Here is a 57671-nt window from a genome sequence, read left to right on the forward strand (position 1 = left end):
ACATCCGCCGGACGGGGCAGATCAAGGACCGCGAGGACATCATCGGCAACACCACGCGGGTGAAGGTGGTGAAGAACAAGGTGGCGCCGCCGTTCCGGCAGGTGGAGTTCGACATCATGTACGGCAGCGGCATTTCCAAGGTGGGCGAGATCCTGGATCTTGGGGTGAAGGCGGGGCTGGTCGACAAGTCCGGCGCCTGGTTCAGCCATGACAGCACCCGGATCGGGCAGGGACGCGAAAACGCCAAGAAGTTCCTGATCGAGAATCCGGACATGGCGGCGCGGATCGAATCTGCGATTCGCGCCAATTCGGCCGGCGTGTCGGATGCGTTGATGTCCGGGCCGGAGCCGGAGGATGATCTCTGATCCGCTGAACGAACGGACGCAGATTTTTCGGGAAAGGCCTGTTTTGGGGCCGGAAACAGGCCCTGGACCGGCCCATTTCCGGCCGATAGTCCTTCTGAAAGGGCAATCAGGGTAGAATTGCTGTCATATTTCTGCTATGCCACATGTCATCGGAAGGTTTGAAGGCTGGGGTTGAGCGCCGATGCGCATTATCCGCTACGCAGCGTTGACGCTGATGAGCGCGGAACCGACCCGAAGCTTGAACTGCCCGAGTGTCGCCAACTGGCGTTCGGATCCGCTGGTCTTGCAGGATTCGTCGTCATGAACATGAAGATGTCGCGCGAGACCGGCCCTATCCCCAGCCCGATCTGCCATCCGGCACGAATTCCGCGAATCTTTCCTTTCGCGAGTTGCCCGGCAGGTTTCCACCGCGTCTGAGAACGCGGGGGACATCGCATTTCCGCATTTTTAGCGGGTGACCGATTGTCTGGCGGGTGAGGTGAAGGCCGGCCCCACGTCGCGAAGGAAAGGACATAGACGTATATGGCAGCCAAGGCGCTCAGCTTCCAGGTAGGTGACAATGTCGTGTATCCCAAGCACGGCGTTGGTCGGGTGATCGAGATCGAGGCGAGTGAAATCGCCGGCGCCCGGCTCGAACTCTATGTGCTTCGCTTCGACAAGGAGCGGATGACCCTGAAAGTTCCGACCAACAAGGCGGAATCCGTTGGCATGCGCAAGCTTTCCAGCGAGGCAACCCTGAAGGACGCCCTGCTGACCCTGAAGGGCAAGCCCAAGGTCAAGCGCATCATGTGGTCCCGTCGTGCGCAGGAATATGAAGCCAAGATCAACTCAGGCGACCTGGTTTCGATCGCCGAGGTGGTGCGCGACCTTCACCGTGCCGAGGACCAGCCCGAGCAGAGCTATTCCGAGCGGCAGATCTTCGAAGCGGCGATCAGCCGCCTGGCGCGTGAAGTGGCGGCGATGAAGAACATCGACGAGCCGGCCGCACAGAAGGAAATCGAAAGCGTGCTTAAAGCCGCGTAAGCGGTTTCAAGGACCCGGCTACCCGCTGGCGGGGATGCCGGGACCGATCCGGGCAATGGGGCCGGCGATGCAGATCGCCGGCCCCATTTCGCTGAAGGCGGCTTGTGTGGACCGCGCCCCCTGGCCTAAAGCAGGGGGTGAGAGAGGGTCATATAATGGGGAGATTTCCCTTGCGCCTTCACCTTGCACTTCTTCTGACATTTGCAGCAGCTCCCGCGGTCGCCGCAGAGCGTCGTTTTCCCGTTTCCGACTTTAGCGAGATCGTGTTGGCGGGCTCGCCGGACGTGACCGTGACAACGGGCGGCCGCCCCACTGTGGTGGCGTCCGGCGAGGCGGCCGAACTGGACCGGCTGGACATCCGGGTGGATGGCAAGCGATTGCTGATCGGCACCAAGCCCGGCCGATGGACCGGGAGCCGCAAGGCGGATGTGGAGATCCGCGTTTCGACGGCTGCGGTTTCCGCCGCCGTGATCAGCGGATCGGGCAGCATCCTGATCGATCGGGTGCGCGGGCCGTTCAGCGGCCGGATCAGCGGATCGGGCGAGATGGATCTGCCGTCGGTCGATTCGCCCAGCCTGACGCTGGCCATTTCGGGTTCCGGCGACATGGATGTGGCCGGGCGTTGCGGAACCGGAAATTTCGCCATCAGCGGTTCGGGCGACATCGATGCGACCGCACTGACCTGCACCGACCTGACGGCCACGACCACCGGATCCGGTGACATCGAGGCTCGCGCGACCGGGACGGCCACCCTGCGGGTGACGGGTTCGGGCGACATCACCGTTACGGGTGGCGCGCGCTGCACGTCCAGATCGACGGGATCCGGCACGACGCGTTGCAGCTGAGCCGGCGGGGCAGGGCGGCTGTCAGCCGGCGAGTCCGGTTGCGGTCGCCAGTCCCAGGAAGAGCAGGAAGCCCATCGAATCGGTGATCATGGTGACAAACACCGACGAGGCGACCGCCGGATCGACCCCGAGACGCTTCAGGCCCAGCGGCACCAGCACGCCTGCGAGGCCGGCGATGATCAGGTTGAACACCGTCGCGGCTGCGATCACGCCGCCAAGCTGCGCGTTGGCGAAGAACAACCCCACGCCGGCCCCCAGAAGCAGGGCGATGGTGATGCCGTTCAGCAGGGCGACCGCGCTTTCCCTGAGGATCGTGCGGCGGGTGTTGGCATCCGTCATCTGGCCGGTGGCCAGTGCGCGGACGATCACGGCCATCGTCTGGTTGCCGGTGTTGCCGCCGATGGAGGCGACGATGGGCGACAGGGCGGCGAGGACGACCATCTTCTCGATCGTGGCGCCGAAGCTGGCGATGACGCTGGCGGACACGATTGCCGTCATCAGATTGGCGACCAGCCAGCGCACACGGGCCTTGTAGCTGTCGAGCACGGGTTCGAAGATGTCACCATCGCCCGCGCCCGAGAGCTTCAGGATGTCCTCGCCGGCTTCCTGCGCGATGATGTGGACGATGTCGTCGGCGGTGATGACGCCGACCAGCCGGCCATTGCGATCGACGACGGCGGCCGAGATCAGGGCGTATTTCTGGAAGCGGAGCGCAACTTCCTCCTGATCGAGATCGACGGGGATCAGCGTCTGCTGGCGCTTCATCACGTCTGATACGGCGAGGCTGCGCGGTGCGGTGAGCACCCAGGACAGGCGCATGGTGCCGACCGGCTTGTGCTCGGGGGAGACGACGAAGATCTCCCAGAAATCCGTGACGTCGTTGGATTCGGCGCGCAGGAAATCGATGACCTGCCCGATCGTCCAGTGTTCCGGCACCGCGATCAGCTCGCGCTGCATCAGCCGGCCGGCGGATTCCTCCGGGTAGGACAGGGCGGTTTCGATGGCGACCCGGTCGTCGGGCGCAAGTTCCTCGAGGACGGCTTCCTGGTCTTCGGGCTCAAGCTCCTCGATCAGGGCGACGGCGTCGTCGGTGTCCATTTCGGCCACCGCTTCGGCGACCTGGGCGGGTTCCAGTTCGCCCACCACCTCGTCGCGGACCCAGTCGTTCATTTCCGCCAGGACGTCGGCGTTGAGATCCCGGCCCAGCGCGGCTGCAAGCGCGGCACGACGATCTGCCGAGAGCTGTTCGAACAGGTCCGCGATGTCGGCCGGGTGGAGCGGCTTCACAAGTGCGCGGACATCGCCTTCGCCTTCTGCATCGAGGGCGGTTTCGATGGCGCGCAGGAACGCCGGCTGAAGCCGGTTGTCGTCCATGGCGGCGTTCGGATCGGCCTCAGCTTCGCTCATGCCGGCTGAGGCTTGGCGCTGCCGTGCGAAGATTGCAACAGGGGTGTCAGGCGCGGGCGAGAAAGGCGATGCCGGCCGTTGCGGCAAGGATGCTGGCGACCAGCGGCAGCGCCCCGCGCGCGCCCCGGCGGTTGGGGGCGATCAGCACCACCATGCCGGCTTTCAGCGCCATGTTGCCGAGTACGGGCAGCGACAGCAGCAGGCCCGCGCGGATGGGGGTGAGCGTGCCGGGGGGCAGGCCCGCCAGCGTGATCACGGCGGCATCGACATCGGCAAAGCCGGTGAGGAGGAGCAGGGTGCCGACCCCGGCATCGCCGAAGTGATCCAGCAGCCAGCGCGACGCAACCGCCAGGATTGCGACCAGCACAGCCAGCGCGAACGCGGGGCCGAAGTTGAGCGGGTTGCCCAGCGCCAGTTCGCCCGGATGCGATTGCGAGGGAGTTCGGCGACTGACGAACCATGCGGCGCCCGAGGCGACGACCGCGGCCGGCGCCATTGCGAGCGCGAGTGAGGCCAGCGCTTCCGGGGCGAGGAGAGCCGTGAGGAGGAGGACGCGGACATACATGACGGCCGAGGCGATCGCGATTCCCGCGATCAGGGCCGGCGTCGCCGGGCTGTCCTCCCGCAGGCGCCGTGCGTAGCTGACGGTGACGGCGGTTGAGGAAACGAGCGCACCCGCCGCCGCCGTGATCATCAGCCCGCGCGAAGGGCCGAGGCGGCGGCTGGCGACGTAGCCGGCGAAGCTGAGGGCAAGGACGATGACGACGACGGTCCACAGCTGGCGGGGATTCCAGGCGTCGTAGGGGCCGAAGGACTGGTCCGGCATAAGGGGCAGGACGACGAGCGCGACGATGGCGAAACGGCTTGCCGCTTCGATTTCGGTATCGGTGATGCCGCGGAGGAAGCCATGCAGCTGGTCGCGCATTGTCAGCAGCAGCAGCATGACCGCAGCCCCGGCCAGCGCCTCTGTCTCCCGGCCGGTGGCGGCGAAGGCCCCGAGCGCGAGCGTGAGAATGCCGGCGATCGTCGTGGTGGCGCTGTGGTCGTCCGCGCTGTTCCGGCCGACATAGCCGGCGACCAGCGTGGCGCTGGCCGCCGCGAGCAGCACGGCGCCGAACGCGACCGGAAGAAGCGTCGCCACGCCGCCGCAAAGACCCAGCAGGCCGAACGTCCGGAAGCCGGCGACCCGCTGGCCGGGCGGTTCGCCGCGCGCCTTCCAACCCCGCTGGAGGCCGATGATCAGACCTATGGCGAGACTGAAGGCGAGCGGCCTGAGCGTGACGAGATCCTGCACGCCCGGGAGTCTAGCGGGCTGGCGCGATGGCGGCCAGTCAGACGGCTGAGGAGAATCGGCCCGCCCCGTGCGCGCGGTAGCTATCGAAGCAGGCGGCGATGGCGCGGCTGTAGGGCAGCCCTTCGGGCAGAATCGTCAGCATGTCGTGCGTGAGGGTGCAGAGCCCTTCCTGCAGGAAGGGCTTCAGCCGCAGTTCGGCCCAGCCATCATCCGGCAGACCGGAGAGATCCGCCGGGCGACCGCACAGCAAATCCTCGATCACCAGTCCGCGTTCCCTGTCGACCGGGGTGCGGCGAACGCCCATGACCGCCGGGGCCTGCCCGGCCAGCACGCGCATGCGGTAGCGGCCGTTGTTCTTTTCGTTCTGGACGATGAGATCCGGTGTGCTGCTGATGGCGGTGGCGCCCACCCCCAGCAGGATCTGGGACTGATCGTCGGTGAAACCCTGGAAGTTGCGGCGCAGCCGGTCTTCCCGGGCGGCGACAGCCAGCGGGTCTGCCGGGCGGGCGAAATGGTCGAATCCGACGGGCTGCATGCCGCCCGACACCAGCCGTTCATGGCCGATCGCCGCCTGCCGGAAGCGGGTGCCGACATCTGGCAGCTGATCCGCATCGATCCGGCGCTGGCGCGGGATCAGCTGCGGCACATGCGCGTAGCCGAACAGGGCGATGCGATCCGGCCGCAGGCGAAGCGCCCCTTCCAGTGTGGCGATCAGGTCAGCCTCGCTCTGGCCGGGCAGGCCGTACATCAGGTCGAAGTTGAGGGAGGTGACGCCGGCGTCGCGAAGCATCGCCACCGAGCGTTCGATCAGCTCCACGGGCTGGACACGCCCGATCCGGGCCTGAACCGCTGGCGCCAGGGTCTGCACGCCGAGGCTGGCCCGTGTCGCGCCGACCTTGCCGAGCAGGCCGGCCCATTCGGAATCGAGCGAGCGGGGATCGAGTTCGACGGAGATTTCCGGGCTGGAGGCCTGGAAGGCGGTGAGAATCTGGCTGACGAGGCGGACGAATCCCAGCGGATCGAGCGCGTTGGGGCTGCCCCCGCCGAAGCTGATCCGCCCCAGCGAAACCCGGCCGGACAGATGGCGGGCCAGCCAGTCGATCTCGGCCTCGAGCGCTTCCAGATAGGCGGCGACGCGTTCGGTCCGGTTGGAACGGTTGGTGTTGCAGCCGCAGTACCAGCAGATGTCCTGGCAGAAGGGGATATGGACATAGAGGGAGACGGACGTGCCGGGCGCGATGCCGCGCAGGGCGGACAGCTGATCTTCCGCACCGACCGAAGGCGTGAATTCGGCGGCGGTCGGATAGCTCGTGTAGCGCGGCACTGCGCGGGCAAGCAATTCGGGGTGGTACGGCCACATGGGAGGCAATCTGCATGGCGCGGCCCGCCGGCGCGTTGATCGAAGTCAACCCGATTCTTGGGCCTGGTCAAGGACGGGCGGCATCCGCGGGCGCACAAGGCGATCACCACGGGCGGCTTTCCCACAGGGAGAAGGCAGCCCCCCCGGACAGGGGGCGACGCCCGATGAAAAAGGAGATTGAGAACATGCGTGCGATTGCGACCGTCGCCCTTGGAGCCGCCATGCTGGCGGGTTCCGCCCCGGCCCTTGCAGAGGCCGGCGACTGGCAGATCCGCGGCCGCTTCCTGGTGGTCGCCCCGCAGGACAGCTCCGGAGATGTGCTTCCGGCGTTTCCGGGCGAAAAGGTGTCTGTCGGCAAGGCTTACACCCCCGAGCTGGACTTCACCTATTTCATGACCGACAACCTGGGTCTGGAACTGATCCTGGCGACCACCAAGCATTCGGCCTACGGCAAGACCGGCACGACCGCTGCCGTCGGCAAGCTGCTGGACACCTGGGTTCTGCCGCCGACGCTGACGCTGCAATATCATTTCGCGCCCGAAGCTTCGTTCCGGCCCTACGTCGGCGCGGGTGTGAACTATACCATCTTCTACAACAGCCGCGCGTCCGGCAGCCTTGAAGCCGCCGTTGGGGACACGGACGTGAGCCTGTCGAACAGCTTCGGCTGGGCGCTGCAGGCGGGTGCCGACATTCCGCTGAACAACAAGCTCTTCCTGAACTTCGACGTGAAGTACATCGACATGAGCACGCGGGCCCGGCTGAACACGACCGCGATCGGCCGTCAGAGCGTGCGGGTTGACATCAATCCGCTGGTTGTCGGCTTCGGGATCGGCACGCGCTTCTGAGCGATGGGATCGGCCGCCATGCCCCCGGGCGTGGCGGCTTGTTTCCTGCTGGTCAGTCCCCGGCCATCGCCGTCAGCCGGGCGCGATCCAGAATTTGAAGCGACCGGCGGCCCGGCAGATCGATCACCTGCGCCGCCCGCAGGGCTGACATCTGCCGGCTGACCGTTTCGATGGTGAGGCCGAGCACATCGGCGATCTGCTGCCGATCCAGCGGAAGTTCGAAACTGTCGAGCGCGGGTTCGCCGCCGCAGCCGGTTTCAGCGAGCCGCTGCGACAGCTCGAGCAGGAAGCTGGCGACCCGCTCCGTCGCCGATTTGCGGCCCAGCAGCAGCATCCAGCGACGGGCCCTGTCCAGTTCATCGAGCGCGCGGTTCAGCAGCCGATGTTCCAGTTCGGGATGGTCGTGGGCAAAGCGGTCGAATGCGGCGCGGGGGAACAGGCAGACGCGCGAATCGACAAGTGCGGTCACGCTGTGCTGGCTGCGTTCCCCGAAGGGCCGGCCGATGAAATCGGATGGATAAACCACGCCGACGATCTGTTCCCGCCCGTCGCTGGTGGAGGTGGAGAGCTTCAGGACGCCTTCGATCACATTGGCGACGAGCATGGCGTCCTCCCCCTCCCACACGAGGGTGCGCCCCCTGGGGACGACCTGGATCCGGCCTTCACGCCCCAGCGCCATTCGGTCATCCGGCTGGAGTGCGGCACAGATGGAGCGGTTGCGAACGACGCAGCCGTCGCAATTGTGGGCGATCGGCAAGCGCTGATCACGGGCATTCGCATTCAGTTCCGGCACAATCAAATCCTCTGGGCCCCAAGAAGGCAAGAATGGACAAAGTGGGCGCCTCTGTAAACCGTTGGACAGACATGCCGAAAGGCGGGGGAGGGCAATTGGCCGCACCCTGCCCACCTTTGCGGGTGGACGCGCGGCAAGCCGATCGCCCAGTTTCCCGTGCAGCAATCCGCACAGAAGGAGCGTTTCAATGCCGGCCTACATGATCCTGATACGAGAAAAGCTGCGCGATGCCGAGGCGATGAAGCGCTATGCCGAAGGCGCGGGCGAGGCGCGCCATGGCCATGATCTGAAGCCCCTGGCCTTTTACGGCGCCTGCGAGACGCTGGAGGGTGCGCAGGCCGACGGCGTGGTGGTGATCGAATTTCCGGATAGGGCAGCGGCGAAGGCCTGGTATGACAGCCCGGCCTATGCGGCCGCGCGGGCGCATCGTTTCCAGGGGGCGGATTACCGGGTGGTCCTAGTCGACGGGCTGGGCTGAACCGCGCCGCCGGCGAGGCGGGGGCGGATGAACTGCGGGAAAGGGCAGGGAAATCCGCCCGGTGGCTCACGCCGCCTTCGCCAATCGGCTGCCCGCTATGCGTATGGGGCAGGGCTGATCCCCGTTTCGCGAAGCCCGTATCGGAAGGTCATGTCCTAGGCAGCTGCCGAGGCCCTCGATATGGCTGTCTGGCGAAATGAATTCGGCCCGGGCCGACCGGGGCGGCTTCATGCCCTGAAATGCGATACGCCCAGTGGAGCCTCCGAATTGACCAGCTCACGCATTGCCAATCCGTCCCTCCGCGCCCGGGTGATGGATGCCGACGCGGCAGCCGCGCTGATCGCGCCTGGAACGACCGTCGGCATGAGCGGCTTCACCGGCGCGGGCTATCCCAAGGCGGTGCCACAGGCGCTGGCCCGGCGGATCGAGGCGGCGCATGCGGCCGGCGACCCCTTTTCGATCAGCGTATGGACCGGCGCGTCCACGGGCCCCGAGCTGGACGGCGCCCTGGCCAGGGCCAGGGGTATCGAATTCCGCCTGCCCTACAATTCCGACCCCATCGCCCGCGGGCAGATCAACCGCGGCGAGATGAATTACTTCGACATGCACCTGAGCCAGGTGGCGCCGATGGCCTGGCAGGGTTTTCTCGGCCCGCTGGACACAGCCCTTGTCGAAGTGACGGGAATCCTGCCCGACGGCTCGTTGGTGCCTGCATCCTCGGTGGGCAACAACAAGACCTGGCTGGAACGGGCCGGACAGATCATCCTGGAGGTGAACCGCTGGCAGAACCCGGCGCTGGAGGGGATGCACGACATCTATTACGGCACGGCACTGCCGCCGAACCGCGTGCCGATCCCCTTGATCAGATCCGATGACCGGATTGGCCAGCCGACCTTCCGCTGCGATCCGGACAGGGTCGTCGCCATTGTCGAAACCGATACGCCCGATCGCAACCTGCCGTTCAAGCCGGCCGACGATTGCGCCCTGCAGATCGCCGGTCACCTGATGGAATTCTTCGCGCATGAAGTGGCGAAGGGGCGGCTTCCGAAGAACCTGCTGCCGCTGCAATCGGGTGTCGGCAACATCGCCAATGCCGTGCTGACCGGCCTGATCGACAGCCCGTTCGAGAACATGACCGCCTATACCGAAGTCCTTCAGGACGGGATGCTGGACCTGCTTTCCGCCGGCAAATTGCGCATGGCGTCTGCGACTGCATTCTCGCTGAGTCCGGAGGCGGCGCATGCGCTGAATGCCGACATGGACCGTTATCGCAAACGGATCATCCTGCGCCCGCAGGAAATGAGCAATCACCCGGAACTGATCCGCCGGCTGGGCTGCATCGCCATGAACGGCATGATCGAGGCGGATATCTACGGCAACGTCAATTCCACCCATGTCATGGGATCCGCGATCCAGAACGGAATCGGCGGTTCAGGGGATTTTGCCCGCAATGCCTATATCTCGATCTTCATGGCCCCTTCGACGGCCAAGGGCGGGGCGATCTCCACCATCGTGCCGCAGGTCAGCCATGTCGATCACATCAACCAGGACGTGCAGGTCATCGTGACAGATCAGGGCCTTGCCGATCTGCGCGGACTTGCGCCGAAGCAGCGCGCCAGCCTCATCATCGGGAAATGCGTGCATCCCCGCTATCGCGACATGCTCGCCGATTATTACGAACGGGCCCTGCGCGATTCCTATGGCAAGCATTCCCCGTCTCTGCTGGGCGAGGCACTTTCCTGGCACCAGCGTTTCATCGCGACCGGCACCATGCAGGCATAGGACGTCGAGCCATGTGCGGCTGACCGCGCGCACGACGAAGCCTGCGCATCCCCGGCGGCCGCGCTGGTCATGACCGGACGATCCGGCCGTCGAGCAGTTCGATCCGGCGCGGGCACTGTGCCGCGATATGTTCATCGTGGGTGGAAATCAGGAAGCTGGTTTCCATGGTCCGGTTGATCGATCGGATCAGGTCCATCACCTGATCGGCCGACTGGCGATCCAGGTTGCCCGTGGGCTCGTCGGCCAGCACCAGAACCGGATTGTTTATCAGTGCGCGGGCGACGGCGACGCGCTGGCGCTGCCCGCCGGACATTGCCGCGGGGCGGAAATCCCGCCGGTCTGCGAGGCCGACGGCATCCAGCAGTTCGGTGGCGCGTTCCCGCATGATCCGGTTTTCCCGTCCCGCGGCGGCGGCGGCCGGCATCATGACGTTTTCCAGCGCGGTCAGATCGGCCAGCAGGTGATGGAACTGGAATACGAAGCCCAGATGCCTGCTGCGAAAGGCCGTGCGTTCGGCATCGCTGGCATGGATCAGATCGACACCCAGCATTTCGTGGCGACCGCCGCTGGCCCGCATCAGGGTGCCGAGGATGGTCAAGAGGGTGCTCTTGCCCGAACCGGAAGGTCCCAGCAGCGCCGCCATTTCGCCGGGGGCGATCGAAAGGTCGATGCCCTTCAGCACCTGCGTCTGCGCGTCGCCTTCGCCGAAGGACTTGGTGAGGCCCGAGACGGCCAGAATCGGTTCCCCGTTCATGAACCGATGGCCTCCACCGGGTCGATCCGGGCGGCGCGGCGTGCGGGGAGGATCGAGGCGAGCATTGCGGCAAGAGTCGTGAGCGTGATCGCCAGCAGGAAATCGCCCTGGCCGCGATCAATCGGCAGACCGCCGCTTCGCACTTCGGAAACGGGCGGCAAGGGAAGAAGGGCCAGCCAGGCCGTGCCGGCGCCGGCGACGGCGCCTATGAAGCCGATCAGGGTACCTTCCAGCACGAAGATCGAAACGACCAGTCGCTTGCTGGCGCCCATCGCCCGCATGATTCCGATTTCCGACTGGCGGCGGATGATCGACAGCAGCATGGCGCTGGCGATGCCGACCACGATCGTGATCAGGGCAAACGCCTTGATGATGATCCCGGTGCGGGCCTGGGCATCCAGCCCCTCGAACAACTGGCTGTTGTCCTCGGTCCATGCGGTGGCCTTCAGGCCCGTTGAGCGGCGCAGCTTTTCGGCGATGCGGGCCGCATCCGTGGCGGGCTGGACCTTGACCTCGATCCGGGAAATGCCGGTGGGCAGATCGAACAGGGCGCGCGCGGTGGTGAAATCCATGTAGACGGCCTGACGATCCGCGCTGGCGACCCCCAGGGTGAATATGCCCCCGATCCGGAAGCTGCGGGCCCGGCCGCGATCCGATGTCAGGCGCACCACCTGGCCGACACGCAGGCCCAGATCATCCGCCAGACGGCTGCCGATCAATATGCCATCGGTGGGCAGGTTGCTGCTGCCGTCGACAACCGCCGACCTGATGTCGGCAATGTCGGACAGCTTGCCCGGCATGACCCCGATGACGCCCACCGGCGCCAGCGCCTGCCCCCGTTCCACATAGGCGGAGCCGCGGATCTGGGGCGAAACGGCCGTGACGCCCGGCTGGGCGGCAATTATCGGGACAGCCGGTTGCCAGATGGCGATCTGCTGACGACGGCTGAGATCCTTCTGCAGCACCACCAGCGCGCCGGGCCGGGGCGCGATGACGGCGGGATCCCGATCCGGCATTTCCAGCACGACATGGGGAATGCTGCCGACGGTCCGCAGGGTGAGCAGCGTTGCCAGCCCGCCGATCAGCGCGCTCATGAAGATGAAGACACCGACACCCAGCGCCACGCCGGACATCAGCAGCGCCGACTGCCCCGGATGAGACAGGAGATGCCGGGTGGCGAGCTTGACCGCATAGGGGGTCATACTAGTTTGTGGCCCGCACTTTGACCCTTTCGCCCGGCTGGGCCGCTTCCGGATCGGTCAGGATGCGGACGCCGGGGTTCAGGCCGCTGGTAACGATCACACTTTCCGCAGGCCAGTCGACAAAGCCGATCCGCCGCTCTTCCACCATGCCATCGCCCGAGACGAGGCGGACGCGCGCCGTGTCGCCGGATCCGACGATGGCGCTTCGCGGCACGCTGATCGCGCGTTCACGCGCCTCGATGACGATGTTAACCGTCACGGTGAGGCCTGAAGGCGCGTCGACCATGGAGTCGCCAAGGCTGAGCCGGACATCGCGCGCGCCAGTGGCCGGGTCCACGCGCGGCTCGATATGCGCAACCACGGCGCGGATCGGCTCTTTCTGCCCCGGAAGGCGGATCATGGCGGCCATGCCCGGACGGATTTCGGCGGCATAGATCTCGTCCACCTCGACCGTGATTTCCGGCCGGGAAAGATCGGCGAGACGATAGATGATGCTTTCCGCGCCCACAGTCTGGCCGGGATCGACGGGGCGTTCCAGGATGACCCCGGCAAATGGGGCGCGCAGAACCCGCCGTTCGCGAAGCTCGCGCGCCTGCTCCACGCTGGCGCGGCGTCGGCTGAGTTCGCGCTCAGCCTCCACGACGGCGAGACGCCGCTGCTCAACTTCTCGCCGGGTTGTGAACTGGCCGAGTGCCTCATAGCGGGCAAGGTCTCTGCGCGCCTGCTCGAGGCTCGCCTGCTGTGCCTGGACGGAAGCCGCAGCCTGGGCGATTGCCGCTGCTTCCGGCGCATCGTCGATCCGCGCGATCACCTGCCCGGCAACAACATGATCCCCGACATCAAAGGGCAGGGCGATCAGTTCCCCGCCGATCGCAGGGCGAATGTCGACCTGCAGCCGTGGCCGGACACGTCCGTTGACGGCAAGCAGGCGCTGAGCCGGCGCCGCTTCGACGAGAAGCGTGGCGACTTCCTTTTCACGCGGAGCCAGGAACCAGTAACCCGCCAGAGCCAGCAGGACCAGCGCCAGAACACCGACAAGAAGGGGCTTTGCTTTCGTTTTCATCGGGCCAGCGCTTACCATGTATTCCCGCGTCTCCAACCATGGCAACAGAGGGCTTATTGCCGCTCTCGTGCTGCACCTGACCAAAGATAGAGAACTTCACCTGTTATTGCGCAGAGGCCGTCAGGCGACCCAATTCCCCGGCAAAGGTGGAAGCGTAGAGGAGTGTCAGGCCGCGTGGTGGTGAAGATCGTCCACGATCCGCGCAAGCCGCTCCGTGCCGTGGCCGGGTATCTGCTCGCGAAAGGCTTCTGAAAGCGCGCGGTAATACCATAGGGTGCCATCGCGCTTCCCGGTGAACCGGTCGAATACAGTGGGGCCGATGGCCAGCAGATCCGCCAGAATCGCTGAGGCATTGTGCGTCTTGTCGGCAAGGCATATCCGCAAAGATGCCTCGGGCTTTTTGCGCAGCGTGGCGACATAGGCCTCCTTGCGGCGGCGCCATGCCGCATAGGATTTATCATCGCGGTCGCCGGGCTCGCCGTCTGTGCAATCCGCAACGATGCGGGCTACGGCTGGGCCAAAGAGCGCCGCAATGTCGGCCTCTGTTACGTCCTGATCCTCGATCGAGTCACGCAGCAGCGCCGCAATCGCCCCCTCCTCGTCGGCGCCATTCTCAAGCGCGATCGCGGCGACCCCCAAGAGGTGAGACACATAGGGAATGTTGGTTCCCTTGCGCCGCTGGTTGCGGTGCAGGCGGCTGGCATAGGCCAGCGCTTCGTCGAAACGGTCCGTCAGCATCAAACCCCCACCACTTTCATCACTTCGTCCCCCAGATGGTTGATCACCTTCCAGCAGACGCTCCGGGAAGCAAGCTGTTGTCGGTCTCGCTATCGCTGGAGTGGGATGCACAAGAGCGTCTGCTTGCCATGACTGCCTGAGCCATGGCGGCGGCATCTGCAGGTGAAGCCGGGAACTTCAGAGGAGCGATTTCGGCCAGTTTTGAGGCCCGAACGACGCCCGAGACAAGTGTTCTGACTGCGCCGTCATGCTGGCAGTGCCACGAAATCACGGAAAGCGGGAGGGTTTTCGGCGAGTGCGCAGCCGGGGTTCCGAATATCGGTTCACCCCAAGACTGGCTGGTGCGGGACGCAGTCTGAAGCCAGCCAGTCTCCCCCTGTTATTCCCTGTTACTGAGCCAAAAACAGGGAATTCATTCATTTTCAGGAGGCCTCTTGTGCCCCTGATCTGGACCAACTCCCTGACATAGCGATACTTCTCCTGCTGCGCGGCCAGAAAATAACAGGGAACTCGAGTCCAAATAACAGGGATCATATCAGGCTGGAACAGGGAGTGCGGTCGCCCCTTACAGGGATCGACATTAGCAAGCCGCTCAGAACCGCGGGCGCCACCGCTCGTCAAGATCGGTCTCGTCCGGCTCGTCGTCGGCCCGCAGCTCGGCGTGGAGGAGCTGCATTCTGTATCCATCGCGCAGGAACAGCACCTGATCGCACAGGCCGGCAACTTTGCGCGCAGCGCGATCGTCGAACCAGAGATGCGGATCTGCTTCTGCAGGCTCGGCGATCCTGCCGACTTCGTCCGAAGGCGCAGTGGCGCCCGATCCTCGCGGCATGCGATCCCCATAGCGCAGCGAGAGCCACGGCATCGTCGAGCTGCGATAGCAGCGGATCAGTCGGCCCTCACGCCAGATGAGTACCGCGACCGGCTCGTCATGGTGCTCGGCATAGGCGCGCCCCATGGCGTCCTTACTGACGTCGAACTCCTCGGCCATCGCAACCAGTTGTTCGAGCTGCGGCCGTCGCGCTTTGCGCAATCGCGTGCGGAGCAGGGGAGGGGGCATCAACAACAGCGCCGCGAACCTGTTGGCCTCGGCTTCCATGCGCGCTTGGCGATCCTGGTCTTTGGCAGCCATCTGTTGCAGCTGCTCGGCGGAACAGAGGAACTGCCCATCCGAAGGTGGTATATGGCTCGGCATCAAAAAATGCCCAAGCTCGTGCGTGATCGAGAACCTGCGCCGCTGCCGTGATCGTCCCTTGGCGACCAGGATGGCGCCTTTGGACTTCACCGCATCAGTGATCAGGGCCGCCTCAAATCCTTCGGTCTCGAGGTCGGCGATGCTGAAGATGTCGAGGTCAGCGCAGAGGTCCTCGATCGGGACCGGAAGCTCTAGATCGGGCTTGAGCTTCAGAATGCGCGTGACCAGCGCGTCGGGCGACCCCGCCCCGTCGAGATCGAGGCGGCTCAGCGTCAACCCTTGGAGTCCGGTCGACGCTTCAACTGGTCCATCAGGACCTTGATGGTCTCGCGGTCGCGCTCATCGAGCTGCTTCAGGTCCCGGAACATGGCGACTACCTCAGGGTTCTCGTCGGGCGAAGGCGATGCTGCAGGATGTCGTCTCGCGGCCGTAGGCTGGCGAAGCAAACTCTCTGAGGCCTGCTCGGCGGCGGCAGCTGGTGGATGAGGTTCGGGCGGCGTGGCAGGAGAGCATCAGGCGGACCTGCAGCGTGCTTCGAGCAGAGCGATCCAGCTATCATAACAAAGGCTGACGGACCGAGCAGGCTGACCTGAAGCAAAGGATCAAGGAGATCGCGGAAACGCGGTTTCGATACGGCTATCGCCGGATCCATGTGCTGCTGCGCTGGGAGGGCTGGGATGTGAACGGGTAGCGGATCTATCGCCTTTACAAGGAGATGGGCTTGCAGTTGCGCCGCAAGCCACCCAAGCGCCGGGTGAAGGCAGAGTTGCGAGAAGGACGCCGCGCGGCAACCGGGGCGAACGAGACCTGGTCGATGGACTTTGTCCATGACCAGTTGGCGACAGGCCCGAAGGAGCGTAGCCGCCCAATCCACATAATCCATTCCACATGGCTCGGACCGTTCCCGTTTGTTCTTTTTTTGTTCCGTTTCCTTCGATATGCTCGCCCGATGCGGAAGCCTGTCACCATCGAGCATATGTATCTGGATTTCGACGGATTTTTTGCGTCTGTTGAACAACAGATCGATTCGCGCCTGAGGGGAAGGCCTGTTGGCGTGATCCCGTATGAAGGAGGCTCGCGCGCGATCCTGATCGCCTGTTCCCGTGAAGCGAAGGCGCGGGGCGTGAAAAACATCATGTCGGTCACAGACGCCAAGGCCGTTTGCCCGGACCTGGTTCTGGTGCCGCAAAAGCCGGACATGTATCGCCGCGCCCACAATGCGCTGGTGGCAGAGATTCATTCGGTCATTGCGGTTGATGTGGTGAAATCCATCGACGAACTGGCTTGCAGGCTGGGGCCTGCCGAGATCGCAGACCCGCACGGACTGGGCCAGCGGATCAAGCGGCAGATTCGCTATTCGATCGGGGCCAGCATCACCTGTTCGATGGGCTTTGCCGCCAATCGGCACCTGGCCAAGATCGCCTGCGCAGTTGGAAAGCCGGACGGGCTGACGGTCTGGCGACCGGAGGACATGCCCGCCCCCCTGGTCCGCATACCACTGGAGGATGTGCCGGGTGTTGGGCGCCGGATGGCGCACCGGCTGGCCTTGTGCGGCGTTGAATCAACGGGCGCGCTTTTGCGGCTGGCCCCGAAGCAGGCGCGAGCCATCTGGCGAAACGTCAGCGGGGAGCGGCTTTGGTATGCCCTTCAGGGCTACGCGATCGAGGCGCCGCCTTCGCAACGCGGCATGTTTGGCCATATGCGGGTGCTTCCGCCTGAGGGGCGGACCCTTTCCGCCGCGCGGGAAATCGCCCGCCTGCTGGCCGTGAAGGCGGCGAGGCGCATGCGCAGGGAGGGTTATGCATCCAGTCTGATGCTGCTGCACGCAAGCTTGCGGGATCGCTGGTGGGGGGCAGAACAGCCGCTGCGGCAGGTTCAGGATGATGCGGGCGTGCTGGATGGGCTGAAACAGATGTGGGCTGATCTGGAAATGGCGGCTGGCCGGGAAGCGATCTTTCGCCTGGGCGTCACGCTGGGCGCATTGTCCCGGGCTGGCGAGCGGCAACTTGATCTGCTGGATGATGACGATCGGGACCGGCAACGCTGGGAACGTGTGGGCAGGGCCATTGACGGCGCAAACGCGAAATATGGCCGGACCCTTATCAGCATCGGCCCCTGGAAGCCGCCGGCAGGGGGCAATGTGGGCGGCAAGATCAGCTTCACGCGAATCCCCTCTGCCGAAGATTTCGCATGACCTGGGCCGACACCTTGCAGGTGCTGGACCTGGACGCTTCGGATCGCCTGGAACTGACCTGCAAGCGATGCGGGCACCTGAGGTATCTGGAAGTTGCGGTCCTTCAGGCCGATGCCAGGCACAGGCAGCTTTACCTGTTTGAAGTGCAACGGTGTGCCCGATGCCGGATGCGCGGGTGCAACGGCCAGATGCGCATGGCGCTGCCCCGCCTGCACAAGACAAGCGGCTTTGTGGGCGGGATTGCGTAACGCCGGGCCAGCGCTTGTTCAGTTCTGCGGCGAATTCAGCCGGGGTTGCATATCCGTCAGGCGCATGTTCATGCCTCTGCGCTGACCAGCCAGATAGCATAGCCCATCATAACCCCTTCGCCGGGGCGGTAGTGTCTGGCGTAAAGGGATGTCAGTTCGGCTGCAGCGACGTCCTGAACCTCCGGCGGATAATCAAGAAGCGCCTGCCCGAAGGCGAGCGCGTGGCGCACGAAGGCCTGCGCCTGTTCCGGCGTGGCGCCGGGACCGCCCACGGGCAACTCGCCCCTGGCCGCGACGATGTTCACGTTGCTGAAGCCTGCCGCGATGAGCGTTTCTGCCATGTAGTCGCGCTCTTCAAAGGCAAACGGTCCCGGCGCGCGCGGCACAGGAGCGGGCATTTCCACATGACGGCGGGCCACGGCCATGCCTTCGAGCATCCAGGGGTTCTGCTGCGGCGGCCCCCATACGGCGAGATCGATCCGCCCGCCGGGCTTAAGCAAACCGCGCAGGTTCGCGAAGGCTGGCACCGGCTCGGAAAAGAACATCGAGCCGAAGCGCGAACACAGCCGGTCGAACGGTGCATCCGCCACGGAAACGGTCGCCGCATCGGCACAGATGAAGCGCACGTTGGCAATTCCGGCAGCTGCCGCACGGCGCGTGGTTGCAGCGGCAAGATCGGGTGAAATATCGATGCCAACGACCTCGCCACCCGGGGCTACGGCCTTTGCGATCGCCAGACTGGTCGCCCCGCCGCCAAAGCCGATATCCACGACCCGTTCGCCGGGTTGGTAGGCAGCATGGGCCAGCAGGGCTTCGCCCGCCGGAGCAATCGTGTTTTCAAAGCCGTTGAGGTTGGCGAGCCAGCGCGCGCCCATTTCGCCTGCCCAGTCTTCATATTTGAGGGCATCGGCATGATGGTGGGGGGCGTCGGTCATCGCGGGTCTCCTCAGGTGATCGGCGCACCATAATAGCGCAATTCAAAAAGAAAAGTGACCAGTCGCTTTCTTTATGACAATATGTCTTCATGAATCGCCCCTACCTCTCTGCGGATCTGCGCCGGGCCGAGACCGTGGCAGCCGTGATCGAACTGGCGGCTGTTCGCGATCCGGCCGTGATGACCACCGGGCAGATTGCCGCGGCCATGGGGGTGTCGCAGGGTGGGCTATTCCGACATTTTCCTGACAAGATGGCGATCTGGACCGCCGTGCTCGAATGGACCTGCGCCGAATTGAACCACCGCTTCGACGTCCTGCCGGACAGCCCACCGCTCGCCCGGCTGGAGTCGATGCTGGCTGCCCATGTTGATTTCATCATCGAGCGGCCGGGCGTGCCACGCATCCTGTTCGGTGAACTGCAACGCGCTGGAGACACCCCGACCAAGGCCATCGCCCGTCAGTTGATGGCAGGATACCGGTCAAGGGTAGCCCGCGAACTTCACGCTGCACGCGAGGCAGGCGATATCGCTGGCGTCACCGATGTCGAGGCTGCGACCGTGCTGTTTCTCGCCATGGTGCAAGGCATGGTCATGCAAGGTCTGGCGATCGACGATTTCTCGGCCATGCCAGCCCTTGCCCATCGCCTATTCGGCCTGTTCCGGCAATGTCTCGGAGCCTCGTCATGCGCATAGCCCTTCCTCAAAGCCGCCGCGCCCTGTGGCTGGTGGTCGTGCTCGCCACACTGGCGCTCCTGCTTGGCTTCGTTGCCGTTCGCTCCGGCCCGCTGGCCCCGGTGAAAGTGACGGTAACCAGGATCGAGGAGCGGGCGATCACACCAGCCCTGTTCGGGATCGGCACGGTGGAAGCGCGCTATACTAACCGGATCGGCCCGACCGCGCCGGGACGCGTCGCCAGCCTGGCGGTTGACGTTGGCGACCGGGTGGAAGCAGGGCAGCTGCTGGCCATGATCGATCCGATCGATCTCGACCAGCGCATCGCCGCAGCCTCGGGCAGCGCCGGTCGCTCTGCCGCACTGGAGCAGGCAGCAGCTTCGCAAGTGGCCGATGCCAGCGCGCGCCTTGCCCTGGCCCGCAGCGAAGCGTTGCGGGGCGAAGAGCTGTTTCGAGGCGGCTGGTTGACCCGCGCGGCGCTGGACCAGAGACGGCAGGCGCTGGCGGCAGCCGAAGCCGGACATGCAGCGGCCCAGGCCAACCGGGTTGCCGCCACCCAGGAGCGTGGCCGGACCGGGGCGGAGCGTGCCGCCTTGCAGGAGCAGAAAGCCAATTTGCGCCTCATCGCACCCAAGGCCGGACTGGTCGTGCGCCGCCTGGCCGAACCGGGGACGACAGTGGTGGCCGGGCAGGCCGTCATTGAAATCGTCGATCCGGCGCAGCTCTGGATCAATGCGCGTTTCGACCAGTCCCGCGCAGGCGGCATCACGGCAGGCCTCCCCGCACGTATCGTCTTGCGTTCGCGGATCGACACCCCTTTGCGCGGCTTCATCCTGAGGGTGGAGCCGGTGGCAGATGCCGTGACGGAGGAGGTGCTGGCCAAAGTGACCTTCGATGCAAGCGCGGTCCTTCCGCCGATCGGCGAACTCGCCGAAGTGACCGTCGGCCTTCCAGCACGAGGGCGCACGCTCGCAGTGCCCAATGCGGCCGTTCACCGTATCGGTAGCGAGGTGGGTGTGTGGGCCTTGCGTGAGGGTGATCTGAAGTTCGCGCCCCTGAAGCTCGGCGCGGAGGATGCCGACGGCTGGACCCAGGTGCTGGATGGCCTTGCCAGGGGCGATCAGGTCATCCTGCACAGCGCCCGGCCCCTGACGGCCTCCAGCCGCATCACGGTGGTCGACAAGCTGCCATGATCAGCCTTGCCGGCCGCGACATCCTCCATGGCTGGAGCAAGTTCGTGCTTACCGGCGTGGGGCTGGGATTGCTGATTGGCGTCACCCTGTCGATGGCGGGGGTCTATCGCGGAATGATCGACGATGCCGAGGCCCTGCTCGACAACAGCGGGGCCGACCTGTGGGTGGTGCAGAAGGACACGCTTGGCCCCTATGCCGAACCGTCGAGCCTGAACGAGGATACCGAACGCCCCATCCGCGCCATGGCCGGTGTGGACCGAGCGGCTGGCGTTACCTATCTGACCATGCAGATCGCACACCGGGGCAAGGACGTGCGGGTCATGGTGGTGGGCGCGGAAGTCGCCCAGCAGGGCGAGCCGGGCCAGCCCCCGCACCTGATCGTCGGGCGCCGGATCGTTAAGGGACATTACGAAGCCGTAGCCGATGTGAAGACCGGCTTTGCCATTGGCGATCAGGTGAAAGTGCGCCGCAACACCTATCGCATCGTCGGGCTGACCAGCAGGATGGTATCTTCCGGCGGCGATCCGATGCTGTTTCTTTCGCTCAAGGACGCGCAGGAAGCCCAGTTCGAAAAGGACAGCGACGCAATTGTCCGTCAGCGGGCGCACACGGCATCCAGCCCGGTGCTGAACCCGCCCGGCAATCCGGCTGTGGCCGAAGCGGTGAACGCTGCGCAGGCCAGCAGCACCAATGTCAACGCTGTGCTGGTGACCGTTGTGGCCGGGACCGATCCCGATACCGTCGCCGCCGCGATCCGGCGCTGGCAGCGCGTGACGGTCTATACCCGCGCGCAGATGGAAGAGATATTGGTCGACAAGATGATCGCCAACTCGGCGCGGCAGATCGGCATGTTCCTGGTGATCCTCGCCATCGTCAGCGCGGCGATCGTTGCCTTCATCATCTACACCATGACCATCGGCAAGATCCGCGAGATCGCCGTGCTCAAGTTGATCGGCACGCGCAACCGCACGATTGCCGGCATGATCCTGCAACAGGCGCTGGGGCTTGGGCTGATCGGCTTTGCTGTGGGCAAGATCGCCGCAACGTTCTGGGCGCCTTTCTTTCCGAAGTACGTGCTGCTGCTGCCGGCGGATTCGGTGCGCGGGTTCTTCGCTGTCATGGCGATCTGCGCCATGGCCAGCCTGCTTGCGATCCATGCCGCGCTGAAAGTTGATCCGGCGGAGGCAATCGGTGGCTGAGGGCATCCGGATCGAGAACCTGGTCAAGACCTATGGCAGCGGCGATACCGCCGTCCATGCCCTGCGCGGCGTCAACATGTCGGTCGCCAAAGGCGAAGTCGTGGGCCTTATCGGGCCGTCTGGTTCCGGCAAGAGCACTCTGCTCAAGTGCCTCGGAGCGGTGATCGAACCGACTTCGGGGCGCATGACTATCGGCGATACGGTGATCTACGACGATGGCTGGAAAGCGGGCGATCTGCGCGCGTTGCGCCGCGACCTGATCGGGTTCATCTTTCAGGCGCCCTACCTGATCCAGTTCCTCGATGTGACCGACAATGTCGCCCTGCTGCCGATGCTGGCCGGCAAGCCCAATGCCCTGGCCCGCAAGGAAGCGCGCGAGTTGCTAGATGCTCTGGATGTGGCGCACCGCGCGGCGGCCATGCCATCTCAATTGTCGGGCGGCGAACAGCAGCGGGTCTCCATTGCCCGGGCTCTGGTCAACCGGCCGCCGGTAATCCTCGCCGATGAACCGACGGCGCCGCTTGACAGCGTCCGCGCACTTGCCGTGGTGGACCTGCTCAACACCATGGCCAGACAGTTCGAAACCGCCATCATCGTCGTGACACACGACGAGAAGATCATCCCGACCTTCCGCCGTCTCTACAACATCCGCGATGGCGTGACCATCGAGGAACGGCAGCACGAAGGTTCGCCCGCGCCCCGGGCGTGAAGGCCATGCGCGTGATGGACGGTGATGGTGATGTCTTTCCCTTCGTGTCGGCCAACCGGATGCACGTGTCGTCGTTCAGCCAGAGTCGGCTGCGCCTGGGCTGCCTTTGCGGCACTTTCAGCCCTCCCTTGCACCAGATGCTCTGCACCCGTTTGCGGTTCACCTGCCAGCCGGCATCACGAAGAAACGCCGTGATCCGCCGATAGTCTTAGCGGCCATACTGACGTGCCAGGGCGGTGATGTCTGCGGTGAGCGCCGCCTCGACATTTGCAAGCTGCTCAGAACCGCGGGCGCCACCGCTCGTCAAGATCGGTCTCGTCCGGCTCGTCGTCGGCCCGCAGCTCGGCGTGGAGGAGCTGCATTCTGTATCCATCGCGCAGGAACAGCACCTGATCGCACAGGCCGGCAACTTTGCGCGCAGCGCGATCGTCGAACCAGAGATGCGGATCTGCTTCTGCAGGCTCGGCGATCCTGCCGACTTCGTCCGAAGGCGCAGTGGCGCCCGATCCTCGCGGCATGCGATCCCCATAGCGCAGCGAGAGCCACGGCATCGTCGAGCTGCGATAGCAGCGGATCAGTCGGCCCTCACGCCAGATGAGTACCGCGACCGGCTCGTCATGGTGCTCGGCATAGGCGCGCCCCATGGCGTCCTTACTGACGTCGAACTCCTCGGCCATCGCAACCAGTTGTTCGAGCTGCGGCCGTCGCGCTTTGCGCAATCGCGTGCGGAGCAGGGGAGGGGGCATCAACAACAGCGCCGCGAACCTGTTGGCCTCGGCTTCCATGCGCGCTTGGCGATCCTGGTCTTTGGCAGCCATCTGTTGCAGCTGCTCGGCGGAACAGAGGAACTGCCCATCCGAAGGTGGTATATGGCTCGGCATCAAAAAATGCCCAAGCTCGTGCGTGATCGAGAACCTGCGCCGCTGCCGTGATCGTCCCTTGGCGACCAGGATGGCGCCTTTGGACTTCACCGCATCAGTGATCAGGGCCGCCTCAAATCCTTCGGTCTCGAGGTCGGCGATGCTGAAGATGTCGAGGTCAGCGCAGAGGTCCTCGATCGGGACCGGAAGCTCTAGATCGGGCTTGAGCTTCAGAATGCGCGTGACCAGCGCGTCGGGCGACCCCGCCCCGTCGAGATCGAGGCGGCTCAGCGTCAACCCTTGGAGTCCGGTCGACGCTTCAACTGGTCCATCAGGACCTTGATGGTCTCGCGGTCGCGCTCATCGAGCTGCTTCAGGTCCCGGAACATGGCGACTACCTCAGGGTTCTCGTCGGGCGAATCCGGGTTCTCGCCGACGAGATCGGCGATGCGCACCCGGAACAGATCTGCGAGCTTGGTGACGAGCTCGATGGAGGGGTTGTCGGACAGGCCCTTCTCCAGGTTCCAGACATGCGCCTTCGACATGCCCACGGCATCGGCCACGTCCTGCAGGGACATGGACCTGCGCATGCGCAGGTCATGGAGGCGGCGTCCGAAGCTCATGGGTCTCCCGTTCAATCAGCTTATACGGAACCATACGCCGGCCATTGACAAAGACAAGCGTTCAATATATTTATACAGAGACGTCAACGGCTGGAGTTGCCCATGCCCCCGCAACAGATCATCGAGCGCGATGTCGCATCCCTTCGTCCCCACGCGCGCAACGCGCGCACCCACTCCCGCAAGCAGGTGAAGCAGATTGCGGCCTCCATCGAGCGGTTCGGGTTCACCAACCCGGTGCTGGTCTCGGACGCAGGCGAGATCATCGCCGGTCACGGTCGGGTCGAGGCGGCAAGGCTGCTGGGGATGACGAAGGTGCCGACGCTGGCCTTGTCACACCTCTCGGAGACCGAGCGACGCGCCTATGTGCTGGCGGACAACAAGCTCGCGCTGAACGCGGGGTGGGACAAGGAGATCCTGGCAATCGAGCTCCAGGCGCTGGTCGACCTGGAGTTTGATGTGGAACTGACCGGGTTCAGCCTGGCGGAGGTCGACTTCGCCCTCGACGATGCTCGGGAGTCGGACCCGTCGGGGCCTGATGCCGCTGAGGATGCCGTGCCAACCATTGAGGGCCCGGCGGTGTCGCGTCTGGGGGACCTCTGGCAGCTTGGCCGGCACCGGTTGCTTTGCGGGGACACGCGCTCGACCATGGACATGGACGCCCTGATGGGGGAAGAGCGCGCCGATCTGCTGTTCACGGATCCGCCCTACAACGTCGCGATCGACGGTCATGTGTGCGGGCTTGGATCGGTCAAGCACCGCGAGTTCGCGTTTGCGAGCGGTGAGATGAGCGCCAGCCAGTTCACGGTGTTCCTGACAGAGACCTTGTCGAACCTGGGCCGGGTGATGCGCGATGGGGCGATTGCGTTCGTCTGCATGGACTGGCGGCACATGCGCGAACTCCTCGAAGCAGGGGAGGCGGCGTTCACGGAGCTCAAGAACCTGGTCGTCTGGAACAAGAGCAATGGCGGCATGGGGGCGTTCTATCGTTCCAAGCATGAGCTGATCTTCGTGTTCAAGGCAGGAACTGCGCCCCACACCAACAGTTTTGGGCTCGGAGAGACCGGGCGGTACCGCACCAATGTCTGGGACTATGCCGGTATCAGCAGCATCGGCGCCAATCGCTCCGAGGAGCTTGCCATGCATCCGACGGTCAAGCCGGTTGCGCTGATCGCGGATGCCATCCGTGACTGCTCGAAGCGCGGCGAGATCGTGCTCGACGGGTTCGGGGGGTCGGGGAGCACGTTGATCGCGGCCGAGAAGACGGGCCGGTCCGCGAGGTTGATCGAGTACGACCCCATCTACTGCGACACGATCGTGCGGCGCTGGGAGATGCTGACCGGCAAGCAGGCAACTCTTGTTGGCACGGATCAGACGTTCGAACAGGTGGCGGAAGATCGCCAGGGGATGGGGAGCATCCGGAGCGAGGCGGCCGAATGAAGGCTGATCCGGATCAGCAGCCTGTCAATGACGGCAACGACAGCGCCGAGCAGCGCGCATCGGCTCAACCCAAGCCGGTAGGCTATCGCAATCCACCTAGCGAGCACCGGTTCCAGAAAGGTCGGTCCGGCAATCCCCATGGCAGACCGCGCAAACAGAAGCCGCAGGTAAAGCTGCCACAAGGCTCCTATGGCCCTTCCGAGCGCCTCGCCAACCAGCTTCTTCTCGAGGAGGCCTATCGCTCGGTTACAATCCGCGAAGGCGAGAAGGTGATCGAGCTCCCTGCCATCCAGGCCGTGTTCCGCTCCATGAGTGTGTCGGCGATGAAGGGCAACCGGCTTGCGCAGAAGATGGTCGCAGAGATGGTTGCCAACGTGGAAGAGGAGCATCGGCAGCAGCAGAAGAGCTATTTCGAGACAGTTGCGGAATACAAAATGAACTGGGAGCGAGAATTTGAAGAGCTCCAGAGGCGCGGCCTGCCGCTGCCGGATCCCGTTCCGCACCCCGCAGACATCCATATTGATTATCGTACAGGTAAGGTCCGCATCTTGGGTCCGTTCTGTCCGGAGGAGAAGGCGGCCTGGGACAAGAACCTCGACCGAAGGGCGGCGGCGCAGGAGGTAGTGAACGAGTGCGCCCAAAGATATGGGCGCACACGGAATCCGAGGATGAAGGAGATACTTCTCGACGAATGGCACCACGAACAGCTGATGTTCGACATCATCAATGATGTCATGCCCGATCGCTATAAAGCGAAGCTGGAAAACAGATCCTATCGGGAAGGGGCATCAAGGGCCGGGCAGGCTCGCGCCATGTTGGCAGAACGACGCCGGAAAACCTGAACCGCGCCGGGGGAGGGAGGTGCGCTATTGGCTGAGCAACGCCAGAAAACGAAACCCTTATCGTCTTCTTGATCAGATACCTAGGAAACAGGTTGCACACCAATATGACGGATTATTGTCTGGTCACTTGGCCCTGCGTCATGCCGAAAAGGGCTGCGTGTCTGCCTGGATATCATGGCTTGCCCGTGATCGAGAGGGCTAGCCGCCCAATCCACATAATCTATTCCACATGGCTCGGACCGTTCCTGTTTGTTCTTTTTTTGTTCCGTTTCCTTCGATATGCTCGCCCAATGCGAAAGCCTGCCACCATCGAGCATATGTATCTGGATTTCGACGGATTTTTTGCGTCTGTTGAACAGCAGATCGATTCTCGGTTGAGGGGAAGGCCCGTCGGCGTGATCCCGTATGAAGGAGGCTCGCGCGCGATCCTGATCGCCTGTTCCCGTGAAGCGAAGGCGCGGGGCGTGAAAAACATCATGTCGGTCATAGACGCCAAGGCCGTTTGCCCGGATCTGGTTCTGGTGCCGCAAAAGCCGGACATGTATCGCCGCGCCCACAATGCGCTGGTGGCGGAGATTCATTCGGTCATTGCGGTTGATGTGGTGAAATCCATCGACGAACTGGCTTGCAGGCTGGGGCCTGCCGAGATCGCAGACCCGCACGGACTGGGCCAGCGGATCAAGCGGCAGATTCGCTATTCGATCGGGGCCAGCATCACCTGTTCGATGGGCTTTGCCGCCAATCGGCACCTGGCCAAGATCGCCTGTGCAGTTGGAAAGCCGGACGGGCTGACGGTGTGGCGACCGGAGGACATGCCCGCCCCCCTGGTCCGCATACCACTGGAGGATGTGCCGGGCGTTGGGCGCCGGATGGCGCACCGGCTGGCCTTGTGCGGCGTTGAATCAACGGACGCGCTTTTGCGGCTGGCCCCGAAGCAGGCGCGAGCCATCTGGCGAAACGTCAGCGGGGAGCGGCTTTGGTATGCCCTTCAGGGCTACGCGATCGAGGCGCCGCCTTCGCAACGCGGCATGTTTGGCCATATGCGGGTGCTTCCGCCTGAGGGGCGGACCCTTTCCGCCGCGCGGGAAATCGCCCGCCTGCTGGCCGTGAAGGCGGCGAGGCGCATGCGCAGGGAGGGTTATGCATCCAGTCTGATGCTGCTGCATGCAAGCTTGCGGGACCGCTGGTGGGGGGCAGAACAGCCGCTGCGGCAGGTTCAGGATGATGCGGGCGTGCTGGATGGTCTGAAACAGATGTGGGCTGATCTGGAAATGGCGGCTGGCCGGGAAGCAATCTTTCGCCTGGGCGTCACGCTGGGCGCACTGTCTCGGGCTGGCGAGCGGCAACTTGATCTGCTGGATGATGACGATCGGGACCGGCAACGATGGGAACGTGTGGGCAGGGCCATTGACGGCGCAAACGCGAAATATGGACGGACCCTTATCAGCATCGGCCCCTGGAAGCCGCCGGCAGGGGGCAATGTGGGCGGCAAGATCAGCTTCACGCGAATCCCCTCTGCCGAAGATTTTGCATGACCTGGGCCGACACCTTGCAGGTGCTGGACCTGGATGCTTCGGATCGCCTGGAACTGACCTGCAAGCGATGCGGGCACCTGAGGTATCTGGAAGTTGCGGCCCTTCAGGCCGATGCCAGGCACAGGCAGCTTTACCTGTTTGAAGTGCAACGGCGTGCCCGATGCCGGATGCGCGGGTGCAACGGCCAGATGCGCATGGCGCTGCCCCGCCTGCACAAGACAAGCGGCTTTGTGGGCGGGATTGCGTAACGCCGGGCCATGCGCACGGCTGCGCGGGGTTGGCAGGCAGAATTGATCCGCACGGCTGTATGAGCCAGAAGCTCCCGTAATGGGTGGACAACCGCAAGCGGGTCGAGCTTATCTGGCGGCGCGAGGGTCTGAAAGTGCAGCAGATGCCCTTCCGCTTGCCGCTCGGCAGCAGTTCGATATTTTGGGCCGACAGTTCGAGGATGCAGGACTGCTGAAGCTATTGTGAGACTCTGGTGCGGATGGGGCTATGGCCCTCAAGAGCCCGCTGATCTTTGAGGTAGAGCCAACGGAGTTGTCGAAATTATTATTGTAATTTCAAAGTAATGGTCAGCGATTTGCCGCTCATGTTGAACTATACGGTCGATTGACTAATGTAGAGATGCTGTCGTTTCGGACGTTGAGCCTGGGGAGCCGAAAGGCGTGCATCAGGCAAGCCACTACAGATTCTGGCCTGTCCCCGGTTTCGTGGATACCGAGATTAGGTGTTTAGCGGAGCAGGAGGTGGGCGATGGGACGACGTTAGTTCAGTCGGGAGTTCAAGTTTGAGGCGGTGAGGCTGGTTCGTGAGCGCGGGGTATCTGTGGCGCAGGCGTCCGGGATCTTCATGTGAACGGCTGGGTTGCGTTGGCCCCCGGTCTCTGAACAGCTATCCGGGCTCGATCCGGGTCGACCAGGGCAGCGAGTTCATCTCCCGAGAGCTCGCCTGTGGGCCTACATGAAGGGCGTGACGCTGGACTTCTCCCGGCCTGGAAAGCTGACGGACAATGCGTTCATCAAGAGCTTCAACGGCAAGTTCCGAGCCGAATGTCTGAACGCCCACTGGTTCATGAGCCTCGGCGATGCGGTGACAAAATGCGAGGCTTGGCGTAGAGACTACAATGAAGAACGACTGCACAGCGCGATCGGCAATAAGCCGCCGATAACGCTGCAGAACCGGTCAGGGGCAAACGGCCAGCCTCTGCCGGCAGGGGCTGGATAGAAGCCAGCAAGGCGGTCCAGAAACGGGGAGCGGGTCACTTCGCGTCGGACTCCACTCAAAATTGGTCACATTTCAGGAGAGCACGTCAGCGCTTCCCATGACAAGGCGCAATAGCGTCAGACTTGGTCTTTGCTGATCATGTCGGGCCCGCGCCAGTCAATTCCGGGCCGGTCCTCTGGCATTGCAACCTCACGAAGATCGATTGGGTCACGCGCGAGTCCATTCGCCAAGATCAGCCTGGCATCATCGGCGTCACTACTCTTCTCGACCGGCGTATCAAACTTCGGACGGTGAAACTTGAAGGAGAAAGCCTCCTCTATGCGCTCCAAGAGTGGCTTGTGGATGTCTCCATTGATGCCGCCGCCAACAAGAATGACCTGGTAATTGAACTTCCTATCCGGTTGGAGCTGAAAGCCGGTTCGGTCCTTGCGCAGAGTGTCACCGCAGACTTCGAACTCTTGAAACCGTGCGGCGTCTCGGCAATCCTGTTCTAAGGCGCCCACGGCCATATAGCGGGCACAGGCATCCGCTCCCAACGGCTCTACCTTCGCGGCATAGATACCGATCGGCCAATCAGTTTCGTCCAGATCAAAGCTGGCGATGTCCAGAGTGGCCGAGCCGCAATCGATGATCATGTGTGGGCCTCGGCGGTGCCGCGCGCTGCTGCAATAGCCGGCTATAGCTCCGCTCAACTCGGCGTGGAAACTCGCCCCAATTGGACAGTCATGCGGTTGATCGAGGGCCATACGTACGTCCGCAAGCGTAAGATTTGCCGCCTTATCGATCAGACCCATGGCTGCCTTGATCACGCGCTTGAAATCGTCGGTGACGGCGCTGTCCTTCAGATTGGCGACCGGCACACCGAAATTAATCATGCTGATCTTTTTGTCGGGCATCAGTTCGCGGAGCGTACCCACCGCATAGGCAAGATATTGTGCAAGGAATGCCACCACGGTGTCCGGTGCTGCTGAGAACCTGTACCTTCGTGAGGATGCCTTCGGCCTTCAGCTGCTCGAGCAGTGCAGGCACGGACCCGATTTCGACATAGCGCCTCATGATGGTCCTGACCCGCTCAGCCTCCTCAGGCACCGGCACAAGTTTTCGCTCGATGACCTCGTAGCCCAGCGGCACAGGCCCGCCCATCCAGAGCCCCTTGCGTTTGGAGGCTGCAATCTTGTCTCGGATGCGCTCGCCTGTGACCTCGCGCTCAAATTGGGCAAACGACAACAGCACATTCAGCGTCAGACGGCCCATGCTGGTGGTGGTGTTGAACGCCTGGGTCACCGACACGAAACTTGCGCACTTTGCATCCAGGCGTTCAACGATCTTGGCGAAGTCCGCCAGGCTGCGGGTCAGGCGGTCGACCTTATAAACCACGATAACATCGACCAGCCCGGCATCGACATCGGCCAGCAGCGCCTTCAGCCCCGGTCGTTCCATACTGCCGCCTGAGAACCCGCCATCGTCATAATGATTGGGAACCAGGGACCAGCCTTCGTGCTTCTGGCTGAGGATGAAGGCCTCGCAAGCCTCACGTTGGGCATCCAGGCTGTTGAATTCCTGCTCCAGACCATCTTCGGTGGACTTGCGGGTGTAAACCGCACAGCGCTTAATCGTCACTTTCGGCGCTCCGTCAGACCGAAGAACCGCGGGCCGTTCCAGTGGGCGCCCGTGATGGCCTTGGCGATGGCGCTGAGCGAGGTCCACTCCTTGCCATTATAAGCGAACCCGTCATCTAGAACGGTCACAGTATGTCCGACACCGTGCCAGTCGCGGACGAGGCGCGTGCCGGGCGTGAGCTTGCGGATGCTGGCCGTCGGCTTAACCGGCTGGTTGGCGACAACAGTAGCGCGTTTCATCACGGTCTTGGACGCGCGGTTCACGCCGCCGTGGCGCTGCTCCTGGAACCTGTAAGCCAGCCCCAGCCGCACAAGATCGGGCGAGATGTTGGGCGCTGGCGCGCCGTAACGGCGCGCCCACTCTTCAGCCAAGCCTGCCGGGTCCAATTCGGCAATCTGGGCCAAGGTCAGATAGGACCGGCGGGTCATTGGGCGGCGATCTCCGAAGCCACCATCTTGTAGACTGACGCGCCATCGGCCCGATGGCTGCGTTCAGGCAACTGTCCAGACATTCGAGCCACTCGTTCTCAAAATCCTGTCCTTCATCAACGATGATTGCATCGACCCGCAGATCGGGGCGGGATGATATCGCCGCCTTCATCGCTCCGGGAAGTTCGTTGAAATATGCAGGGCTTCCTCGCGGTGGCAGATCAACGCCTGCGGCAGCAGCCATGTCATCGCACAGGCCGTGGAAGCTGCGAGCCCTTACATTCGCCATTTGCCGGGTCATCCGCTCGAGCCATTCTGCAAGTGGTGCATTGAAGCATATCAGAAGTGTGGAAAGACCGGCTTCCCCAAGTCTCGCAGCTTTCTCGAGTGCCAAGATTGTCTTGCCTGTGCCGGCACCACCGGCGATGGCGACACGCGTCTGGTCGACAAGTCCATCAAGGACATCGAGCTGATCGGAACTCAGCGTCTCGATAGCACGGCGGTCATCCCGCAATGCCCTAGCGAGACTTGGACGAAGCTCAATCGCTCCTGCAACGAGCTCATGCAGAATCCGCATCCCTGTATGCCCAAGACCCTGCCCGGGTGCGTCATCTTCGCCCTTGGTCTGGCCCAGTCGAGCTTCGATCCACGCTTGAAGTTGATTCATCTCAGGCCCGAACAGGAAAATCCTCAGGGGCATATTGATGCCAAGGTCCCTTTCGGGCCGCGCGCTGTCAGGAAGGATCACGCCATGTCGTAGCGTGATGAATTTGCCGTCCCAATCCCGATGCTCCCGTAACTTCTTGATAAGCTGATATTTGCTGGAGACGGCCTGCTGCACAGGATCCTTGATCTCGTTCGTGAACCCCAGGCGATTTTTTGTCTTCCATTTCTCGGTACCTTCGTCCCTGCTGACCACGCCTCCCTTGACCTCAATGACAAGAAGTCCGAGCTCGGGATGAGCAACAACAAAATCAGCTTCGCCGTCGCGCTCAAAGCCTTTTTCATCAAGACCGAGCCAGGGACGGGAATAGTAACAGACGTAATCATCAGGGACCTCGTCCCGCATCAGCTTGTAGACTTCGATTTCGGCCGAGCGATACGGGTCATTGGTCACCCAGGACGGCAGGGCGGTCGGAAACATCAGAGCCATCTCAGACCTCTTCCATTGCAAGCAGCTGATGGAAAAAGCCGACGGCAGGATCGCCGGGCAAGCCCACTATCATCGCCCGATCAAGAAACCGGTTGAAATGCTCGCAAGCAGTTTCCGGTGCGAGAACGCAGGAGTGGCACGCAGCAAGATTTCCTGTTTCTGACAGGGAATTCAGCCCGTTCATGCAAAGTGGATCAGAGGAGCACCATTCAACCGACCGGACCGCATCCCGGACAAGGGGTATGAAGCGTTCCGGCTTGCCCTGTCGCTCCAGCCCGCCAAGCGTTCCGTCTGCATCGGCCGCTGACGTGTAGATAAGGAGGCCGCACATACCAGGATCCCCATCCGAAGCATAGATTCTCTCCCTGATCGAGGATGTGGAATAGCCGCAGTCGAGCGCAAGCTGTCGCATCAGCACATGGGACAATGTATGCACCAGAATCAGGCGTGGAGTGATGGGAAAAGGCGGGTCGCCGTCGTTGCCGCGATCCTTCCAGGCCTCTTTCCAATTATGGTCAACTCTGGCTGCCCGTTCCTGGACGGCTGGCTGGAGCTCCCATTGCCCTACCATTTCTTCGTCGAGCGCGATGAATATCCCTTCGCCGCGTACTTCGGCTGCCGGCAGCCACTTTTTCGGTGCGACGCTGAGCGGCGAGCAGATGCCGGAGCCGAATTCCCCGCTCGGAGGATAGATCCGGGTAAAGCCATACAAAGCCCTGACCTCGCGTAGTCGGACCACGCGTACGAGATTCGACAGCAATCCTGAGAGAGCAGGTGGAACCGGTTCCGGTCTGATGCAGAACTCGCTTTTCGGATCACGGGTTGCCTCACCAAGCGTGAGTTGCTGATATTCTTCTCCCCGGATGTCCCGGCGTTCAGGTGCATTGATAAGGGCCAGGCGTTGCCTGACCTTTTGCTGCATTTCCTCAAGCGTCATTTGCTGACCATCCCACTGTGGCCAGACTACGAGGCGCACGATCAAATCGGCATCTTCCATGGACGCAGCGGTTTGCAGTGCAGCCCAGTGCTGACCAAGAGCGGTCTGGAATTCGTCTGTCCATGGCGGGATGTCGATGGCTGAGTCAGTGGCAGGGAAATAGAGGTTGGAAGCGCCGCGCTGGACTGCCTGGGGCGGGCCAGCATGGTTGCATGCTTCATTTGGTCCCGGTAGCCACGGGCGCCTGCCCGAGCAACGGATGTTCATCCGCTGCATCATCGCGGAGGAAAAAGCCTGCTCCATAGACCGCCCCGCAGAACAGCCTGTGCAGTTCACCCACAGCCCTTTCAGGCCAGCGCCGCGCGTCACGAGCCTGAGCGGTTTTCGCCGGTCGCAACTTTCCTTGTGCCCCACCCAATGGTGCCACGGAAATTCATCAAGATGGCCGTCCGGACACGCAAGCACGAAGCGAACAGGAATGACATGAACCCGTCGTCCTGCTTCGCTCTTTCGCGAGCAGGGTGAGCAATAGAGAGCCGGGTCGCCGGGGTCCTCGGCCCAGTTCCTCGAACGCTGGAGTAGACCGCAAACGGGGCATTGAAGCCAGTCCGGAAAGCGAATTCCGTTCAGCTGCCTGATCCGCTTTTCCCGGTTCTGCCCGCTTCCCCTGTATTCATATCCGACTGGCGGAAGCCGGAAGCCGTCCACTCGCAGTTTCTTCTGGAGACGGGGTTCGCTGATGCATTGATCGTTCATTAGGCCAGCTGTCCAGGACGCGTTGTCCCATTCATCGAGACCTGCAGTTACGATCGATACCGGAGCGCCACCTTTCTTGCCGGCACGAAAGTCAACAATGGCTCCCGGGCCATACGTTGAGATCACCTGACTGCGACGGATCTTGCCAAGCCTTGCCATATTCAATCCTGCAACCCATGTGAAAGCCCGAACTCAACTGAAGCCTCAACGCTCCTGAGGCTGTTCGGCGTCGGCCAAGACGGTGTTTTCCAGCCGGAGGCGGCTGCAATCTCCGCAGCTTTCTCTGCCGACATCAGAAGACTCTCGTCCAGCCTGTTGTCATCCCAATACCGCGCAAGCGGTACCCGCCGCGCCCAGTCATCAAGCATCTTCTCCAGTTCGGCACGGGCAGCCGCAGCTTCATCGGGATCGATACGTTCGGCTCGCGCTACAATATCACCGACGAGCTTTTCGAGTTCCTCGCGGCAGTCTTCGGGATCGCCCGGCGAATTTTTGAGGCCGGCGACAAGGTGGCGTGCCAGTGCCACGAGTGGAGCATGGAGCGCTCTGTCCCTTGCCCGGGGGGCGAAGGGAGTGACGCTCGTTGCCTCGACATCGCGGTAAAGTGTCTGGTGCCATGTCCGGAAGGTTTCGTAGTGGCTGCGGTCGCGCGCCTTGTTCGCATTGAAGATAGTCACAACAAGCCCTGGCACCGCACCACGACCAACCCGGCTTGTTGCCTGAATGTATTCTGCAATTCCCTTGGGCTGGCCATTTACCACCATGACGCCCAGCCGCTCGACATCGATGCCCACCGAAATCATGTTCGACGCCAGGACAACGTCAACGGCGTCCGGATCTCCTGCCTTCCGCTCCAGCCTGGTTAGGATCGAGGGAATGTCAGAAGAGTCCACGCGACTTGTGAGTTCGGTCACGTCCACGGTTTCCCGGATGCTCTCGCCATTCCTGCGCCCGGCGTACTGACCCGCGGTCTTGATGACGTCGTCCTGCATCAGAACCAGTGCACCACCAAGCTCGCGAAGCGAATTGAAATAGGTGACGAGGGTCCAGTAAAGATCGCGATCTGCTTCGTCGATTTCGTGTCCGGCTGCAGACTGGAGCAGCGATGCGCTCACTGCCTGAAGGGTGAACTTTGCCGACCGTCCTGCCGTTGTTATGCCCACATAGAGGCGACTTGGGCGGACCTCAGGATCGGCAGCGACAGCGAACCCGGAATCCCGATGGTCCAGACCAGCGGGAGGAAACTGGAAAGTGTCACGGTCGAACAGCGCACGGATCTGGCTGTCCGCTCTGCGGATCGTCGCGGTTGAGCCGATGATCTTGGGCCTGATCCCGTTGCGCGAACAGAGCTTGTCGATTGCCACTTCATAGAGCCCGGCCATTGTTCCGAGCGGCCCGGAAATGAGGTGAAGCTCATCCTGAATAACGAGTTCCGGTGCTGCGAAATCTGTCTCCAGGCCGAACAGTCGGGCCGTCTCGGGTTTTCTTACGATCTGCGCGAACTTGTCGCCCGTCCCGATAAGCAGCGAGGGCAGCTCACGGTAGACGTCTTCATCGACTGTCCAGACTGGCAGATGATCGGCCATTCGGGAAATGGCGCATCCGCTGGTGCAGATGGCGTGGATCTCGTCGAGATCCGCCGGCTTTTCCCACTTGAGTGGGGAGCGGCAACACGGACATTTCGTCAATTGCGCAGGAGTACTTGCACTTTTCTGCCGCAGGGCATCGGCTGCAGCGGCTACAGTGTTCGGCGTGGAATCACCGCCCACCCAGAGGCCAAGCGAAATGGGGCGGGAAGATGCAAGGACAGTCGGCACACCGGTACCTTCACCGCCTGACCTGATTAGTTCACAGGCGCAAATCATTGCGGCAGCGCGCTCGTATTGCTGTATCGTGAGCAGGCGCAACGTATAGCGCATGAGGACGGCAACTCCGCCGCCGCCATCTCCTCTGTTCCTCAGGCGTCGCCAGAATACCAGAAAAGCGGTGAGAAGCAGGTAGGCTTCGGTCTTGCCGCCGCCGGTAGGAAACCACAGCAAGTCCATCGTGCCACGGTCATCGGCTTCGCCATCAACGCTTGAACGAACGGCGAGCAGGAAGAAGGCGAGCTGAAACGGGCGCCAGACCAGATCTGCTGATCCCGACCAGCTGCGCTGCAAGAGCATCGCCCGATTTGCCAAACGGAACGCCATGCGTGCGTCGGCATCCGTGGCAAGCAAGGCGATACCGTCCCTGATGCGGGCGAGTGCAAGCCGGCAGGTTTCAAGATGAAGGCATGCCTGTTCTTGCAAATTTCCGGGTAGACCCGGCACCCGTTCATTCTGGCGGGCAATCCAGGATTCATAAGCGGCTGCGACACGTTCGAGGCCACCAGTCAGGCTGCCGTCTTCTGCCTCACACAACCAACGGGCAGAAAAAGGTGAGCTTTGAGGGTCAGAGCCGAGCGTCCGAAATGCATCGTCGCCCTCCGCACTCGTCGCATCGACAAATGCCGTAGGGAGCCAGCTTGTCCGGACCGATGCAACCTTCCCATCGTGCATTGCCCAAGTGGCCGACGATAGATGTCCTACCGCGTAGGAATGAGCATCCCGGTAAATGAGCGCAGCCGAGCGCGAGTCTGCATCGGTGCCATTAACGACATCCGGTCGCGCCACAAGGAATGTGCCGGGGCATGGCGTAATCCTGAGATCGGTCTGGAAGTATGAGTGTTCCTCGAGCTCCCGGCGCGAAGCATTCGGTGGAAGGCCATTTTCATTGGAAAGGACAGCAGTCACAAGGAGGTTTTCGCCCCAGCGTGCCGTGCGGACGTGCAGATGAAGGCCGGGAAGACCGAACGAGGCCAGATCGACAGGCTCCATGTATCCGTATTCGAGGATTAGTTCCCTGACCCAGACTACATGACCGGTCCTGTTCCAGCGGAGAGGTGTGCGCTTTCCGCCCTCTGGTGCGGGTTCTCCGCCAGAAGCCAGGTAGGTTCCGCAACGGACCCTTACATCAACTGCCGGAACCTCACCGTCTCCGGTACCGACCGCAAAGGAAATGCCGCAGGTCGACGGACGCATTGAGTTTGCCATCGAGACAGATTCGTTTCCGGATCCAGCTTCGACAAATGAACCTTCTTCGTCAGCATCCTCGTCTTCTTCGCCCCCCGGAGCCTGCCTTGGCGGAAAGAGAACCCCTGTAAGATAGACGTCTCCCGGCCTGTCATCGATCACTTCCGATACACCGCGCGGACCGAGAATATCTCTGGAAAGCCGCCTTATGATCGTGTTTCGGACGTGTTTCATAATCAGTTTCCGGATTCAGACCTTAGGGGAAAAATGGACCAGAGGTGTCCCGGTCACGACCGGGGCCAGCCCGATGCGCGGTTGGCCGTCTGTCTCGGACGATGAGGCCATAGTGGTAACGCCAAGGAGCCAGATACCGCCAAAGACGGCTGGGGGCGGAGTGCGGGTCCCGCAGACGTGTTCGCCGATGGACCAGAGGTCGTTGCCAAACTGCCTGGAAAGCCAGCCAACTGTACCACCTCTTTCGCCGGGCTCGTCCAGTTCAAGCCGGTATCGGTCTTCGTCACGGACTGCCCGTAAGGGTCTGGGGCGGAGTGCATGGCGCCACAGCCGTTCTCGGGCTTCCGCGAGAACCGTCTCGCCACCCCAGGCAGCAGGATCATTCTGGAATTCGATATCGATATCTCCGGGAATGCCCGTCTGGACCAGCGCATCCGGTCGCCCATAACGCGTGAAGGGGCGCCATCGTCGGCCGCGGCTTCCCTGAAGCGGGCGAAGAATGGACGTGCTTGAACCAATCTTCAGCTTCCTGCGTGCCCGCGACGCTCCCACAAACAGAATTCTCGCTTCCTCCATCCAGTTAGTGTCCGGACGTTCTGGCCACCTAGGGAGCATGAGATGTACCGTATCCGCCTCGCGGCCCTTAGCTGCGTGGATTGTGGAGAGAAGCGGTCCTGTCCTGTATCCAAGGTCGGTTCTGACAATTTCAGTCGGAGGATTCGGCGACGAAACCAGCTTGGCCAACCGGTTAAGATCGACGCCGGCCCCACTCGACGGAGCATTTCGCCTGAGAATGCTCCACGCCTCCTCGAAAGGCACAAGCGGTGGGGGAGAGAGTTGCCCGAACAAGTCTGCCACCTGTCGGGCATCAACAACCTGGCCCTCGATTCCGCCTAGCACAGCGCCAATCCATGGCTCAACGATGCCTGCTCCACCAGCGAGTCGAACGCGGAACCGGCGGCCTTCGCGCAACATCGAGTTTGTTGCCGCAAGTACTTCTGCCCTCGATCGGAAGAGCATGAATGTCCGGCCGTCCGCCGGGTTAGTCTCCTGGTTCGAGGGGGCCGGCACCTTGCCGGATGCCGAGTCCTCTATCAGTTCACGAACCGTTCGATACAGTTCTGATGGTTCCCGGGAAGGCGCACCCAGCAGCGGGCGTGCAGCCGCGATCATCTTCTTCAGTGAAGCAGTTTGCGTGCGGTAGTCATTACGGAGATGTACGGTTCTAAAGCCTGACCCTGGCTCACCGAGTTCTTCAGCGAAAGCCCGGGGATCGGTGTTCGTGAATCCGTAGATCGCCTGCGCCGAGTCAAGGAACACAGTTACACCGCACTGGTGCGCCAGTGCACGAATCAGGGCGATCACAAGCTTCTTCCGGTCGCCGGTCAGGTCCTGCGCTTCATCGACTGTTAGATGCTCGATCCGGCTGAGGAAGCTGACAATATCCCTTTCACCCTTCTCGATGCAGCGGACAACGAAGCGAACGGCCTCGTCATGGCCTGAAACACTGTCGGGGCAGTCTTCGGCCGCCAGCAGCAGGCGCCAGACGAAGGCATCGAGTGTCAGTATTGTGATGTCGGCTGCAAAATCGGGTTCGTCCAAAAGACTTCCGATCCGTTCCCGGATTTCGGCAACTGCAGCCCTCGTAAAACTCAGAAGTACTATTCGCGTGGGCGCCACGCCATCGTTGACCAGCTGGCTGACACGTCGGCAGGCGGTCCAGGTCTTCCCGCTGCCTGGAGCTGCCTCGACAAGAAGCCGTGCAGAGACAGGCGCAAGTATGACCCTGTCCTGATCTGAATCAGCGCCCCCATCTGTCTGCACGTCATTGAGACCGAGCCAGCCGAGCAAGAATTCTTGGGTCGCAGTGGGGACGTCCCAGCGCCTGAACGTATCGTCCTCGGGAATCGCAAGAATGCCGAGCGCCCGCAGGATTTGGTCAGGAATAGTGAGATGTTCAGGCCACTCCGAAAAGGCGACAATTCCCCGCATGCCGAGATAGAGCCAGCCGGCCTGACCCGGGTGATCGAGGAGGCAAGTTGCAGCAGTTCCCTCTTCACGGGGAAGCCCGAGTGCCCAGTTGCCCTGACCGTCAGTCATCAGGCACAGGTCGCTGCCGGATAAGGAGGCGACCCTCTCCCACTTTCCCGACAACTGCACAGAATTTTGGCGCATAGCGACATCTCGCAATCTCAGCGCAATGCCCCGCAAGTCAGGCGTGTCGGCCGGGTCAATTTCCGGAAAGCTTTCGGCGATCCCGGGATATCCCAGGTAATCTACGAGTGGTATTGAACCGGCCTCTGCCGGCACCCTTCTGCAAAGCGGGACAGCCTTCTCCGCCTGATCCGCTTGACCGATCCCTGTCGCACCGATCAACGCATCGCTGTCATTGTCGACGCTGATACGCGTACCGGCTGAACTGAAAATCAGCGATCCACTCGACGTATCGAGAGCATTGATATCTCCGGTGGCCAGAAGAACCGTGATGACACGCTCAACCCTGTCGTGGCTGAGCTCCCGGGAATAACCGGCGCCTGTGCAGAGCTGAGTCGAGCGTTCGATCAGTTCATCTCGCGGGATTGCACCGCGCAGGGCGACCGTATCCCGGATCCAGTCTGCGATTGCTGACCGCGCCGGACCGCCAGCAGGTTCCGCCGGAAGCTTCAGGGCGAGGGCTAGATCTTCCTGTCTGACAACTTCAAGTGCCAATTGCCTGCCCCTGGACCAACTCCCGCATGTTGTCTTGCATTGATCGGGCCCCTCGTCCAGACTTGTATTCACGAACTGGCGGTATAGTCTGGTTTAATTTTCAGTACTGTAGCTGTTTTAGACGGCTTGGGGTTCATGAGTGTAATGGACTACGTATCACTCCTGAGAAACTGGCACTCCAGGCTTGAGGACGTATTTGCAAACCTTGGAAATGCGCGTGCAGGTTTTCCCGTCTTCGCGCTTGAACATGGTCTGGATCGCAACGAGCTGGCGACCTTGTTTGATCACGTGGGTAGTGAAATACGGCGAGCCGGTATTGACGGAAGATGGAACGGCTATTCACTCCCGGCAATCGTCGCGGCGACAGAAGTGGGCTACGAATACCGCGGAACCGGCACAGACTACTGGCCGCGCCTCGAGGAACGGCTGGGAGCTGGCATTTCCAGTTCCGGACGGGAAACGCTAGGTGACCTCTTTAGGAGCGCTCATCGGCGACTGGGGTTGAAGAAGCCGGTCGACAGCGCATGGACGCGGACATTTCGGCACATTGCGTGGCCCATCGCGAATGCTGTTGCTCCTCGCGAGATCCAGCGTCCCCTTGCCGCGGCCTTGCGACAGGTTGTCAGGTTTGCGCCAGTGGGCCGTCGGGATTCGGATTTCGCAGAGGACCTTCGGTACATAGCTCGCGGCTCTGCTTCCGGCCGCTTCCGGGAGTGGGCAGAAGACCAGGAAATTGCCCGGACCCTGATCCATCACCTGCTGGAACTTCCCGATCCGGACAGTCGATTGTCAGCGGCAACCGTCGCGCGTCTTGTCGGGGATCTGGAAGCGGATGCAGAGGCGCGAAGTTCGGTCCGCAGTGCCATATCAATTCACCGCCAGCGTCGCAGGGCAACCCGCACAGAAAGCGGGCCTCATGGCATCGCAACATTCGCGCTTCGTCCGGAAGATGAAGGAACATACGCGCTGCTTCTGCGTTTCCCGACACTTCAGCAGCCATTTCGCAATCAGATCGAAACCGCTCTTGCAGATCGCCCTCGGGGGCTCTTCCTGTGGGGCTGCGTTGGTCCCGTTTCAGCTGACCTTGTCCTCTCTGGCCTTTATGTCCGCATCGAGAGCGAAGCATTCGCTGATGCCCTGATCGAAGGGCATGCGTTTCTTGAAATCTATGGGAAGGATGAATCTGATCCTCTGACTGATCTGTCGCCAAATCAGGCACTTCCGATGGTCTTTCGCAGGGTGCCGTCGGGTAATGATCTCGCCCAGATAGACGAAACCCGCATTTTGCCGGATGACCGGCTGGTTATTCTGACAGACCGAACGCCCCAGCCAGGCGACGGGCTCGTCGAGATGGCACCTGTCTGCGGATTTTCCTGCATTGAGGTCGATCTCCGAGCAAATGCTGCGAGGTCCTTTGCCGAGAAGCTCGGTATCCGGGTTCCGGGACGGCCGGTCGCAGAGTTTGTCGGTGGAGTTTTTTTGGCAGAGGGCTGGCGGGGGCCAATCTATGCGGCGGGCTTTCCACTGCTTCTGAAACCTGCCGGAACCGGGGAATCGACCGTGTCGGTCAGTGTGAGCAAGGAAGACACCGTTCGGGTCGGCCAGGGCGAAGTGGTGCTGCTCGACCTTAAGGAGGGCGAGCATGCAATCCGACTGGTTGCAGGGTCACAAACGTCTGACGCATTTATAACCATTCTTGACGCCGAGCCTTTGCCGGCAGCCTTTGAGGCCAGACCAGAACCCGCCGAGCCGACCCTCGATGACCTGCTCGCCGGTAGGCTCGTGGTGAGGATTTTTGCCCCCGAGAACGTTGTTGGCGTAGCGGCTGACCTGTCACTTTTGGCTGATGGGTATGTACTCGCCCATTCTCATGCCCTGCTTCGGGATTTGCCGTGTGTTCTGCATGGCTCACACGACCTTATATCCACGCTGGCCGAACAGGTATCCGGGCTAGACCTGCCACGCGACAGGCAGTTCCGGTTGCGGCTGAGGCTGGGCCAATATTGGTCGAGGAGCTGGGAAACCGGCTGGTCCCCCCGAAGCTGTGAATGGCTTGACGACGACCTAACTTGGCGAGCATTTGCGGACGACGCTCGTCTTCAGATCGTCCCTGTCCCGCTCGAACATCCCCTAGCGAAACCCGATTCCTGCGAGGAATTCAAATCAGGAAAAGGGTTTAATCTCTTGATTCCCTTCGCAGACGCGACCGAACTAACCGCTGAAGGTCGGATAGTTGGCCCCTCCAGACTTGATCTGTCACAGATCCACTGTGACATTCCTTCTGCACTTCCACGATTTGTTCAAGCAAACCAGGAAGGCATGGGATTGGCACGCCTGCTCGACCGCTACATCGGTTGGACCGTGGCAGTGACGGACAATACAATAGCAGCAGCGGCAGGAAGAATTGCCGCCTCACGAATCGAGACGGCATTGGTGCGCATGCTCTGCGGACAACGATGGAGCCATGAGGAAGCGCGTACGGAATTGCTTCCCGGAAGCCGCTTTCGAGGGCTTGCCCGGACCGCGTGGGACAAGGGTCTTGCAAGAGGAGATGACCTCCCGGTCCTCAAGAGCGAGCAGATCCAAGGGCTTATCAATCTGCTTGCTGACGAAATCGAGTCTTGCTGGAAGTCGGAATGGGACCGTCCCGGGGACATCGCGTCCGATGAATTCGCCGAGCACATGGATACGGCAGTCATCAATGCATATGAAGCATACGGAGCACGCTTGCCTGAATCCGAACGAGAGCAATTCGAGGACGTCGATACGTGGAGGGAGCCCGAGGCCTGGTTAAGGGCTCTCGAGAAGGTGCAGGAAATGCAGGTCGGCACCAGTCTTGCCCGGATGATCCTGCCCGCGCGACGTGCCTCCCGGCTCGAGGCGGCGGACTATTACAGAATGTCTCCGGATGAGGTCGTCCGATTGCTCGACGAGTGCCACGCAGACCTGCAGAGCCGAAACATGCCGCGATGGCTTTCGCGAGAGCATCTGCAACTCGCCTTTTGGCTCTGGACCGCTCCAGCCCAGGTTGTGTCAACAAAGGGTTGGAGGCAGGCGCTTGAACGGCTGATTGACGACCGCCCGACATCGCGGGCTGTCCGGTACGCCGCATTGCGATTCAGGGCGTCGCGCGGCGTCAATGTGGCCGGCCAGTAGACGTGCTTGACGATCCGTATCTTTGTCTGACGATCGGCATTCAGGCGCTGCGCCGAAAGGCGGAGGCGCTTGGACCAGCCTTGGGTGGTGCTCTCGGCGTAGCTGCCGAACCCTATCCGCATCAGCTGGAGACCGTGCGGCGCATCATTTCGGATACTTCCGTTCGGCACCTTATCAGCGACGAAGTGGGGCTGGGAAAGACTGTTCAGGCCCTGATGATCCTGAATGCCCTGCGCTACCAGAACCCGGACCACAAGGCCGTGGTAGTCGTTCCTGACCGCCTTGTCCGACAATGGCTCGATGAGTGTTGGACCAGGGCGCATATCGAGGCAACGGTCTTGGGCGAAGGCACTGATGACAGGGACACGGTTGTCAGGATTGTCAGGCCCCAGAGTATTCAGTCAGGACAGTTCAATCTCGATCCGGCTGCCTTTGACCTGCTGATTGTAGACGAGCCCCAGCTTTTGCCAGTGGCGGCGATGCGTGCGATTGAGACCTGGGCACCGGATTTCCGCGAAGTGCTGATCCTTTCAGCAACTCCCGGCCTTACTGATCCGCAGCGGCGCAGGCAGATGATGACGATACTCGAGCCAGAACGGGCCGGGATTGCTTCAAACCGGTCCGTTGATCTTGATGTCTACCTCGATGAAATGGAGAAGAGCGCCCTCGATGACATTGATGGCGGAAAGGTCACAGATCGGGAGATAGCATGGCGTACGTACAGCCGGGAGCGACGCATCATCCGTTCGACACGGAGCGACTGGAGCAGGTATCTTCCGGGACGACGTTACGAAAGGGTCGAGACCGACCCCCTCGCGGGCGAGGTCGCCCGTGTCGATCTCGGCATGAAATGGCTGCGAGAGGCTGATGAAGATGGCGCGTTTGTCTGGCGAGCGGCCCAAGCCCTGCACCGCGGGACTGACTCAACGCGTGGTCAGCGGCGGTTGCGTTCCAATCCGGATCTTGAGGAGGCTGTCCGCCGGTCCTCCGAGACGCCTGGCGACAGCCGGTGCGATACGCTGCTCGACATCCTTGCCGGGATCTGGACAGAGCATCCTGGCGAGCAGGTGATCATTGTTGCTGGCGACAATCCGACTATCGATTATCTTGAGACACGCCTGCGGCGGTATTTCTCTGAAGGGGATGATGATTTCCCTGTCGCAACGTTGCGACGTGCGAGCGAGCGCACCGAGGGCGAGGCGGCCGATATCGAGTCCATGCATCGTCAGCTCTCCGAATTTTCCGAAGGGCACGCCCGGGTGCTTCTGATCGGTGAATGGGTGCAAGCCGGACTCAATCTTCATTACTTCGCCCGAAATATTGTTTTCTACAGTTCGCCTTGGGATATCGATGTTATCGATCAGTTGACGGGGCGTCTTGACCGGCTTCGGCCCAATGGTCTGGCTAGAGGCGATGCAGGTCGGCATTTCGGAAACATCCGGATCTGGTCAATCGTGCAGCCTGTCACGCCGGAGGCGCAAGTGGTAGCGGCACTTGAAACTCTTGGTGTTTACCAGAAACCTCTCCCTCCACTGCGCCCTGAAACCGAATCCGAGATCAGTAGTGCACTGGCTGCCATTGCGTTCAGAGGGGACGCTGATGCCCGAAACCGGCTTGCCGGTCTTTCAGAGAACTGGGCCAGTACCGGGTCGATGTCGCTGTTGGGTCACTTCAGCCCGTTCAGCCCTGCGCGAGCACAAGCCAGTTACGACTCTTTGCAGGAGACTCCCTTGCCCGAACCTGTCCTGAGGATCTCGGACGATGCGACCTTCACTGCGCGAAGTGAGCAGGGTCTCAAAGGCTTTCTGGAACTTCTCCACAGGGCCAACGTGTTCGACATCAGCGTCAGACGGGAGAGGGAAGACGAAGGCCTCAAATTCTCCACACTCTGGTACGGAGGAAATCCGAGGGAACCTACAATTCCTATTTCAGTCATACCTAGGGGTGGCTGGATGGCTGGCCATATTCCGTTCCTATGGCGCCGCAGGCACCTTGCAAGGCCCCCCCGCAATACCGTGCACTATGATGAGGGCGATGTGGGCGGCAGGCTGCTGCGCTTTCTCGATCATGGCGAAGTCGTGCACGAGGAGATCGTCCAAGGAGGGCTCGATCTGGCCCGACGCATTTGCGGCCGCTGTCAGGATGAATGTTTGACGGTCCAGTTTGACCCTGCACATCCCGTAACGGGAGTCCTGCGTGGCAAGCAGGTCTTCCTGCGTGCCGGATTGTTTGATCCAGTGTCGCTGCTCCCGGAACCAGACCTGAATGAGCTGGAGGAACATTTTGCGTCAGCCCCAACCGAAGCCCAGCAGCGTGAAGCTGACGAGGATCGGCTTCTCGTTCGCGAGTGGTGGCTGGCCGATGCGAGATGGCTAAATGTAATTGTTCCCGCACAGTTACTCACGGTGGGTTTCATGAAGGGTGCTGACGGCTGGAGCATCCTTAAACGAGAGATTGTCCTTCACCTTCTCAATCCTCTTGGAAGACCAGAACAGCCGCTTCCAAAATCTCGCGGCAGAAGAACCGTTGTCAGCAAGGAACTTCGCAAAGCACTTGATGACCACGCCAGGCAGCATTTGCACAGTCAGGCCTATGCATCGATCGAGAAGATCCTGGGGGACTGTCGAAGTGAACTTGCTGCACGTCGGTCCCAACTGAAGGCTGAACTGGAAGATCTGGTCGAATCCAGACAGGCACACTTTGAAAGGGTGAAGTCAGCCGATGTGGAGATCGACGTGCGACGGGCGGGCATGCTCGCCGGTCTCGAACGGCGGGTCGAGAACGCGAGGCTTGCGGCCCGAAGTCGACTGGCCTGGCTTCAGGAACTGGAAACGCATCTGACTCAGCCAGATGTTGAATTACTGCCCGGTCTCATGATTCAGGTATCTTCGACTGATGCAAATTAGCCCACGCGGCGCGGGTCTCCGCGGGATTTCATGGCTTCTCCAAAGACCTCTGCACGTCACTGTGGAAACCACCTCGACTTTGGATCAAAGCAGGAACAAATAACTTGCCCTCTGGGAATCTCTATGTCATTCCGTCACGAATTGACCCGGTTCTCCTGCCGGGGCGTGACGGGGAATTCGGCATGAGCAACGACAGCTTCGGTATCTTTTTCAGACAATCCGGACTGTCGCTCGAGGAGGCCGAGCTTGTCCTCGGCATTTCCCCCCGCCAGATCCGCCGCTATGTGGCGGGCGAGGCAGCTGCCCCGAAGCTCGTAAAGGAAAAGGTACAGGAACTCGCCGCCAAACGACTGGCCTCGCAGCCTCCGGCACGTTTCCGCTTCATCGACCTGTTCGCTGGCATCGGTGGTCTGCGTCTCGGCTTCGAGGCGATCGGCGGGCGCTGCGTCTTCACCAGCGAGTGGGACCGCTGGTCGAACGAGACATATCGGAAGAACTTCCCTGACGGCTCCGATCATGTGATGGTGGGAGATATCCGTCCCTTTGGCGCAGACCCGTCGAAGATCCCTGAATTCGACGTCCTTCTGGCGGGGTTCCCCTGTCAGCCGTTCTCGCTGGCCGGCGTTTCGAAGAAGAATTCGCTCGGCCGCGCGCACGGCTTTGCCGACGAGAAACAGGGCAACCTGTTCTTCGAGATCGAAAGCATCATCCGGCATCATCGGCCAGCCGCGTTCCTGCTCGAAAACGTCAAGCACCTGCAGCGCCACGACAAGGGAAGGACCTTCGAGGTCATCCGCCGAACGCTCGAGGATGATCTGGGTTATGCGATTGACTGGCGGATCGTGAGTTCCGAGCCGTGGGTCCCGCAGAAGCGCGAGCGAATCTTTATCGCAGGCTTCCGCAAGGACGTCGGGTTCAGTTTCGACGGGTTCGACAGCATGATCCCGCCCGAGGAAGAATGGCCCACTCTGCAGTCCGTTCTGCAGTCGCATAACGAGGTGGACGCGAAATACACGCTGACCCCGAAGCTGTGGCAGTACCTGCAGGACTATCGCGCCAAGCACGAGAAGGCAGGCAATGGCTTCGGCTACAGCATGTTCGGTCCGGGCGATGTCACCCGCACCCTGTCGGCGCGCTATCACAAGGATGGATCCGAAATCCTGATCGCCCAGAAGGGAACACGCCCGCGGCGCCTGACACCTACCGAATGTGCCAGGCTGATGGGCTTCGAATACGGTGACCGCAAGTGGCATATTCCGGTGTCGGACACCCAGGGTTACCGCCAGTTCGGCAATGCGGTGGTCGTGCCGGTCGTCGAGGCGATCGCACGCTACATGGAGCCGTCGATCATGAAGATGCTCGGTCAGGGACAGCCGGTCCAAGATCGGGAAGAGCAGCTGCTGGTCGTTGGCTGACATCGTCGCGCCCGCGGTCCGCAGCAGGATGATGGCCGGCATCGGACCCAAGGATACCAAGCCGGAACTTGCGATACGGCGGGCCCTGCATGCGCGCGGGCTCCGCTTCCGGCTGGGCAGCAATTATCGGCGGAAGGGCAAGCTGCTCGTCGGCAAGCCTGATCTCGTCTTCCCCGGACGCAAAGCCGTCATATTCGTGCATGGTTGCTTCTGGCACGGCCATGACTGTGCTCTGTTCAAGTGGCCCGCAAAGGACGAGAACACAGCCGGGGAAGCCAAATGGCGCAAGAAGCTAACCGCCAACATCATGCGCGATCGCAAGACCCGGGACCAGCTGCTCGAGACCGGATGGCGGGTTCTCGAAGTCTGGGAGTGCACTCTGAAGGGCAAGCGCCGCATGTCATTCGACGAGGTGATTACCCGGTGCTACGCATTTCTCGATGGCAACGAGCCATTCTCGTCGATCGGCGGCAGTCAGACGGTCACGGTCGACGTTTCAGCGTAGAGCGCGGCCATCGCTTCGCGGAGCCGCCGCGCATTGATTCGCCACTGCGGCCGCACCTTCGACCGATTGTCCGCGTAGATGGTATCCGCCGGGTCGTAAAATACGATGCCCTGGTCAATCGCTCGCAGAAGCCGCCAGACATCCGTGCCGCGCCCCTGAACCCAGGCCGGTGCATAACGATATTCGGCGATGCCGACCGCACCTTCGCGGCTTTCGAAGGTGATATAGAGCGCATTTGCGTGTTTGGCATTCCAGCAGTTTGCCAGTTTCTCGAGAGACCAGGCAGCGGCGACCTCTCCGGTTTCGTGATGCCGAAGTTCGACTGAAACTTCCGCCGCATCGCCAAAGGCATCCTCGCCCCGGTCATAACCTTGCACGATGAGTTCAAGGCCGGTCTTGGCATTGATCAGGCCAGACTTGTGCAGGCCGGTGAAGCGCAGCGATCCGTCGTTCTTCACGGCCGGGTGACCGTAGCGCTCCATGAACTCCCGGAACGTGTGGGTACCCTGAAACCCGAGATCCGGGGTCGGGGTCATCAGACTGATACGGTCGCCAGAAAAGCTCTTGATCTCGAACCCGTGCTTGTCGGGAGCCTTGTTACCGTTGGCAGCCACGCCCAGCAGGGCCTCCAGGGTATAACCTCCCCCCTGTGCACCGGTGAATGGCACGATGTTACCACCCCGGTTGATGCGCGAGGAGTGCCAACCGCTGCTCACAATTGCGGCGAGTTCATTGCGGAGGAGTTCGCCCGGATCGGTGCCCGCCGCACCATCTACGGGCAGTACCCGGAGTACCCCGCGCGCTCCGGCCAGCGGCAGATCAGGAAATCGGGCAACCAGTGGATCGTCGCGTTCGGTCAGGACCAGTCCCACGACTTTGCCATCGGACGCCGTGCCCATAACCAGGATCCGCTTGCCGAAGTCGGCGAGCATTCTCCGCCGCAGCGCTTCAGGCCCTTCTTCGCATCCTGCCAGAAACCCCGACATGCGTACTTCCGGGTACTGGAAGTAGTCGATTATTCTGGTGTTGGGTGCGTCATAACGGGCCCCGTTCCCGCCGAGCCAGGCAAAGTCTATCCGGGCCTCCAGCTTCGGCTTTCCAGCCGCAGATTTCCGCTTGGCAATACTTGCACTGGCTGAGCGGACCTCGATGTTTGCCGGGAAAAGGTTGGTGACGCCGTCCAGACCGCCACCCAGGTAAATCTGGTTCTTTTCGTTGTCCTGCCTAGACGAGAGGTGTTTCACATACGCGGTGCGGACTCCTTGTCCGCGCAACAGCGCCTGTAGCTGACCAATGGAGGCAATGCCGGGCATGGCGCATCGATATTACGCTGGATGGCAGTTGAACAGCGTTTGCTGGGATTTGGCCAAGACTGCTGATAAAGCGGAAGTTCGGATCTGAATTCCGGCTCCCTGTTAGTTGACATCCGTTCATGCTGCTTGAGCTGGCTGGGTAGGGCGGGTTTCAGGGAGCCCGGGGTGCCCCCAAGGTCGGAAAAGCGGCTATGATCGTCGGTTTCGCTTAGTCGCCCGCTTCTCCGGCGACAAAGCCACAAGCTTCCATGAATTGCCATGCTCTAAGCCAATTGCCGATGTCATCGACCTGCAGGCGCTCGACATCGACAGCCAAGGCCGGAAAGGTGGCATTATACCGCCGCGTCGCGGCGAGCTGTTCCACGTAGGCCTCCCGAAACATCCCGGTCGGCCGAAAACCCAGGTGGTCGGCAAACACAGTTTCGATCATATCGGTCACCATCGCCCCCCAATAGGGTGTTTCCAGCCAGACCTGATGTTCGGCGTCTACGCATTCCGCGAGCGAGTTTTTGGCAAGGCGAAGGAGGCGACCAATGAAGCCGTTGAGCGGTGCATCCGTGAAGACGGCGCGGTCGTCTTCGAGCAATTGATCGGTGACGAGGTTGATTCTCTCCTCATCAATCAGGCGGAACGGGTTGATCGCGCAGATTATCAGATCAGTTCGCGCCTGGCCGAAGGCACGCACCTGGATCGAGTGCCAGCGCTTGCGGACGTAGCAGAATCCGTGAAGGCCTTCGTGCTCCATGATCTGAGCGGTATAGGCGGTGATCTTCTTCAGAGCTTCGCAGGTGTAGGTCGGAAGCGTGTCGGGATCCGCAACGTCGTATTCGATCCATCCAGGAATATCCTCGAATGACGCGACCACGCACGACATCGCCTGGTGCGACAGCATCCGGTTGGCGAAGTGCTGGAATTCCTCGTCTTGGGGAATGTAGAGGTCCAGTCGAAGGCTCTCCGCGGTCCCTGCCGGAAAATCCGGCCGGTACAAAATGACGCTGCGGTCGGAAATCAAGAGATCGTATAGATATGCTTGCCTTGCGATCTTAGCGTCCATCGGCGTGACGAGGATGTTGAGGATGTCCCTGCCGCCGATTCCGGGGAACAGGCCGGCAATGTAGTTGCTGTAACCCAGCAGTTCGGTGAACGCGTTTCGCTCGGCAGGTTTGTCGATCTTCAGCTCAAGGACGAACAATCCATCCTCGTGAGCACCAAGCAGGTCAACGAACATGTGCCGCGTCTTGTCGATCGGAAAATTGATCGCGCTCCCGAGAAATTGACCGCTGATTGCGAGCCGGTGATTGCAGCGTAGCTTCTCGACCGCCTTGCGTTTCAGGAGCTTCCATAGCTCGAATTCCGGCTCGTCGTATTCGTCGAGTTCGTTGCCCGTGATCGGTAGAGCGGCGTCGAGCAGCGGCTCGGCATCGACGATAACCGTCTCGAGCCCGACCGCTTCGAGGTGTTTCTGAACATCAGCTTCGTTGAAATTTGCCACGCAGTTCCCCTTTTCTGGCAAGGTGCTAGTGCTCGCATCAAGCGATGCGCTCCGCGTGACGTCGCCCACATGAGGTCGAGCTTTCAGGCGAACGGCGCGGCAGCGAGAATATTTTGGCCCTGGACGATGACATTGCACCATCGACTTGCCCGGGTGATCGCATTATAGAGCAGGCGGCGCTTGTGTTCCGCATCGCCGCCCACCTGATAAGGCCAGATGACCACAACGCCCTCGAACTCCCTGTTCTTGGCCTGCTGCACCGTCATCGCCGTCAGTTGATGCGACGCGCTGCCACCATACTGTCGTCGCAGCGAAACCTGTCGCGCGATTACGGCCTCGATCTCAGCGCGGGTGAAATTTACCCGTCCGCAGGCGTGAATCTGGTTTTCGGTCCATGACAGTGTCGCACGCACGGGGCCGTTGCGCGGCATCGCTCGCAGTGCTGCGCAGGCCGCAGCAGCCGGCGCGTCGGCCGCAAGATCGAGACCCGCAATAATCGCCTGCGCCTCGTCGCGGTCATTGCCTTCCCAGTGAACGGTATAGGGTCCATTCTGCTGCTGGCCGCACGGCCCCTGGGCGAGACGGGCGACAACTGAAGTGGCAAACCCGCCTTGCAGAGACGGTGTGATCACTGCGACATCGCCGCCGCCTTGCCGCCACGCGATGGCATTGGCGAGCAAAGTCGCGGCGAGCGGCACGCTGGCGCCCGGTGGCAGCAGCCTGAATCCGGCACCATTGACTGGCGCATTGCCTGCGCGGATCGCGGTCGCCGCCGCGAGCAAACCCGGCGCATTTGTGCGGCGTACATGCACTAATGTCTCCGGCTCGGCGTCCTGTTTTAGCCAGTCAACCAGAGGATTGGGGCGAAGTGCCTGGTCGAGACATTGGAACTCGTCAGCGGCGATCAGCACATGGATGGTGCCCGCCAGCGCCTTGAGCATGCGCAGGCGCTCTGGTTTGAGGTCCTGCCCCTCATCGACGAGCACTATCGGGAAGCTCGCCGCGACCCAGGCGCAGACTTGCCGTTGCTCCAGCAGCAATCCGGCCGCCTCACAGACGCGATCGAACTCGCCCTCGGTTGCAGGAGCAATGTCGAGCGCACCTGCCAGTCCCCGCCACCGGCGATAGATGCGCCACGCAAAGGCGTCGATCGTGCAGCATTCCACACGCCCGCGCAGATTGGCGACCGAACTGAGCCGCTCGGCCAGGCGCCGCCGCGACCCGTGCATGAAGGTCAGCGCAAGAACGCGCTGCGCGTAGGCTAGCGGATGGGTCTCAAGCCGGTCCGCCAGCATCGCCATCAGCCGGTATGTCTTCCCGCACCCGGCACCGCCCTCTACGGCCTGGATGGTCAAGGGGTGAAGACCTTGATGGCGGGATGGTTGGGGTCCGCGACGAAGAGCGGATTGTCGGTCCCCTGGGCGACTTCGGTGATGGCGTTGAGGAGTGACCGCGCGCGCGAGCAACATGCTTCATTTGCGCCAATTGCACCGGCAATCGCCTCGTAGCCCGAACTGTCCTTTTTTAGCCCGCCTGTTGCCCGCACCTCGTCCTTGAGGCGCGCGACGAGATCGGCAACATTTTCGGGAGGATTGTCGATCGGGATGGTCGGCAGGCAGGCGGCCGCATCGACATCGATGATCCAGCCAATCACATCCTCTAGCATCCAGCCGTCGGACCAGCGCAGGATGATCCCCGAGTTCGGGGCGCCGTCCGCAGCAAGTGCATTGGCATAGCCCACGCCTTCGGGATCGCCATCGACCAGCGCCATCACGCGCGGGTGAAGCGGCGACATCGCCGCCGCTGTGCGCACGACAGACCCGTCATGGGTAGGGATGACGCCGACAAAGGCGTCAAACCGGCATTCGTCGGCTGCGGCCCAACTCTGATGGAGATCGACGGCGCGGACGAGCAGACTCAGCCATTCATAATCCGTCCTGCCCTCGGGAATTAGCACGAAGTCGTGCATGACTGCCGCGATCGTCTCGACGCGATTGACCTGGAATAGCTTTCGGATGCTGTTGGGCGTGTCAGCCGACAAGGTTGATTGCAGCAGCGGCACCGAAGTCAAAACGCCACCTTCATTGCGCAGGACCGCGACGCCGCTCGGGTCTGCCAGCGCACCGACCATTGGCGAGTGGGTTGAAATCAGGGTCTGGCTTGAAAGGGACTGGATGCGATGCACCAGCCGCCTCTGCAACGCCGGCGGGACATGCAGCTCGGGCTCTTCCAGCGCCATCCAGAAATTCTCGTCTGCCTCGACCCGCAGACGCCCGAACTGCAGGAGAAGGAGCAGATGCTGCAGCGACAACAGTCCGCTGCCATGGCGCTTTGCAGGGAGCGGTAAGTCCGCGCCATTATGGGCGTAGTGCGACACAACGGACTCGAGCAATCCTTCGGAATCGGTAGGCGTCACGCGCAGATGCAGTGTCGGGTTCGTCCGGAAAAAGCCACGCAGCTCCTGATTGAGTGCGTCGACGATCGGCGAGAGCCGTTCGTCCTGCTCAAGCCTCGCTTCCGGCGCACGCAGACGGTCGCGCTCGGCGAGAACCGATTCCGAAGGCTGTCCGTTGCCTGCCGCGACGACGCGGCGGAACAGCTCGGAGCCGAACGATACGGTCCGGTCCCATGTCCGCGCCGCAGGCACGAAGAAAAACCCAAGTTCGCGGATCAGACGGGCGGGAAGCGGGGTTGCTGTCTCGTCGTCGAACACATCGCCGACGCTGTCGTCGTCGTGGAAATAACGCAGCGTCTCCACCTCAAGCGAGGGCCGGTGGAATCGCGCCGAGAAGGCGATCTGGCAAGCGAGCTTCCATGTCGGATCGGTACGCGCGGGTTGGACTGTACCGGCCGCCGCGTTCCACCATTTGACGATGCCTCTGTCGTCGCGGAACCAGTTGGGATGCTGGGCCGGATCGTCGTCGTGGAACCCGATCACCGTTGCGGTCAGTCGGATGCGATCTGCTGGCTGCGGGTTGCTGCCATGGAAATCATGCTCGGTCAGCTGACGGATCATCCGATCCCGACCGAACAACAGCGCCAGCGCCTCGATTACAGTGGTCTTGCCGCAGTTATTCGCACCGACCAGCACCGTGTGCGGTGAGAAGCGGACCATGCCGTCCTGTACGCCTCGGAAATTCTCGATCCTAAGGCTTGCGATCTCCATTTCATCTCCTCGCTATCGAGTGGCTGGTATAGGAGCCGTTTCAAGCTGTCAGCATGAGATGAGCCGCCGTTAAAAGTTGGATACGGTGCAAATGTTTAGCAGCAAAGGCAGAAAAGCCTGAAGCCAACGAAGTGGCTGGAAATTGAGCATGCCAGACTCAGCCTGGTCGGACGTTTCCATAAACGCATGAACGGTGCGCGAATTTTTCTGTATTGCCGTCTACTCGGTTGACCCAAAAACACTTGGTTCCGAAGTCGGCTGTGCGGACGCTGAAGCTTTCGACCCCACAACCGATCTTTTTATCCCCTTCGGGATGCCGGCCAAGGGCTGCAATCAAGACTTTGGAGTCTTCAGGACTGACCTTGTCTCCCACGTCGTATTTGTGCAGCATCGCGTTGAGGTAGGCGACGGCATCGCCCTTCTTGGCAAATTTCAGATCACCGAGATTGAATGGTTTGGCTGGCATGCCGTTTCCCCTTCTTCCTCTCAATGTGCGGGCAACGCAGAGATATCGTCCTCTGCCGCCGGCAACAGCTTCTCACGAATTTCGCGGACGATGATCGCGGGAATATCCATTCCTTCGAATTGCTCATCACGTTCCGCGACCCAAGCCACGCAGGCTTCCTTGTTCAAATCGTCCCGCGCGATCTTTTCGTAGAGCGTGACCGCACTCATGCGAGATAGACCCAGCTCCATTAAGGATAGTAGCGTCACACTGGACACGCCGAACTCAAGTTGTGTGCCGATGTCGAGGTCGTCGTCGATCAAATCTTCGCGGCCGATCTGCTCAAGGTGTAGACGCAGGATATCCATGTAAGCTGAGAGGTATTTCGGTGCGCGGAATCTCGCGATCTGCTCGACAAGCTCCATCGTATTGCGGATCAATTGAGGCAGATTGTAACTTCGACCGTGCTTCTTGTGATACTCGATGTTCTTGCGGATCATGGCTGCAAGCGAAAAGCCTTGCAGCCATTGGACCACGATCAACGCATGAAGCGGGATGATACCGTCTGGCTGGAACGCCGGGAAAAGGTTTTCATTTATCCTGCGCATGATTGTGACGAACCGGTCGTAGCTGTCTTGGCTCTCGACCGTCGCGGGCAAAAGGTTTTCAACGTCCTTGTCATAAGCGCGAAAAGCGTCGAGTAGCTGCTGAAGCCCCAAGGCGCTGACGCCGGGATGCCTTTCCGCGATGTCCGCTCTGATCTCGATCTGTTCCGCCATCGATCTCAAACGCTCCTCCAGTTGGGCGATCGTCTGCGGACTATGTCTCTTTGCGAAGCTCGCTTGCGCGATGGAGCCTAATCGAAGGTAAGTGGCGAGAAGATAGGCCCCGACCTGCTCGTATTTTCCGGTCTCGGCGATCTCAGCCAAAGGCGTGCTAACCCTCTGATCTAGATATCCGACTATGCCCTCGCCGGACTCCAGCACGGCGTCGCTTTCGCGCTTGATTGGGTAGCGCGATCGGACCGGTACCCCGGTCGGCCAAGCATCATCATCGTCGGGATCAATGCAAACGATGTTGCCCTGAAACTCGTTTCCCCAGCGGCCGGCACGCCCGGCCAGGTTCCAAAAGTCATGGGGCTCCATCGGATGCCCGACACCTTTCCTAGGCCCGCGCACGACAATCGTGCGGCAGGAAAGATTGACGCCTTCGATCAGAGTCGATGTGCAGACGAGGAAGCGAATTTTCCCGCTTCGGAAGAGGCGTTCGACCTCAAGCCGGATGAGGGAAGGCATGTTGCCATAATGGAATGCCACACCTTTTTCGACGAGCGAGGCAAGCGCGAAATTTGGGTGAACGCCTTTCCGCGCCAAATCGGCCAGCTCGCTCAGCTCCTTATCGGGACCGTCAGCGGGCGGGATCAACTGGCTGATCAAGGCCGCGATATCTTCGGCATAGCCGGCCTTATTCGCATAGACCAAAGTTCCGCCGCGTTCGCCTACAGCAGCCGCGATGAACGCGAGCTTCTTGGTCACGCCGCCGGGCGCGCTCGCTAAATTCAACCGTCCGATCGGCAAAGACGCTTCGCCTTGCCGAAGTGAGAGATTCCACAACTTTGGTTTGCGTGGCGCCTGCTCGGCGATGATGACATTCTGGATGACCGTGGGAGAGTCGCTATCGACTGCGGCGACCTTCGCATCAGTCGGCGCGTCCGCCAATAGTTCTTCGGGGTTCTGCGTGGCAGGGCTGATGAAAACGACCTTCAGGTCCGCTTTGGCGCGCTCCAACCTCTCGATCGCATCCTGAAGGATCACGCCGCGCTGATTATCGCCAATTTTGTGGGCTTCATCGACGACCAGCAAATCCACATTCACGGCGTCGCCCAGCGCATTTGCCAGAAGATGCAGGCGCTCCTGCGTGAACACCAATATGAGTTTCTTGCCGCCAGCTTTGGCCGCATCGTATTTCTCGCGAAGAGGAAGCGAGGAAACCTCAATATCGTCCGACTTGCCCAAAAGCGCGATCAAGTTGCTCTCGATCTCCGAGACCAGGGCCCGTGTGGGCGCCATGTAAACGGAGACTCGTGTTGGCTCCGATCGCATGTGATCGATGAGCCACTGCAAGACGAGGAACGTCTTGCCCGATGCGGTCGGCGCGGAAGCGGAAAGCCAAGAATTGCTGTTCGCGTTCTCCCAAAAGCGCTGTTGGAAGTCGTTGACCTGAAGCCATCGCCCGCTCGATTCAATTAGGACAGACTGCTCGATCTGGCGGCGCTGCTGTTCTATGCGGAGGCCAAGTCCGAGCCGCCCTTCCAAGTGGCTCTCTAGGAGGCCGCGATCGTTGGCGAGCGCAACCGCGCGAAAATTGGAGAGCTTGTCCAAGAGCACCGCGCCAGCATCTTTGACCTGTTGGCTATTATCCAAGGCCACAGCGCCCGTCGCTATCCGAAGCGCGGCCTCCTGATGGGCGCGGCTTTCAGACCGGGCGAGAATGCTGCCTGCAAAGAGGAGGCGAGGCCAATCTATCGGCCGTACGTCACCCTCATGATCGTCGACGAGGTTGTCGAGCTCCGTTCTCGCGATGCGACGCGTGAGAGCATCGACTTCGTCCTTGATACCCTCATTCAATAGCCAAGATGTCAGATCATCGAGGCTCATTCAGAGAGGCCCATTGCCTTCAGGAAGGCTTGTCGAAAGCCCTTCGCCGAGGGAAGGGGAACGCACAGCATCTCGATTTCGATCTGTTCGAGCTTCTCTTCCTTGAGGCGGTTGCCAATGTTCTTCTTGATGTTTTCCAGCCCCTTGCGCGCGGCCGCCGCGATCTCATCTGCCACGCCCTTGGTTCCCTCCGACGGGTAGTAGTCCGCATCGAAGCCTATCAGGGCGATTCCGCAATATTGCACCCGCTTTGATTGCTTGGAATCCTTGTCGAAGTAGAGCCTGAGCGCATCCGTTAGCTTTGGGTCATTCAAGTCGGCTTTGTCGCTTAGTAGGATCAAATCCTCCTCGCGCTCTGCATCCTCATGCTCGGGCTCAATCAGGAAAGGCGCGATTGAGGCCAGGCAATCGCGGATGGCATCGGTTGGGTTGCCGTAGATTTTGGACTCGCCCCAAAATAGTTTGAGAATGCCGTCCTCCGAGACGCCGGCATAAACGCCATCGGCTCCATGATAGTGCAGCCGCGTATCGGTCTTGAGATCCATTTTGCAAAGGATCTGCGGGAGTTTCAGAAACCGCTCGGCCAGCAGGAACAGTAGCATTTCTCCGCCCTCGCCGGTTGTGGCAAGGTCCGTAAAAGACCGCTTGGCTTGTTCGTGAAGCGCAGCAGTCGCTTCAGAGTTTTTATATTTGAGATCACGCTCTCTGGCTTTCGCCATCTTCGCGCGCGGAATGGCGTAAGTGGCAACTGCGTTTCGCATGAACTCGGCGAGCCGTTGCGGCTGAACTTGTCCGTTCGCGTCAACGGTAAGGCAGTGACAGTGTATTTTGACGACGTGGCCATCAATTGCAACATCACGCTCGATTAGTTCAAGATGAACTTCGAGTGCTTCCGGGTCACCGGACAGA

At 61.7% G+C, this 57671-nt stretch carries 47 protein-coding genes and 3 pseudogenes (2 of these 50 only partly in view); 23 read left to right on the forward strand and 27 right to left on the reverse strand.

What is annotated here, in order from left to right; all coding sequences use genetic code 11:
• The 4 genes from recA to ACW9TV_RS07940 form a co-directional block, all read left to right on the forward strand.
• Window positions 1–365, forward strand: partial view of a recombinase RecA gene (gene recA / locus ACW9TV_RS07925; protein WP_494302948.1) — the end only. It extends 661 nt beyond the left edge of the window; the window shows 365 of its 1026 coding nt (coding positions 662–1026); its start codon lies off the left edge, out of view; it ends in the stop codon at window positions 363–365.
• A 171-nt stretch (window positions 366–536) separates the two neighbouring features.
• Window positions 537–782, forward strand: coding sequence for a hypothetical protein (locus ACW9TV_RS07930; RefSeq protein ID WP_494302949.1), 246 nt, complete (start codon window positions 537–539; stop codon window positions 780–782).
• 105 nt (window positions 783–887) lie between these two features.
• Window positions 888–1388, forward strand: a complete 501-nt coding sequence (locus ACW9TV_RS07935; protein ID WP_494302950.1) for a CarD family transcriptional regulator — start codon at window positions 888–890, stop codon at window positions 1386–1388.
• Between the two features lie 284 nt (window positions 1389–1672).
• Entirely contained in the window at window positions 1673–2233 is a 561-nt protein-coding gene (locus ACW9TV_RS07940; protein ID WP_494302951.1) for a GIN domain-containing protein, read from the forward strand.
• 21 nt (window positions 2234–2254) lie between these two features.
• Here the strand turns inward: ACW9TV_RS07940 and mgtE are convergent, their stop codons facing one another.
• Genes mgtE through hemN form a run of 3 tightly spaced genes read right to left on the reverse strand, consistent with a single transcriptional unit; the run spans window position 2255 to window position 6273 of the window.
• Complete coding sequence (gene mgtE / locus ACW9TV_RS07945; protein ID WP_494302952.1) at window positions 2255–3640, reverse strand: magnesium transporter; 1386 nt, start codon at window positions 3638–3640, stop codon at window positions 2255–2257.
• 46 nt (window positions 3641–3686) lie between these two features.
• Complete coding sequence (locus ACW9TV_RS07950) at window positions 3687–4934, reverse strand: MgtC/SapB family protein (protein ID WP_494302953.1); 1248 nt, start codon at window positions 4932–4934, stop codon at window positions 3687–3689.
• A 37-nt stretch (window positions 4935–4971) separates the two neighbouring features.
• Window positions 4972–6273, reverse strand: a complete 1302-nt coding sequence (hemN, locus tag ACW9TV_RS07955; RefSeq protein WP_494302954.1) for an oxygen-independent coproporphyrinogen III oxidase — start codon at window positions 6271–6273, stop codon at window positions 4972–4974.
• A gap of 206 nt (window positions 6274–6479) precedes the next feature.
• On the opposite strand from hemN, the gene ACW9TV_RS07960 reads away from it, so the two are divergent.
• Complete coding sequence (locus tag ACW9TV_RS07960) at window positions 6480–7139, forward strand: OmpW/AlkL family protein (protein ID WP_494302955.1); 660 nt, start codon at window positions 6480–6482, stop codon at window positions 7137–7139.
• Window positions 7140–7191: 52 nt separating this feature from the next.
• On the opposite strand, the gene ACW9TV_RS07965 is transcribed toward ACW9TV_RS07960, so the two are convergent.
• Window positions 7192–7932 (reverse strand): Crp/Fnr family transcriptional regulator, encoded by a 741-nt coding sequence (locus tag ACW9TV_RS07965; RefSeq protein WP_494302956.1) that lies wholly within the window; start codon window positions 7930–7932, stop codon window positions 7192–7194.
• A 199-nt stretch (window positions 7933–8131) separates the two neighbouring features.
• Between ACW9TV_RS07965 and ACW9TV_RS07970 the strand changes: the two genes are divergently transcribed.
• Both ACW9TV_RS07970 and scpC read left to right on the forward strand, forming a co-directional pair.
• The gene (locus tag ACW9TV_RS07970) at window positions 8132–8410 is read left to right on the forward strand and encodes a DUF1330 domain-containing protein (protein ID WP_494302957.1); all 279 of its coding nucleotides are present in this window, start codon (window positions 8132–8134) and stop codon (window positions 8408–8410) included.
• Between the two features lie 267 nt (window positions 8411–8677).
• A complete protein-coding gene (gene scpC / locus ACW9TV_RS07975) occupies window positions 8678–10192 on the forward strand; it encodes a succinyl-CoA:acetate CoA-transferase ScpC (RefSeq protein ID WP_494302958.1) in 1515 nt (504 codons plus the stop codon).
• Window positions 10193–10259: 67 nt separating this feature from the next.
• On the opposite strand, the gene ACW9TV_RS07980 is transcribed toward scpC, so the two are convergent.
• The 5 genes from ACW9TV_RS07980 to ACW9TV_RS08000 form a co-directional block, all read right to left on the reverse strand.
• The gene (locus tag ACW9TV_RS07980) at window positions 10260–10946 is read right to left on the reverse strand and encodes an ABC transporter ATP-binding protein (RefSeq protein ID WP_494302959.1); all 687 of its coding nucleotides are present in this window, start codon (window positions 10944–10946) and stop codon (window positions 10260–10262) included.
• On the reverse strand, window positions 10943–12148 hold the full coding sequence (locus tag ACW9TV_RS07985; protein ID WP_494302960.1) for an ABC transporter permease: 1206 nt from the start codon (window positions 12146–12148) through the stop codon (window positions 10943–10945). Before ACW9TV_RS07985 ends, ACW9TV_RS07980 begins: the two co-directional genes overlap by 4 nt.
• Before the next feature lies 1 nt (window position 12149).
• Complete coding sequence (locus tag ACW9TV_RS07990; RefSeq protein ID WP_494302961.1) at window positions 12150–13211, reverse strand: efflux RND transporter periplasmic adaptor subunit; 1062 nt, start codon at window positions 13209–13211, stop codon at window positions 12150–12152.
• Window positions 13212–13376: 165 nt separating this feature from the next.
• Window positions 13377–13949: an HD domain-containing protein gene (locus tag ACW9TV_RS07995; protein WP_494302962.1), complete on the reverse strand. Its 573-nt coding sequence runs from the start codon at window positions 13947–13949 to the stop codon at window positions 13377–13379.
• A 592-nt stretch (window positions 13950–14541) separates the two neighbouring features.
• On the reverse strand, window positions 14542–15420 hold the full coding sequence (locus tag ACW9TV_RS08000) for an ImmA/IrrE family metallo-endopeptidase (RefSeq protein ID WP_494302963.1): 879 nt from the start codon (window positions 15418–15420) through the stop codon (window positions 14542–14544).
• A 172-nt stretch (window positions 15421–15592) separates the two neighbouring features.
• Between ACW9TV_RS08000 and ACW9TV_RS08005 the strand changes: the two are divergent.
• The 3 genes and pseudogenes from ACW9TV_RS08005 to ACW9TV_RS08015 all read left to right on the forward strand — a co-directional run.
• Window positions 15593–16003 (forward strand): annotated as a pseudogene (locus ACW9TV_RS08005) (IS3 family transposase); the annotation flags it as partial.
• A 90-nt stretch (window positions 16004–16093) separates the two neighbouring features.
• Window positions 16094–17338 carry a Y-family DNA polymerase gene (locus ACW9TV_RS08010; protein ID WP_494302964.1) on the forward strand — a complete coding sequence of 415 codons (1245 nt, stop codon included), beginning with the start codon at window positions 16094–16096 and terminating at the stop codon, window positions 17336–17338.
• Window positions 17335–17586 (forward strand): hypothetical protein, encoded by a 252-nt coding sequence (locus tag ACW9TV_RS08015; protein ID WP_494302965.1) that lies wholly within the window; start codon window positions 17335–17337, stop codon window positions 17584–17586. Before ACW9TV_RS08010 ends, ACW9TV_RS08015 begins: the two co-directional genes overlap by 4 nt.
• Window positions 17587–17654: 68 nt before the next feature.
• On the opposite strand, the gene ACW9TV_RS08020 is transcribed toward ACW9TV_RS08015, so the two are convergent.
• Window positions 17655–18461: a class I SAM-dependent methyltransferase gene (locus ACW9TV_RS08020; protein WP_494302966.1), complete on the reverse strand. Its 807-nt coding sequence runs from the start codon at window positions 18459–18461 to the stop codon at window positions 17655–17657.
• A 149-nt stretch (window positions 18462–18610) separates the two neighbouring features.
• On the opposite strand from ACW9TV_RS08020, the gene ACW9TV_RS08025 reads away from it, so the two are divergent.
• Genes ACW9TV_RS08025 through ACW9TV_RS08040 form a run of 4 tightly spaced genes read left to right on the forward strand, consistent with a single transcriptional unit; the run spans window position 18611 to window position 22293 of the window.
• Window positions 18611–19213 carry a TetR/AcrR family transcriptional regulator gene (locus ACW9TV_RS08025; RefSeq protein ID WP_494302967.1) on the forward strand — a complete coding sequence of 201 codons (603 nt, stop codon included), beginning with the start codon at window positions 18611–18613 and terminating at the stop codon, window positions 19211–19213.
• Window positions 19204–20385: an efflux RND transporter periplasmic adaptor subunit gene (locus tag ACW9TV_RS08030; RefSeq protein ID WP_494302968.1), complete on the forward strand. Its 1182-nt coding sequence runs from the start codon at window positions 19204–19206 to the stop codon at window positions 20383–20385. Before ACW9TV_RS08025 ends, ACW9TV_RS08030 begins: the two co-directional genes overlap by 10 nt.
• A complete protein-coding gene (locus ACW9TV_RS08035) occupies window positions 20382–21584 on the forward strand; it encodes an ABC transporter permease (RefSeq protein WP_494302969.1) in 1203 nt (400 codons plus the stop codon). The genes ACW9TV_RS08030 and ACW9TV_RS08035 overlap by 4 nt, the downstream gene beginning before the upstream one ends.
• Complete coding sequence (locus ACW9TV_RS08040; protein ID WP_494302970.1) at window positions 21577–22293, forward strand: ABC transporter ATP-binding protein; 717 nt, start codon at window positions 21577–21579, stop codon at window positions 22291–22293. Before ACW9TV_RS08035 ends, ACW9TV_RS08040 begins: the two co-directional genes overlap by 8 nt.
• A 52-nt stretch (window positions 22294–22345) precedes the next feature.
• On the opposite strand, the pseudogene ACW9TV_RS08045 reads toward ACW9TV_RS08040, so the two are convergent.
• The 3 genes and pseudogenes from ACW9TV_RS08045 to ACW9TV_RS08055 form a co-directional block, all read right to left on the reverse strand.
• A pseudogene (locus ACW9TV_RS08045) lies at window positions 22346–22555 on the reverse strand (IS3 family transposase); the annotation flags it as partial.
• Window positions 22556–22571: 16 nt separating this feature from the next.
• Complete coding sequence (locus ACW9TV_RS08050; protein WP_494302963.1) at window positions 22572–23450, reverse strand: ImmA/IrrE family metallo-endopeptidase; 879 nt, start codon at window positions 23448–23450, stop codon at window positions 22572–22574.
• The gene (locus ACW9TV_RS08055; RefSeq protein ID WP_494302971.1) at window positions 23447–23731 is read right to left on the reverse strand and encodes a helix-turn-helix domain-containing protein; all 285 of its coding nucleotides are present in this window, start codon (window positions 23729–23731) and stop codon (window positions 23447–23449) included. Before ACW9TV_RS08055 ends, ACW9TV_RS08050 begins: the two co-directional genes overlap by 4 nt.
• Window positions 23732–23878: 147 nt before the next feature.
• Between ACW9TV_RS08055 and ACW9TV_RS08060 the strand changes: the two genes are divergently transcribed.
• From ACW9TV_RS08060 to ACW9TV_RS08080, 5 genes and pseudogenes are all read left to right on the forward strand, one after another.
• Complete coding sequence (locus ACW9TV_RS08060; RefSeq protein ID WP_494302972.1) at window positions 23879–25213, forward strand: site-specific DNA-methyltransferase; 1335 nt, start codon at window positions 23879–23881, stop codon at window positions 25211–25213.
• A complete protein-coding gene (locus tag ACW9TV_RS08065; protein ID WP_494302973.1) occupies window positions 25210–26055 on the forward strand; it encodes a DUF5681 domain-containing protein in 846 nt (281 codons plus the stop codon). Before ACW9TV_RS08060 ends, ACW9TV_RS08065 begins: the two co-directional genes overlap by 4 nt.
• Window positions 26056–26345: 290 nt before the next feature.
• The gene (locus tag ACW9TV_RS08070) at window positions 26346–27590 is read left to right on the forward strand and encodes a Y-family DNA polymerase (protein ID WP_494302974.1); all 1245 of its coding nucleotides are present in this window, start codon (window positions 26346–26348) and stop codon (window positions 27588–27590) included.
• Window positions 27587–27838, forward strand: a complete 252-nt coding sequence (locus ACW9TV_RS08075) for a hypothetical protein (RefSeq protein WP_494302975.1) — start codon at window positions 27587–27589, stop codon at window positions 27836–27838. Before ACW9TV_RS08070 ends, ACW9TV_RS08075 begins: the two co-directional genes overlap by 4 nt.
• 647 nt (window positions 27839–28485) lie before the next feature.
• Window positions 28486–28817 (forward strand): annotated as a pseudogene (locus ACW9TV_RS08080) (integrase core domain-containing protein); the annotation flags it as partial.
• A gap of 116 nt (window positions 28818–28933) precedes the next feature.
• On the opposite strand, the gene ACW9TV_RS08085 reads toward ACW9TV_RS08080, so the two are convergent.
• From ACW9TV_RS08085 to ACW9TV_RS08115, 7 genes are all read right to left on the reverse strand, one after another.
• Window positions 28934–29713 (reverse strand): hypothetical protein, encoded by a 780-nt coding sequence (locus ACW9TV_RS08085; protein WP_494302976.1) that lies wholly within the window; start codon window positions 29711–29713, stop codon window positions 28934–28936.
• Window positions 29685–30437: a recombinase family protein gene (locus tag ACW9TV_RS08090; protein ID WP_494302977.1), complete on the reverse strand. Its 753-nt coding sequence runs from the start codon at window positions 30435–30437 to the stop codon at window positions 29685–29687. Before ACW9TV_RS08090 ends, ACW9TV_RS08085 begins: the two co-directional genes overlap by 29 nt.
• The gene (locus ACW9TV_RS08095) at window positions 30434–30808 is read right to left on the reverse strand and encodes a DUF2924 domain-containing protein (RefSeq protein ID WP_494302978.1); all 375 of its coding nucleotides are present in this window, start codon (window positions 30806–30808) and stop codon (window positions 30434–30436) included. The genes ACW9TV_RS08090 and ACW9TV_RS08095 overlap by 4 nt, the downstream gene beginning before the upstream one ends.
• Window positions 30801–32018: an NERD domain-containing protein gene (locus ACW9TV_RS08100; RefSeq protein ID WP_494302979.1), complete on the reverse strand. Its 1218-nt coding sequence runs from the start codon at window positions 32016–32018 to the stop codon at window positions 30801–30803. Before ACW9TV_RS08100 ends, ACW9TV_RS08095 begins: the two co-directional genes overlap by 8 nt.
• A 1-nt stretch (window position 32019) precedes the next feature.
• On the reverse strand, window positions 32020–33870 hold the full coding sequence (gene drmB / locus ACW9TV_RS08105; RefSeq protein ID WP_494302980.1) for a DrmB family protein: 1851 nt from the start codon (window positions 33868–33870) through the stop codon (window positions 32020–32022).
• Window positions 33871–33872: 2 nt separating this feature from the next.
• Window positions 33873–36926 (reverse strand): helicase-related protein, encoded by a 3054-nt coding sequence (locus ACW9TV_RS08110; protein WP_494302981.1) that lies wholly within the window; start codon window positions 36924–36926, stop codon window positions 33873–33875.
• A gap of 87 nt (window positions 36927–37013) precedes the next feature.
• Window positions 37014–39707, reverse strand: coding sequence for a UvrD-helicase domain-containing protein (locus ACW9TV_RS08115; protein ID WP_494302982.1), 2694 nt, complete (start codon window positions 39705–39707; stop codon window positions 37014–37016).
• Between the two features lie 144 nt (window positions 39708–39851).
• On the opposite strand from ACW9TV_RS08115, the gene ACW9TV_RS08120 reads away from it, so the two are divergent.
• The 4 genes from ACW9TV_RS08120 to ACW9TV_RS08135 all read left to right on the forward strand — a co-directional run bounded on the left by ACW9TV_RS08120 (window position 39852) and on the right by ACW9TV_RS08135 (window position 47689).
• The gene (locus ACW9TV_RS08120) at window positions 39852–42863 is read left to right on the forward strand and encodes a hypothetical protein (protein ID WP_494302983.1); all 3012 of its coding nucleotides are present in this window, start codon (window positions 39852–39854) and stop codon (window positions 42861–42863) included.
• Between the two features lie 2 nt (window positions 42864–42865).
• On the forward strand, window positions 42866–45769 hold the full coding sequence (locus ACW9TV_RS08125; RefSeq protein WP_494302984.1) for an SNF2-related protein: 2904 nt from the start codon (window positions 42866–42868) through the stop codon (window positions 45767–45769).
• A 182-nt stretch (window positions 45770–45951) separates the two neighbouring features.
• Window positions 45952–47184 carry a DNA (cytosine-5-)-methyltransferase gene (gene dcm, locus ACW9TV_RS08130; RefSeq protein ID WP_494302985.1) on the forward strand — a complete coding sequence of 411 codons (1233 nt, stop codon included), beginning with the start codon at window positions 45952–45954 and terminating at the stop codon, window positions 47182–47184.
• On the forward strand, window positions 47177–47689 hold the full coding sequence (locus ACW9TV_RS08135; RefSeq protein WP_494302986.1) for a very short patch repair endonuclease: 513 nt from the start codon (window positions 47177–47179) through the stop codon (window positions 47687–47689). Before dcm ends, ACW9TV_RS08135 begins: the two co-directional genes overlap by 8 nt.
• Here ACW9TV_RS08135 and ACW9TV_RS08140 read toward each other — a convergent pair.
• From ACW9TV_RS08140 to ACW9TV_RS08170, 7 genes are all read right to left on the reverse strand, one after another.
• Window positions 47659–49002, reverse strand: a complete 1344-nt coding sequence (locus ACW9TV_RS08140; protein WP_494302987.1) for an MvaI/BcnI family restriction endonuclease — start codon at window positions 49000–49002, stop codon at window positions 47659–47661. The genes ACW9TV_RS08135 and ACW9TV_RS08140 overlap by 31 nt on opposite strands.
• A gap of 208 nt (window positions 49003–49210) precedes the next feature.
• Window positions 49211–50494, reverse strand: a complete 1284-nt coding sequence (locus tag ACW9TV_RS08145) for a hypothetical protein (protein WP_494302988.1) — start codon at window positions 50492–50494, stop codon at window positions 49211–49213.
• Window positions 50495–50577: 83 nt separating this feature from the next.
• Window positions 50578–51849, reverse strand: a complete 1272-nt coding sequence (locus tag ACW9TV_RS08150) for an ATP-binding domain-containing protein (protein ID WP_494302989.1) — start codon at window positions 51847–51849, stop codon at window positions 50578–50580.
• On the reverse strand, window positions 51846–53660 hold the full coding sequence (locus tag ACW9TV_RS08155; RefSeq protein ID WP_494302990.1) for an ATP-dependent nuclease: 1815 nt from the start codon (window positions 53658–53660) through the stop codon (window positions 51846–51848). The genes ACW9TV_RS08150 and ACW9TV_RS08155 overlap by 4 nt, the downstream gene beginning before the upstream one ends.
• Before the next feature lie 157 nt (window positions 53661–53817).
• Window positions 53818–54126 carry a DCL family protein gene (locus tag ACW9TV_RS08160; RefSeq protein ID WP_494302991.1) on the reverse strand — a complete coding sequence of 103 codons (309 nt, stop codon included), beginning with the start codon at window positions 54124–54126 and terminating at the stop codon, window positions 53818–53820.
• Between the two features lie 20 nt (window positions 54127–54146).
• On the reverse strand, window positions 54147–56762 hold the full coding sequence (locus ACW9TV_RS08165) for a DEAD/DEAH box helicase (protein WP_494302992.1): 2616 nt from the start codon (window positions 56760–56762) through the stop codon (window positions 54147–54149).
• Window positions 56759–57671, reverse strand: partial view of a HamA C-terminal domain-containing protein gene (locus tag ACW9TV_RS08170; protein ID WP_494302993.1) — the 3' portion only. 44 nt of this gene lie beyond the right edge of the window; the window shows 913 of its 957 coding nt (coding positions 45–957); its start codon lies off the right edge, out of view — the gene reads right to left on this strand; it ends in the stop codon at window positions 56759–56761. The genes ACW9TV_RS08165 and ACW9TV_RS08170 overlap by 4 nt, the downstream gene beginning before the upstream one ends.

It is taken from the genome of Sandaracinobacter sp. T42, from assembly GCF_059115405.1.

Bases quoted from the DNA above. Each gene is read 5' to 3' on its own strand.
- ACW9TV_RS08020 (WP_494302966.1), bottom strand. From the start codon at position 18,461: ATGGGCGCGCGCTGGCTCGCCAACCTCAACGGCTTTGAAAACACGATT.
- ACW9TV_RS08065 (WP_494302973.1), top strand. From the start codon at position 25,210: ATGAAGGCTGATCCGGATCAGCAGCCTGTCAATGACGGCAACGACAGC.
- ACW9TV_RS07980 (WP_494302959.1), bottom strand. From the start codon at position 10,946: ATGAACGGGGAACCGATTCTGGCCGTCTCGGGCCTCACCAAGTCCTTC.
- ACW9TV_RS08015 (WP_494302965.1), top strand. From the start codon at position 17,335: ATGACCTGGGCCGACACCTTGCAGGTGCTGGACCTGGACGCTTCGGAT.
- ACW9TV_RS08160 (WP_494302991.1), bottom strand. From the start codon at position 54,126: ATGCCAGCCAAACCATTCAATCTCGGTGATCTGAAATTTGCCAAGAAG.
- mgtE (WP_494302952.1), bottom strand. From the start codon at position 3,640: ATGAGCGAAGCTGAGGCCGATCCGAACGCCGCCATGGACGACAACCGG.
- ACW9TV_RS08025 (WP_494302967.1), top strand. From the start codon at position 18,611: ATGAATCGCCCCTACCTCTCTGCGGATCTGCGCCGGGCCGAGACCGTG.
- ACW9TV_RS08100 (WP_494302979.1), bottom strand. From the start codon at position 32,018: ATGGCTCTGATGTTTCCGACCGCCCTGCCGTCCTGGGTGACCAATGAC.
- ACW9TV_RS07995 (WP_494302962.1), bottom strand. From the start codon at position 13,949: ATGCTGACGGACCGTTTCGACGAAGCGCTGGCCTATGCCAGCCGCCTG.
- drmB (WP_494302980.1), bottom strand. From the start codon at position 33,870: ATGGCAAGGCTTGGCAAGATCCGTCGCAGTCAGGTGATCTCAACGTAT.
- ACW9TV_RS07985 (WP_494302960.1), bottom strand. From the start codon at position 12,148: ATGACCCCCTATGCGGTCAAGCTCGCCACCCGGCATCTCCTGTCTCAT.
- ACW9TV_RS08060 (WP_494302972.1), top strand. From the start codon at position 23,879: ATGCCCCCGCAACAGATCATCGAGCGCGATGTCGCATCCCTTCGTCCC.
- ACW9TV_RS08055 (WP_494302971.1), bottom strand. From the start codon at position 23,731: ATGTCCCTGCAGGACGTGGCCGATGCCGTGGGCATGTCGAAGGCGCAT.
- ACW9TV_RS08035 (WP_494302969.1), top strand. From the start codon at position 20,382: ATGATCAGCCTTGCCGGCCGCGACATCCTCCATGGCTGGAGCAAGTTC.
- ACW9TV_RS08030 (WP_494302968.1), top strand. From the start codon at position 19,204: ATGCGCATAGCCCTTCCTCAAAGCCGCCGCGCCCTGTGGCTGGTGGTC.
- ACW9TV_RS08155 (WP_494302990.1), bottom strand. From the start codon at position 53,660: ATGGAGATCGCAAGCCTTAGGATCGAGAATTTCCGAGGCGTACAGGAC.
- ACW9TV_RS07990 (WP_494302961.1), bottom strand. From the start codon at position 13,211: ATGAAAACGAAAGCAAAGCCCCTTCTTGTCGGTGTTCTGGCGCTGGTC.
- ACW9TV_RS08070 (WP_494302974.1), top strand. From the start codon at position 26,346: ATGCGAAAGCCTGCCACCATCGAGCATATGTATCTGGATTTCGACGGA.
- ACW9TV_RS08085 (WP_494302976.1), bottom strand. From the start codon at position 29,713: ATGCCCGACAAAAAGATCAGCATGATTAATTTCGGTGTGCCGGTCGCC.
- ACW9TV_RS08165 (WP_494302992.1), bottom strand. From the start codon at position 56,762: ATGAGCCTCGATGATCTGACATCTTGGCTATTGAATGAGGGTATCAAG.
- ACW9TV_RS07970 (WP_494302957.1), top strand. From the start codon at position 8,132: ATGATCCTGATACGAGAAAAGCTGCGCGATGCCGAGGCGATGAAGCGC.
- dcm (WP_494302985.1), top strand. From the start codon at position 45,952: ATGAGCAACGACAGCTTCGGTATCTTTTTCAGACAATCCGGACTGTCG.
- ACW9TV_RS08140 (WP_494302987.1), bottom strand. From the start codon at position 49,002: ATGCCCGGCATTGCCTCCATTGGTCAGCTACAGGCGCTGTTGCGCGGA.
- ACW9TV_RS08120 (WP_494302983.1), top strand. From the start codon at position 39,852: ATGGACTACGTATCACTCCTGAGAAACTGGCACTCCAGGCTTGAGGAC.
- ACW9TV_RS07935 (WP_494302950.1), top strand. From the start codon at position 888: ATGGCAGCCAAGGCGCTCAGCTTCCAGGTAGGTGACAATGTCGTGTAT.
- ACW9TV_RS08010 (WP_494302964.1), top strand. From the start codon at position 16,094: ATGCGGAAGCCTGTCACCATCGAGCATATGTATCTGGATTTCGACGGA.
- ACW9TV_RS08075 (WP_494302975.1), top strand. From the start codon at position 27,587: ATGACCTGGGCCGACACCTTGCAGGTGCTGGACCTGGATGCTTCGGAT.
- ACW9TV_RS07960 (WP_494302955.1), top strand. From the start codon at position 6,480: ATGCGTGCGATTGCGACCGTCGCCCTTGGAGCCGCCATGCTGGCGGGT.